Consider the following 57,671-nt stretch of genomic DNA (forward strand, 5'->3'; position numbering starts at 1 on the left):
ACCTCCAACAGTTGCCACATGCCCCACATTTAATAAATATAAAGCAAGATCAGCAGAATCTTTAATTACATTTCCATCTGCATCTTTTTTGCCAAAGAATGAACTAATTTCTGGAAAGAAATAAAAAGCTCCATCTGGTAAATTTGTTTTAACACCTGGAATATCGTTGAGTAAATCATAAACTAACTGTCTGCGTCTAGCAAAAGCTTTTTTCATTTCTAAAACTGTTTCCAAACCTTGTTCGTAAGCAGCAATACCAGCACGTTGAGCAATAGAACAAGTTCCAGAAGTTGTTTGTCCTTGCATCTTATCATTTGCTGCAGCAACCTCTTTGCTTGCAGCTATATATCCTAATCTCCAACCGGTCATTGCAAAAGCTTTAGAAAAACCATTTACAATAATTACACGCTCTTTAATGCTTTCAAATTGTGCAATCGATTCATGTTGATCAACAAAGTTGATATGCTCATAAATTTCATCCGATAGAATAAAAATATTTGGATGTTTTTCGAAAACTTTAACTAATGCCGCTAATTCAGCTTTGCTATAAACAGACCCTGTTGGATTACAAGGTGATGAAAACATGAAAAGTTTAGTTTTTGGTGTAATTGCTGCCTCCAGTTGTTCAGGAGTAATTTTGAAATCACTTTCAATATCGGTATCTATAAAAACAGATTTTCCTTCTGCAAGTATTACCATTTCAGAATAAGAAACCCAATAAGGAGTAGGAATAATTACTTCTTCCCCCGGATTAATTAAAGTTAAAATCACATTTGATAAAGATTGCTTTGCTCCAGTTGAAACAACAATCTGAGAAATATCATAATCTAAATTATTCTCTGTCTTTAATTTATTTGCTATGGCTTGGCGTAATTCTGGATAACCAGGAACTGGAGAGTAACGAGTGTAATTCTCATCCAACGCTTTTTTAGCGGCATCTTTTACATGATCTGGCGTATTAAAATCTGGTTCGCCAATACTTAGACTAATAATGTTAACTCCTTTTGCCGCTAATTCGCGACCAAGTTTAGTCATTTTAAGTGTAGCAGACTCGGATAAGTTGTTGATTCTTTGAGATAAAAAAGTCATAATAATTTTGTGAATGCGCAAATATAAAAATCGATTGCAATTAGGAACTAAAAAAAGATACTTTTTCTTAAAATTCCACGCTTTAACTGTATTTTTGACTTCTAAAATATCTTAATTTGCAACCTAAAAAGAAAGCCATACTCATTTCACTCTGCGTTAGTATCATTTTGATGCTGGCAAAGTTTATCGCTTACTTTTTAACAAATGCCAATGCTATTCTCACAGATGCAGCTGAAAGTATTGTAAATGTAATTGCAAGTTCTTTTGCCTTTTATAGTATTTATCTCAGTACGTTACCTAAAGATGAAAATCATCCATATGGGCATGGTAAAGTTGAATTTTTCTCTGCTTTTGTAGAAGGCGTTTTAATTGGCATAGCAGGAATTATTATTGTTTTTAAATCGAGTTATGATTTAATTTATCCGAATGAAATAGGACAATTGTATGATGGTGCGATCATTATCGGAGCTACTGGTGTTATTAATCTAATAGTTGGTTTTTATTTAATCAATACAGGAAAAAAGAACAACTCTATTACGTTAGAGGCTGATGGCAAGCATTTATTAACGGATTCTATTAGCAGCGGTGGACTGGTAGTTGGAATAATTTTAATTCAATTAACTCAAATTTATTGGCTAGATGGTGTAATTTCAATTGCTTTAGGTTTGTATATCATTTTTAATGGATATAAGCTAACAAGAAAATCTGTTGGAGGATTAATGGATGAAAGCAATATTGAACTGGTGAAAGATATTGTGTCAATTTTGCAGGAGAATAGAGAAGAAAGCTGGATTGATATTCATAATTTGAGAGCTCAGCAATATGGATCGGATTTACATATAGATTGCCATGTTACTTTACCTTATTATTTCGATTTAAATACTGTTCATCAAGAAATTTCAAACATAGATAAAATGATTAATTTTTCTGGAAAGCATGCAACTGAGTTATTTATTCATGCAGATCCTTGTTTGCCAGCTTGTTGTAATTATTGTAAAATGCATAATTGTGGAGTTAGGCAAGAAGCATTTAGAGGAGAAATTAAATGGGATATGGAAAATGTCACCAAAAATCAAAAGCATTTTAATCAATGAGTTACTTTAATGTAAGAGTTTACGGATTACTGATTAATGCTCAAAATGAAGTTTTAATAAGTGATGAACACGAATATGGACAATTTTTTTCTAAGTTTCCTGGTGGTGGATTAGAGCTTGGTGAAGGTTTAATTGACGCACTTAAACGAGAGTTTATGGAAGAATGCAATGCAGAGATTGAAGTAACTGGTCATTTCTATACCACTGATTTTTACGAGAAATCTTCTTTTAATGATAGTCAAGTTATTAGTGTTTATTATTTAGTGAAGGAAGTTCATCCTTTACAATTAAGCTTTAAAACAAAAGTATTTGATTTTGATGAAGGGATTTTTCAATCTTTTAGATGGATCAACATTAACAATCTAAGTGAAAGTGATGTGACTTTTAAAACCGATAAAGCAGTCGTAAATCTTTTAAAAAAATCAATCATATAGATGGAAGAAAAGATTTTATATTACTTAAGTCCAATTCTTAAGGTCATTCTCTTTTTGATTTTTATTTTCATGTGTTTGTTACCGTTTGGAATAATTTCTCAATTTGATTTTATTTCAATAGACAAAGAATCATTTTTAGCTGATGTATTTTTAGAGGGATCCACTGTTCTAGCAGTATTAGGAGCACTTTTAATGATTTTTAAAGTTTTCCCAACAATAAATTTTAAAACAGTATTTATAATTCCAGAGAATTCAATTTCTGGATTTTTAAAAGGAAGTTTAATTGGACTTTTATTAATTGCGTTTTGCGTTGGTTTGCTTTTATTGAATGGTAACGTCGTATTTTCTGCAGCGGAGATCAGTATACTTCTGTTTTTTGGGTATTTATTATTTTTCATCATTGTTGCAGTATTTGAAGAATTAATGTTTAGATCATTTCCTTTATTTGCTTTTGCAGAGCGATATCCAATTAGCATTGCTATTATTTTAAATAGTGCATTATTTGGTTTAATACATTTAGCAAATCCAAGTTTTAATGCACTAGCTATGTTAAATATTACGCTAGCTGGTACATTGTTTTCTATATATACCTTGCAAAAACGAAACGTGAGTTGGGCGATTGGTATTCATTTTGGTTGGAATTTTACCCAAGGAATTCTTTTAGGCTATAAAGTTAGTGGAACAAATACACCAGGAATTTTATTAGCTAAACCTGTTGGTCAAGATTACCTCTCTGGTGGTGCTTTTGGTATTGAGGGTTCTGTATTTTGCACAATTGTCTTATCAATTTTAATCATTTGGTTATTGATTCGTTATAAAATAGAAGTCAATAACAACTATTTTGCAGGAAGATTTGGAAGAAGAAACAACAATATGAGTTTAGTAGAAAGAGATAAAAAAGTAATCTGGCATCCATACACTCAAATGAAAGATGCTCAAAATCCTATTCCAATTGTAAGGGGTGAAGGGGTTTATCTTTATGATGAGAATGGAAATAAGTACATTGATGCTGTTTCTTCATGGTGGGTAACTATCCATGGTCACGCTCATCCGTACATAGCAGAAAAAGTTTCAGCACAATTAAAAGAATTAGAACACGTGATTTTTGCTGGTTTTACTCACGAGCCTGCTGTGAGATTGGCGGAACGGCTATTGCCATTATTGCCAGGTAAGCAAGCTAAAATTTTCTATAGTGATAACGGTTCAACAGCAGTTGAAGTCGCTTTGAAAATGTGTTTGCAATATTGGAACAACAAAGGAAACACACAAAAAAAGAAGGTTTTAGCATTTAAAGATGCTTATCACGGTGATACTTTTGGTGCAATGTCTGTAAGTGGAAGAAGTATTTTTACGAATCCATTTAATGATTTGTTATTCGATGTAGAATTTATCGATTTGCCTAATGAAACGAATATCTTACATCTCACATCTCATATCTCAAAACTCTCTTCTCAACTCTGCTGTTTCATCTTCGAACCTTTAATTTTAGGTGCTGGCGGAATGTTGATGTACGAAGCTAAATACCTTGATGAACTTCTAAAAGCTTGTAATGAAAACGATGTTCTTACCATTGCAGATGAAGTAATGACTGGATTTGGTCGAACAGGTACTTATTTCGCTTGTATGCAGTTAAACCTACATCCAGATATATTCTGCTTAAGTAAAGGTTTAACCGGCGGAACAATGCCAATGGGCGTTACCAGTTGCAATGATAAAATTTTCGAAGCTTTTTTGAGCGATGATAAATTGAAAACTTTGTATCACGGACATTCATTTACGGCTAATCCTGTAGCTTGTTCAGCCTCTTTAGCTAGTTTAGATATTTTATTAGCAGAAGAAACCTTAGCGAATATAAAAAGGGTAGAAGCACAACACAAAGAATTTTTCAAACAAATAGAAAATCATCCTAAAGTTAGAACCATCAGGCAAACTGGAACTATCATCGCTATTGAATGGGAAACAGGAAGCGACACTTCGTACCTTAGTGGATTAAGAGACAGACTTTACAATTACTTTTTAAGCAAGGGAATTATACTTCGTCCATTGGGAAACATCATTTATATCTTACCTCCCTATGTCATTTCTAATGATGATTTGACGTACATTTACAACTCGATTCAACAAGCTTTAGACAAAATATAATATGCAATTAACTTCGATTTTGGAAAATATTGTTAATGATAATTCACTGCATTCCAGGTGGTTAAATACCTTATCGTATATGGAAAATGCAGGTGCAAAAAAGATATCAGCTTCTGAACATAAAGAAGAAGTAACGCTTTTGATTTTAAAACACGCCGCTGAAGAACATCGCCATGCTTATTATTTAAAAAAGCAGTTGGCAAAGCTTGATGAAGATTTATGCAAGACTTATAGTAACTCAGAATTGCTGGCTCCAAATCATACCAAATATTATTTAAACACTTTAGATGTTTTGGTTTGTAGATATTTAAAAAACCATTTCAACTTATCTGGCTACGATTTAAAGTTTGCAGCTTATCTTTTTGTAACCTATGCCATTGAAGTGAGAGCGGATGAGCTATATCCAATTTATCAAGAAATTCTAACTGCAAAAGAGAGCAGAGTAACTGTAAAATCTATCATTTTGGAGGAGGAAGGACACTTAGAAGAAATGTTAAACCAGTTAAGAGAATTTTCTCCTGACTGGGAAAAACATGCAAATGAAATCATTAAGATTGAACAGCGCATGTTTAACGATTGGATAGTAGGATTGGCAAAGGAAGTTGCTGCTTAATGATGGCAAACTAAAAACTTAACCTATACTCAATTGTTTTGTAATAAAATTAAATATTATGTCTAAGTTTTCAGAATTAATAAATGGCGACAAACCTATTTTAGTAGATTTTTTCGCTGAATGGTGTGGTCCGTGTAAGATGATGGCACCAATTTTAGACCAAGTTAAAAGTGAGATAGGAGACAAAGCCACCATCATAAAAGTTGATGTAGATAAAAATAGAAATGCGGCTGCTGCATATAACGTTCAAGGTGTGCCGACATTTATATTATTTAAAAATGGCAAGCAAATCTGGCGACAAAGTGGTGCACTTCCAGCTACCCAGCTTAAAAATGTAATTGAGAGTAACAGTTAAACCTTTACAACCTTTGTTGGTGTAATGGCATAAACCTGTTCATTTGCTTTTGGTTTTACTAAACTTAAGCCAGTAAACGCACTAAAAGCTGGCATTACCGCATAATCATTACCAAAATAAAAGCAAGGAAATTTAAGGCTCTGTTTTGCCTTTCCATAGACAGATACACCAGGATGAATATGACCACTAATTGGATATAGGTTTGATTCCTTGCATTTTACTGCATCATGAATAAAGCAAAAATTTGGTGTGCAATAACTAGGTTCGTGAATTTCAATTCCTAGCTGTTGATACTGCCTTTCATCCAACTTGTCATGGTTTCCTTTCACCAGTACAAATTTTAAACTTTGATATTGTGCTTTCCAGTGTTCAAAATCATCGATATCAGTGTTCACATCGTGATGAAACATATCCCCGTTAATTAACAATATTTTAGGCTGATGGTGATTTAAGAGGTCACTCAGTCTATTTAAATCACTTTGTGCAAGAGTCGAAGGAACTTGTAAGCCAGCCTTCCGGAAATGAGCAGCTTTACCCAAATGCAAATCGCTTATGGCTAATAGTTGTTCGTTTGGTAAAAAAATGGCTCTTTCTTTAGCTAGAATCAGCTCCTCTTCTCTAATAGTTATCGTCATCTATTGTCTGTACTACGGCAAAGTTAAATATAGTTTGTCAAAGTATTGAGATATTTAATAAAGCTTTACATAGCACGCTTTTATTTAAAAACTTCCACTTTCATTCGCTCAATTCTATGTTCTAAATCTTCAGAACTCATATTGGCTCTCAAACTATCAACTTTGATTGGAAATGATAGGGGTGTAAATCTTTTTGGATGGGTAATTACAATTGTACTCTTCTGAATACGATGTAAGGCAGCCGCCAATCGTGGCTCTTCCAACTGCTGATAAAAAACCTCATCATAAGCTTGTCGCAACAATAGATTGTGTTTATCAAAATCGCTAAAAACATTAAAAAACAAACCAGCTGAAGATTGCAAATGTTTATTTGCTACATACTTGCCAGGGTAACCTTGAAAAACCAAACCAGAAATACAGGCAATATCCCTGAATTTTCTCCGAGCCATTTCCGTAGAATTAATACTTAGTGAAATATCTTCTGTTAAATTTTTTGGAGAAAAAACTTCATACGCAATTGCATCATCCATAGGAATTTCGATGTCACTTAAAAGCTCAAAGCCATAATCGTTCATAGCTAATGAAAAAGTTATTGGAATTAATTTACTCAAACGATAGGCAACTAAAGCAGCTAAAATTTCATGAACAAGTCTTCCTTCAAATGGATAAGCAAAAAGGTGAAAACCTTCTTTATTATTAATCATTTCAATTAACAACTCATCATTTCTTGGCACATGAGAACGTTCTTGTTGCACTAAAAATAATGGATAAACCACATCCAATTCTTCTTCTTGATGTGTTTTATTCAATACCTCATTGTATTTTTTTCTTAAAACTGTTCCGAGATTTGATGATAAAGGTAATCTTCCACCTAACCAACTTGGCGACATTGCTTTCTTTTGTTTGCTCTTACGCACAATCACAGTCATGTCTTTAATGTGTACAAATTCTAAAATTTTTCCCGCTAAGGTAAAGCTATCTCCAGCCTTAAGTTTAGAAACAAAATATTCTTCCACCATTCCGATATAGCCACCAGAAAGGAACTTTACTTTCAGCATTGCATCACTTACAATTGTTCCAATGTGTAATCTGTGCCGCATAGCAATTTGTCTGCTTTTCACCTTCCAAAGTCCATCATCCTCATCTTTCGAAACTTTTTTGAATTCTTGATAAGCAGTTAAGCTATCTCCACCAGATGTGATAAATTGCATTATCCAGTTCCATTCTTCAGGTAGGAGCATTTTAAAAGCGTGAGTGTTTTTTACTTCTTCGTAGATAATTTTATCATCAAAACCATCGCCAATGGCAAGCGTAACCAAATATTGAATAAGTGTATCGAAAACCATAATCACAGGCTCTCTACTTTCGATGTTGTTTTCTTTTGCGGCCTCTTTAATTGCTGCAGCTTCTACCAATTCTAAAGCATGGGTAGGTAAGAAGTAAATTTTAGAAGTTTCGCCAGGAGAGTGCCCCGAACGACCAGCTCTTTGCAAAAAACGAGCGACACCTTTTGGAGAGCCTACTTGCACAACAGTGTCTACAGGCTTAAAATCTACCCCTAAATCTAAAGATGAAGTGGCAATAACAGCTTTCAATAGCCCAGTATGCAAAGCATCTTCAATCCAATTACGTAACTCAAAATCTATCGAACCATGATGAATTGCAATTCGTCCAGCTAATTCTGGTTCAATATTTAGCAGATGCTGATACCACATTTCAGACTGTCCACGAGTATTGATAAAAATTAAAGTGGTTTTGCTTTTTTCGATGATTGGAAGCAGCTTGTAAGCTAGTTTTAAGCCCAAATGACCTGCCCAAGGCAAGGTTTCAATATCATCTGGTAATATAGACTTAATGATAATTTTTTTATTCAGCTTTGCTTTAATAATAGTTCGTTTAGCGGTTAAATCAGGCTCAATAACATCTAAAGCTTCTTCAATATTTCCAATGGTTGCAGAAATTCCCCAAACTCTTAAATGTTGTTTTTTATTGGCTTTCTGCAAACCCTTAATTCTAGATATTGCTAATTCTACTAAAACGCCCCGTTTACTTCCTAAAAGTTCATGCCACTCATCTGCAACAATACATTTTAGGCTCTCAAATACTGTTGATGAACCTTTTTGCGCTAATAAAAGATGTAAACTTTCTGGAGTGATGAGCAAAATCTCTGGCATGGATTTTTTCTGTTGCAGTTTCTCTGCTTGTGTAGTATCTCCATTTCTTACAGCTACATGCCAATCTAGTTCAAGCTCTGCTAACACTTCTCGCATCGCCCTTGCAATATCTTTAGCTAAGGATCGTAATGGTGTAATCCAGATGAGTTGTAAACGATCTTTTGCTTTCTTCTTATCCTTCTGTTCTGCTAAATTAATTCCCTCAATCACAACGGCTAAAAATAAAGAAAATGCTTTTCCAAAACCAGTAGGTGCGTTCACTAAACCGCTGTAACCTTTGGCATAATAACTCCAAGCTTCTTCTTGAAACTTAAACGGTTTTTTATCATCTTTTTTAAGCCAATCTAGAACTTGCTGATAACCTTTTGTTTTAGCTAAACTCATAATGTAGAATGCAATAACTGTTTGAGGTCATCTAAAGTATTAATTTCATCTGCTTTTTTATCTTTTCGCCATCGGGCGATACGAGGAAAACGCAATGCTAAACCAGCTTTATGTCTTTTGCTTTCGTTAATACCTTCAAATGCAATTTCGAAAACAAGTTCTGGTTTTACCGTTCTAACCGGACCAAATTTTTCTATCGCATTTTTATTAACGAATGAATTTACCTCTTTAATTTCTTTATCTGTTAAACCTGAATAAGCTTTTGCAATGGTAATTAATTGTTCGCCATCTCTAACGGCAAAAGTATAATCGGTATAAAAATTAGCTCTACGTCCGCTTCCTTTTTGAGCGTAAATCATAACGGTATCAACTGTATAGGGATTTATTTTCCATTTCCACCAATCCCCACGTTTACGGCCAGTATGAAATATGGAATTTAGCTTTTTAAGCATAATCCCTTCACTATTTAAATCTCGAGATGTTTCTCTTAGTTCGGCCAGTTTTTCCCAGCTATCAAATTCAATTACTGGAGATAATAAGGCAATATCTTTTGTTGTTAAATTACCTATAATGTTAACTAAAATTTTTCTCCTTTGAGATAAAGGTTCTTGTCGGATATCATTACCTTCAAACTCCAAAACATCATAAGTAAAAAAACCAATAGGTGCGTCGTTTAGTTGAGATTTATTTATTGTTTTACGATTTAATCTTTGTTGTAATGTGCTAAAAGATTGAACATTGCCATCCTTAACCGAAAGTATTTCTCCGTCTAAAACAATGCCATCTGGTAATTCATCTTTTAAAAAATGTAGTTCAGGAAATTGATCTGTCACTAATTCTTCGCCCCGCGACCAAATAAATAATTCTCCATTTCTTTTTACGATTTGGCCACGTATACCATCCCATTTCCATTCGGCTTGCCAAGCACTTGTTTCTCCTAAGTTTTCGGGTTCAGTTTCTAGCGCATAAGCCAAACAAAAAGGGTAGGGCCAGCTATTGTTGGTATTTACGTGAGCACCAGCAATCAGTTCTTGATAAGTGATTTCGTTTGGCAACCATTTACCCATAATGCTGTGCATTATCTTACTACTATCTTCTTCACTATGTTTAGCAAGGGCATTTACCAGCATTTTGTTAGAAACCCCAATTCTAAAATTTCCAGATATTAACTTATTGAAAATGAAACGTTCTTGCGTGTTTAAACTGTTCCAAGCCTCTAAAATGTATTTTTTTTTAGCTTCGTCAGTTTCTCCTTGCAATTGTGAAAGCTCTGTGATCCATTGGTGTAAAGGCTTTTCAATTGCATTTTCTGCTGTTGGAAGAACCAATGCAATGGTTTCACTCAAATCGCCAACGCTGCTGTAACTTTCAGAAAATAACCATTCTGGAATACCGCTTAGTTCAATTGCCCATTGTTTAATTAGTGCGGTATTTACTGGTCTTTTTGGTCGCTTACCAGTAAACATAGCGATTACATAAGGTTTATCCTTGTCATCAGCTTCTGTGAAATAGGAAACCAAAGCAGCGATTTTATCATTCGTTTTGTTGCTGAGTTCTAATTCTTGGATGAGTTGTGAAAAGCGCTTCATTTACTTTCTTCTTTAAGTGGATTTTCATTCGCTTCACCAATAATTTCATCATCATCTTCAGCGCCATATTTGGTGGTTACCTCTTCAGAACTTATGCCAACTTCGTTTAAATATTTTGAAAAAACTGCAGTAGAACCATGTGTAACGAATACTTTTTCTGCTTCTGTTGCTTTAATAGCCGATAGTAATCCTGGCCAATCTGCGTGGTCACTTAAGGCAAAACCAGCATCTGCACTACGCCATCTTCTGCCTGCTCTTACCGCCATCCAGCCGCTACAAACTCCAATTGCAGGTTGTTGTAAATTTTTCACCCATCTGCCATCGGCTAATGCAGGCGGAATAATCACTATTCCCTTTTGCATTTCATCTTTTTTTATTTCTGGAGTTATTCTTATCGTTTCTGGTAATTCTACACCAGCTTCAGCGAAACCTTCATTTAAATTGGCAATAGAGTTATGAACGTAAATGGGATATTCACCAGCCAAATTTTTAATTAATCTTTGTGCCTTACCTAAACTGTAAGCCACTAGAATGCTGGTTTTTCCCTTTGTACAATTGTCTGCAATCCAGCTTTTAATTTGCTCAAATATTAATTCTTGAGCCTGCCAAGTATAAATTGGTAATCCGAAAGTGCTTTCAGAAACAAAAGTATGGCATTTTACAGGCTCAAACGCAGTGCTAATGCCATCATATTCTACTTTGTAATCTCCAGAAACTACACAAATTTCTCCTTTATATTCCAATCTAATTTGAGATGAGCCAATTACATGTCCTGCTGGAAAAAGACTTAATTTAACGCCATTTATATCTATTTCTTTATTGTATGGCAAGGTTTGTACATTGTCTTCTAAACCATAACGTTGCTTTAAAATAGGTTTGGTTAAATCGTGGCACAAATAGTTTTTATTTCCCCATTTTACATGGTCTGCGTGTCCATGTGTCGTTACTGCATAATCTACAGGATGCCAAGGGTCGATGTAAAAATTGCCTTGTTTGCAGTAGATCCCTCTATTTGTAAATTTAATTAAAGCCATATCTACTATAAACGAACAAGTTGCCGTATAAGTTTTATTTATAATTATCGGGTATTTAGCCGATATATTAAATTATCGGGTATTTAGCCGATATTTGGAATTATCGGGTATTTAGCCGATATTAGATTTATGATAGCTGTAATAACTGGAGACATTATTAATTCTAGGGAACTACCTGATGAGTGGATAGGTACACTTAAAGCTGCATTAGAAGGTCTTTTTGGTAAAAATATTAACTGGGAAATATTTAGAGGTGATAGTTTTCAGATAGAATTAAATGCCAAAGATGCTTTAATAAATGCCATATATATTAAAGCTTGTATTAAAACCTTAAAAGGTGCCGATGTAAGAATTGGAATAGGTCTTGGAAAAAAAACTATTAATGCAGAGAAGGTAACTGAAGCAAATGGTGAAGCATTTGTTAACTCTGGTGGAGCTTTTGATGCTTTGAAAATAACTAAGGTAAATATGGCTATTAAAACGCCTTGGCCAAATTTTGATGAAGAGCTAAATTTATTTATTAAATTGGCGTTAATAACAATGGATAGTTGGAGCCAAATTTCTGCAGAAATGGTTAAATATGCCATTGAAAACCAAAATACCAAACAAGATAAGATTGCGAAAATATCTGGCAGAAGCCAATCTTCTGTAAGTGAAGCTTTAAAAAGAGCACATTTTACTGAAATAATGGAACTAGAAAATAGGTACAGGATTCTAATTGCCAAACTAATTAAAAAATAATGGAAATTGTTTTACTGAAACTTTTACTAGCTCATATACTTGGCGATTTCTTTCTTCAGCCAAATTCTTGGGTTGTAGAAAAAGAGAAAAAGAAACTAAAATCTGACAAGCTTTACCTGCATATAGCCATTCATACTGCTCTAATATTTGTGGTTTTTATGTCTTTTAGTGTTTGGAAAATAGCACTGGCTATCGGCGTATTACATGGGATTATCGATGCTTTAAAACTGACTTTTCAAAATGCAAAAACCAAGAGAATTTGGTTTTTTATAGACCAGTTCTTGCATATTGTAGTTATCTTAACTTGTTGGCAATATTATTACTACGCTACCATAAACCTAGATTTTCTACATACCACCAAATTCTGGTTGTTTTTAATTGGCGCACTATTCCTTACATCGCCAACGGCTATATTTATAAGAGTAATTATTGCTAAATGGATACCAGAAAGTACTACTTCTTCCTTGCAAGATGCTGGTAAATTTATCGGCATTATAGAACGTTTATTAATCTATTTATTTGTTTGTACGCATCATTTCGAGGCAGTAGGTTTTTTACTGGCAGCCAAGTCTATTTTTAGGTTTGGAGATTTAAAAGAAGCTCACGATATTAAACTGACAGAATATGTTTTAATTGGAACTTTATTGAGTTTCGGTATTGCTTTAATTGTAGCTATGACCGTTATGAGTATCACATTGTAATTTTGAATAAGTAGTAAAAACCTGCGTAATTTAAACCTAAACGAAGTGTAAAGCCCACAGTTGAGGGACGAAACGAGGACTTGAAGCAAAGTGCAGGAATAACATTAAATAGAAATATTGAAATTGCTTTTCAACTAAAAAGCCTCAAATATTAATACTTGAGGCTTTCTGCTTTTTATAATTTTAGATTATCTTGCTCCTGGAGGGCAATTCTCTTTTAAGAATTTAGTGTAAGTTAAAGCTAAATGCTCGCTTGTTCCAGCGCCTTCAAAAATGCCGTGTGTACGATTTGGATAACTCATCATTTGGAATACTTTCTTGTTCTTAATCAATTCGTTAATCAGCATTTCTGCGTTTTGATAATGAACATTATCGTCTCCAGTTCCATGAATGTACAATAAATTTCCAACCAAGTTCTTAGCATAGGTAATAGGAGAGCCTTTTACATAAGCATCAGTAGTAGGGAATGGAGTACCCATATAACGCTCTTGATAAATGTTATCGTAAGTTAACTGATTAGCAACTGCAGCTACAGCAATACCAGTTTTATAGATTTCTGGGTATTGGAACAACAAATTTAAGGTAGAGGAACCACCACCGCTCCAACCGTGAACAGCAACACGATCTTTATCCATAAATGAATACGTTGCTAATAACTTTTTAGTAGCCATTGCTTGGTCGCGGATATTGATGATACCAATGTTTTTATAAATAGCTTTACGCCACTCTTTGCCTTTTGGAACTGGTGCACCACGATTGTCCATAGAAATGTAGATATAACCATCTTTAGCCATATCGCCTACATATAAACCGTTTCTACCAGCACCCCAAACGTCTGCAGCAGTTTGTGATGCAGGTTCACCATATACGTAAAACACAACAGGGTATTTTTTAGTAGCATCGAAATTATCTGGTTTTTTCATCCAGCCATCCATTTCAACACCATCTTCTGTAGTTACTTTAAAAAACTCTACTTTGTTTTTTGGCGGTGTTTGTTTAGCCAATTGGTTTGTTATACTTCCTTCCATAGTTAATGGATTATTGGTCGCAAAATTCATCCACTCTGTAACTGGAGAAACAACTGAACTGTTGTAGCTATGACGAGCGTATAAACCATTTGGTGAAATCGAATAACTGTGTGTACCAGGTAGAATAGAAGGAGTTACCATTTCTAGTTTTCCTTTTCCATCTAATTTGGTTTTGTACAGGTATTTTTGGGTGGCATTTGTTGGCGACGCCATAAAATAAACAGTGTTGTTTTTTTCGTCAATTAAGTTAACGCTAATTACATCGTAGTTGCCTTTGGTAATTAGTGTTTCTTTTTTGCCATCTCTGCTAACGCGATATAAATGCGTATAACCGTCTTTTTCAGTTTGATAAACAAATTCTTTGTTGCCATTTAACCACACAAAACTATCTTGTGGATCTATCCAAGCTTTATCGTTTTCTTTATAAATTTCTGTTACAGAACCAGTTGTTGCATTCGCAATAAACAATTTGCTTTCGTTTTGCTCACGATTTAATTGCTGCAAAATAACTTCGTTTGTGTTCGGAATCCAATCCATACGAGGAATGTAATGCTGAATATTATCGCCTGGAACAGCTAACCAATTTGTTTTTGCAGTTGCAACATCAACCACACCAATTTTACAAGATGATGGATCTTGGCCAACTTTTGGATACTCTACTGGAACTGTAAAAGGATAAATAGAATCCGTATTGTTAATCATTAAAAAGTTTTTGATTTTGGTTGCATCAATTTGCCAATAAGCGATAGATTTACTATCAGGAGCCCATCTAAAACCATCTAAACAATTAAATTCTTCTTCATAAACCCAGTCAAACGTACCGTTAATCATTCGAGAGGTTCCATCTGTGGTCAATGCTTTAATCGCTCCTGTAGCAAAATCTTCTACATAGATATTGTGTTCGCTTACATAAGCTACTTTAGTTGCATCTGGAGAAAATTTAGCGAACATTAATGAAGAAGCTGGTTTACCTTTTCCAATTTGTTTTAATGTATTGTTTGCAATATCTGCAACCCAATAATCGCCACGACTATCTTGACGCCATACTCTTTTTGTATTGGTGTAGATAAGTGCTTTTGTACCATCATCCGTTAATTGAAAACTTCTTACATTTAAAGGACTTGAAGCATTTGGTGGAGTAAGTAATGCTTTACTTATAACTGTTTTGCGCTCACTTTTTGGCAGAGTAATGGTGACGATTTCTCCACCAGCATTTTGATAATAACTGTTCCCGTCTTTGGTCCAGTTAATGCCACCTCTTTGTGCTTTTACATTGCCATTACCAATAAAGGCTACAACTGCAATAGCGATAAATAGTTTTGTTAGTTTCATATTATAGTTTTATAAATTGTTGATATACAGCTTGTAAATAGGACTGACCTAATTTAAGATTTTTGTTTGTTTGTGTGCTATCTTTCGGATGGCTATTGTACAAAATATTTTTGCCAATGTTATCAAATGTAACACAATGGTTATCATTAATAAAACCTAATCCGTTATCCCAACTAAAAAAGGCAAAATGTTTACTATAAGGATTAAGTAGGTTTTTGCTCCATAAAAAATCAGTATGTGGAATATTTAACTGAGCCAATAGTGTAGCAGCAATATCTTGTTGACTTCCTAGTTGATCAAATTTCTTTCCTTGATATTCATCTTTAATTACATCTCCATAAAAAAGCAAAGGAATATGATAACGTTGAGGTTGAAAAATCTCGAATTTATTTTTTGGATACAAGTGACCATGATCGGCCACAAAAATAAATAATGTGTTTTTATACCAAGCTTGCTTTTTAGCTTTTGATAAATAGTCATTTATGCATGAATCCGTATAATAAGCTGTGCTTTTGAACTTCTGAATGATGTCTTTATTTCCAAATTTTGGTTTTGTAGGAAGTTCAAAAGGTTCATGGTTAGTTAAAGACAAAATGGTAGAAAAGAAAGGTTGTTTTTCCTGATTTATATCTTGCAATTGCCTATTAAAAACAAGTCCATCATACGCTCCCCATTTAGAATTCATGTCTTTTTTATCGAAACTGTGTTTATCAATTAGTTTCTGATAATTATGACTCAGAAGAAATGCTTTATAATTATCAAATTCGGATTCACCACCATAATAGAATGAAGTTTGATAGTTTTTTTGATAAAGTTTCTGGCTGATTGCAGGTATTTTCTGCATTTTTTCCGGCCATTTAACTATACTTCCTGTTCCTAAAGTAGGAAAGCTGCTAAGTGTTGCAATTAAGCCTTTATCTGTACGGTTGCCAGCGGCGTAAATATTGGTAAATAATACTCCTTTATTCATTAAGCTGTCAAAGTTGGGGGTAATTCCATCTTCATCACCTAATGTTTTTGTTAAATCTGCTGTAAAACTTTCTAAAATAAAGATGACAATGTTAGGTTTCTGAGTTTTTAAAATAGATATAGTGGTATCTTTTTCAACTTTGTATAATTCTGAAACTCGTTTTTCCGCAGTTGCATTATCAAAATATAAATAAGGGTTTTTATTCGTTTTTGTGGAAGATAGTATACTCGATATCAAATTCCATTCTGTATTTAATGAGGCATGATTTAAAATTTCATACTTCGAAAAATAGGCCATGCTTTGGTTATTTGGAGCAACATCAACACCACCTCTAATTAATAAAAAATTAAATCCATGTAGGAGAATCGCAACTATAGATTTTAGCCATAGTGGTGTTTTAACAAAGTTGATTTCTTTTTTGATTAAAATAAAATTGAGATAAAAACCGGACGCAATTAATATCGCCCATATAAACATGGAAAATAGGAAAGGAGAAGATCCACTTGAGGCCATTGCTTCTTTAGGCGCTTCTATAATAGGTGCCAAAGCAGCATGATTTATTTTAATACCCCATTCTCGATAGGTGTTGAAATTAACAATTGAAAAAAAACCAAAAAGAACGATGAAAATTTTATTATAAATTGAAACCCATTTAAAATAGACAACTGTTTTCTTGGAAAAATACCAAAATATAAAAACTAGCAATGGAATTACAGCAATATAAGCTGCCATTGAAAAATCTAGTTTTAATGCATAATAAAAAGTTGTTATCCTCTCTCCAAAAGGTATTTCTCGTAGTTTTTTATGGAAAATACAAAGAAAAACTAATCTGTCTATTGCAAAAAACAATAACCAACACAGAAAAAAACGAGCAAAAAAAATCAGGTTTTTAAACATTGGCGCAATTTAATAAAAGCCATGAATAAAAACCTGATTTGAGATAACGATTATTAGCGATTATTCACCACCACCACGTTGTAATGCCATAATTTCTTCCATGGTTTTAACTTCATAACCTTTAGGTACCTCTAATGTTAATGGACCAACTTTTTCTTCTGTAATGTTTTTAGCAGTCAATGTAGTTTTAACACCTTGTTGGAAACGAGTAAATTTAAGTATTGCACCTTTAACATCTTTAAACTCTTGTCCAGAAAACCCAGCTGGTAATTCTACATCTGTAGTTGCCCAAAGCTCATAGGTACCACCTTTGTCATCTTTGTATGTATATTTCTCAGCATTGTATGCACCCATCATTTTTTTCTCGCCAGTAGCTTTAAAATCGCTGAATTTCGGAGCAGATGCATTTGCTTTGTCTTGATCTTCTTTCGTTTGTTTAACAGCATATTGCCATTGTGCAACAGGAACATCGATTAAAAGAAGTCCAGTATTTGAAGCTGCATCTCTAAATACAGTGATAGTCGCTGGTCCTTGCTCAATTTCAATTTTTGATATTGGACCATTAAATTTTACTTTCGTTTCAGAAGGTAATTGTGCAGCCATAGCTTCTTGCTCCGCAGTCAAAGCATAATCCATTGTATAAGTTACAGAACCTTCAGTTATTTTTTTTTGTGCATGAGCGTAGATAGCTGAGCTAATTAGGATAGCGGCTAAAACGCCAGTTTTCATAGATTTAAACATATTATTTTTAGATTTAATTTACCATTTAGTTTTTTCTTTATTTAGAAAGGATGAAACGCCTTTTTTAAAATCATCACTTTCTCTTACTCTTGCATTAATTTGTACTGCCATTTCTAAACTCTTTTCCAAGCCTAAATTGGTAGTTTGATTAATAAGCTGTTTAGTTACCATCAATGCATTTGCAGATGCGTTGTTACACAAATCTACTGCAAAATTATTTACACTTTGAGCAATATCTTCTTTTTTTGTTACAAAAGTTATAAGGTTATATTTTAGGGCTTCTTCCGCTGGAAATAAATTTCCAGTTAATAAAAGTTTCTTGACAATGGTTTCACTTGTTTTACGAACTAAAAAACAAGAAACTAATGCTGGAACAAAACCTAATTTAACTTCTGTATAACCAAAATTCGCTTCAGGTACTGCAAAAATAATGTCGCAAACAGTTGCTAAACCACATCCGCCAGCAATTGCATGACCTTCAACCTGAGCAATTACAATTTTAGGCAAATAGCAAATAGTGGTAAATAGATTTTTTAAGCGATTTGAATCTGCTAAATTTTCTTCGTACGAATTTTGTTGTAATTGTTGCAAATAAGCAAGATCCGCACCTGCACTAAAGGTATCTCCATTCGCTTTTAAAATAATGACTTTAACCTCATCATCTTCGGCCGCTTTTAGCAAGTGCTCCGTTAAAAGACTCACCAATTCTGGATTTAGAGCATTACGTTTATCAACACGATTTAGTGTAATAGTTGCAATTCTATCAGCTACATTATATAAAACAAGTTCTTCAACCATGTTATTTGACAACCTTAAGGTCTATCAAATATGAATTATTTTTCTTTAAAATGTGCGATTTCAATTGAAATTTATTTGCATCTTGTTCATAACGTTTAATCAAGTAATCCTTATTCGTAGCATCTACTAACAAAGTTGAAAATAGAACTTCATTGCGTAAATCTGCTATGCTTTTTCTTGGATTTCCATGTAACCAAATACTTTCAAACTTAGGTAATTGTTCAATTTTTTTATAGTTAAAATCATTATCAACTAATAAAATATGATAACGATGAAATACAAGCTGATGCTCTTTTTTTGTGAATGAATTAAATAGTGTATCCTGTTCCCATTTCACAAAGTGGATGTTTTTAATTTGTAGTTGATCTAAGGCTGGTTTAACAAAAAACTCATAATTTTTATTGTTTGCACTTAAATCTGTTAGAAGAATTACTTGGTTTCCATCTATAAAAGCAGCTGCATAATTTTTCCTTAGACTAAAAAACATAATCTTTCTCTGTTGTGATGCTGAGATTTTATAATATGCTGCAAATGACTGAAAAACAAAAATGCTGAGTATAGAACCTAGGAGTAGGTTTTTCTTATAATTTACTAATGCAATCACGAAAATAATCAAAGTAAAACTCAATAAAATTAACTGCCATTGATTTAACCAAATTGATGTAATGCCTGAAAATGGAAGATTGGCAATCCATTTTAAACCAGCATTAGTAAAGTTAATTATCCATTCAAAAATTGGCGCTAAGAAATAAAGCCGAAGCATTAAAATTCCAATGCCTAAATACATCATAGCTGTTAATGGAAGTAGAATAAATAAATTACTGAAAATAAAATATAACGGAAACTGATGAAAATAGTAAATGCTCAATGGGAAAGTAGCAATCTGTGCGGCTAAACTTAGTGCAACTGTTGCCCATAATTTATCTATCCATTTATTTTTAATATAAAACCATTTGTAAATCTTCGGTTGCAAATAGATTAATCCAAATACCGATAAAAAGGAGAGTTGAAAACCAACATCCCATATTAAAAAAGGATTATAGATCAACAAACAAAAAGCAGTAAATGCCAATATATTATAACTATTGCTATTTTTATTAAATGCTTTTGCTAAAATATAAACTGTCAACATAATTGCGGAACGAAGGACAGATGGCGAAAATCCAGTTAAAAGTGAATAATACCAGATTAAAGAGGAGATGAGCAGAAGTTTGAAAATCTTTAATGCTCTTTTCTTATCTAAAAAGAATAAAGCCCAATTTAAAAAGATGTAGATAATACCAACATGCATTCCTGAAACAGACAAGGCATGTATTGTTCCGGTTTTACTATAAGCAGCCAAAGTTTCTTTACTTAAATCTGCTCTATAACCTAATACTAAAGTTGATGCAACGGCAAAAGCTTCGTCATTATGGATCAGTTTTCTATAAATAGCAACTTGTCTTTTTCTTACTCCAATGGCATATTTTATAACAGGATTACCGGTTTTGCTTTTTAATTTTATTAAATGATTTTGATTAATAAATGTTTGCTGATAGATATTTTTTGTGGCTAACCATGCTTTAAAATCAAATTCTGATGAATTGTATGATGGTTCTACAGGTAAATTTTTAGAAGAAATTATCAATTCATCTCCATATTTTAATTGCACTGGGTTTAAACTATCAACTTTTAAAGCAATTAATAGTTTTCCACTTAAATTTTGAGGTTTATTAGTTGCATAACCTGTAGTAACAACCGCTTCAAATCGAACTATATCATTGGTTTGCTGTGGCTCATCATTCACCCATACTTTTAAATAGTCAAATGAATAATTTGCGTAATATTCTTTTTTTAACGGTTGAGTATTTAGTAAACACATTAGTGCGCCAATCGTAAAACAAAAGAAATAGAAGATTATACCTGTTATACCTTTAAATTTATACGCTTTTAAAGTTTTATAAAAGCTATTAATAACAATTAGATAAATTAGCAGTGCTATGCTTAGAGCTAATACTAAAGCTAATAACAAATGGTTTTGAAAATTATAAACACAGCAAATTCCCATAATAAATGGGATCAAAACTCTTACAAAAACAATCTCAGATTTAAATATCAAAATTGATAACGTAATTGCAGTTTAACGTCAGTTTTTTTATTGCCATTTATTTCATCTAATCCAGTTCCAACTGTTTCAGCTTTGTTGTATAAAAACAGCGCATACTTTGCCCAAATATCCACTCGTTTTATCAACTTGTATTTAAGATTTAGATAAGTTCTAAGTCCTTTGCCATTATACATTCCAAAGGTGAAATTGTAGAGAACATCATCTTCATAAGCATAAATTCTACTATTAAATGATGGTGTATTAAAGTATGCAAGCCTTATGTTTCCAGAAATTTTAGAAAACAAAGGAGAATAATCGATATCCTGATAAATCAGATAACCAAATTCAGTTTTTGTATTTCCTTTTTTAAATTGAGAAATTTCCAGCCGATTTTGAAAACTAAATGATTTATTCAATTGCCAATTAATATCACCTCTATAGGATTCTTTTTTTACATCATCCAAATAGTTAATTGAAACATCTAAGTCTGTGTTTTGCTGCTTTAATTCAGATTTATATCTTAAAACTGCTTTGAATGTTTTCGTTGGCGTATAGGTAATTTGACCCAAAACTTCATAACCATCTGAAGGTGCATCAACTCTAAACTTTAACCAAGGAAATTTAAAGTAATCAGCATAAATTGCAATTGTCCATGCTTTTAAAGGTATTATGTTTAAACCAGCGTAAAAACCTTTTTCGTTTATTGCTTCGCTAGCCTCAGCAGTTGCTTGATTAAAGAAATTATGATAATTAGCATCATAATTTCGATGTAAAACTACCGCTGATACTTTTGATGAAAGACTTACTAAAGCACCATTTACATATGCTAAACCACCAGTTAAGCTTTTTCCTGCTTCACCAAAGAAATAAATATTTTTATAGGTATAATTATAGTGTAAACCTATGTTAGTCAATTTTTTGCCAACGAAGTTATACTTGCGATAAACTTCGTTTCCGGTAATAAATTCTTTGTTATATATAGAATGATAAGCGATTGCACCAACCGATAAATTATCTTTTTGATATTGAATAACACCACCAAATAGTTGTTGAGACACACTATTTTTGTTTTTAATTTCAGTCGCAGTTCTATGTAAACCAGTTTCATTTAAGTTTGAAAGCACATCTTCTCCAGCATTATTTAAACTTAAACTTGCATCTAGTTTTCGGTAAGATAGAAAAGGAGTGAAAACTATATTTTTTGAAACGGCAATTGTTGTAGCAAATCCTCTAAAAAAAGAGTATTCATTTGCAGAGGTATAAGGTTTTAAACCGACATCTTTTTTAGCTACGCTGGTTACATCTGGTGCTTTACCAAAGGCGAAACCAGACCATAGTGATAATCCTTGACCAAATTGCAAGGTATAATCTCCTAATACTATTTTCTTAAATCGGCCAGTATTCAAGATTGCGATATGAGCAGATTGATAGTCTAAAAGGAATTGCTTGTTCCCTTTTAAAAATTGCTCTCCAGCATCTTTTTCAAAGATTAATGATGCAGAAATGCGATTGGAGAAATTATATTTATATCGAACTAAAAGCCGTTCTTGAGAGCCGATGTAACGACTTCCTGGTAAATCTGTAAAACCTTTAGGCTTTTCTAAAACTCTCCCAAAACGTACTACTAAATCATTATCTCCTAAATTCAATAGATTTTTATAAGTAATTCGATCTTCTAAATCAGATTGGTTTAGCGTTACAAATGGTAAAAGCCGTGTTGTGGTTTCTACATCAAAATCTGGTATACTTTGTAATTCCAAAACATCTGCAAATTTTCCATTAGTTTTTAGATGAGAAAAAAGATTGCTGATTTGAAGCGGAGATAAAAAAATCAAACCTTTTAATTCTTCTGCATTTGTATGATTTAAATTAATAGGATGTTTTTTTAGAAAAACTAATTTGTCTTCCAACTCAGAAAGATCATAATCCTCGGGCAAATTTTCAGCTAAACTTTCAATCAAATCTTTAATAAAAGTATCTTCATGGGTTTGAGCTTTGGTAATGAAACCAATCAATAGTAATAGCAATAAAATCTTAAAACGCATAAGCAAGAGCAATTTGAGGAGTGTAACCTAGATGTATATCGTTTTCCACTGCCATATCCATCACAAATTTTTTATAATTCAGGCCGAAACCAGCATAGTGTTTAAAAGGTTTCGCAGTTACACCTGCCCTTAAACTAATCAGATCTAGCAATTTATAATCTATACCAAAACCTACATTAATGAAGGAATTAATATCTTTACTTATTGTGGTTGCGATTAAAATTTTGTCTGATGCTCTGTAAGATCCCCCAAGTTGTATACTAGTGGGGATTTTTGTTTCTACCTCCTTACTGCTGTATTTTTGAAATGATGGATTATTTAGACTAATACCTAACGTAACTTGCTCATTTAACTCATAAATTCCACCAACATCAAGGGAAAAACCAGTTGTTGAGCCATAATTATTTATTTTTAATTGATGATAATTTCCTTTTAAAGCAATTGATAATTTATCTCCAAATCTTTTAGCTAAGGCTAAACCTGCTTTAATTTCATTGTATTCAGCTATTCCATAGCGACTAAAACTTGCACCTACGTAATTGTTTTTGAAGGGTAAAACGAATGCTGCAGATTGATTACTCAGTTCACTGTCAACTAAATACTTCGTATAATTTATGGCCAGCGTTGGAGATTGTATATTAGTTATGCCAGATGGATTACCATTTAGATTCCATATATCTTTAACAGCAGCATTATTACTACCCATAGCTGTTAATTTTGGTCCGAAATTGTTTTGCGCAAAGCAAAAATTAACGCTTATTGTAAGCATTAAAAAGAGTATAAATTGTTTGTTCATAGGTTTAGGTAAAACCAATGTAAACAAAATATTATTAATATTTAAACATTTAATAAAAAATTAAATTCTATTTTATATTAAAATAAAATATTTAATTTCTTAATTAGAGAATATTTTTAATATAACTTAATAGTGTTTTGTTATAGAATACTTTTTTTAATTCTAATTAAAAATTGTTCTTTTAAGTATAAAAAATGAACTTATTTATTTTTCAATGTTTTGTAATGCTAAACTTCCTAATTACATTTAATAAATGATCCTATAACTTAACTACTTTCTTATGAATTTTAAATCCTTTTTACCCTTAATTTTATGTATAACATTATTTACTGCTTGTAACTCCGAAAAGAAAAAGTCGTCAGTAAATGATACTATAGATAGTTCAAAAAATATAACACTTGTTGCAGATTCCTTTAAAAATATAGTAGATGGGAAACAAACTGATTTATATGTTTTAAAGAATGCAAATAATGCTGAAGCTAAGTTTACCAATTATGGAGGCAGATTAATTAGCTTACTTATTCCCAATGCCAAAGGTCAATTAGTTGATGTGGTTGTAGGTTTTAATAGTATAAGTGCTTATCAAAAATCTACAGAACCTTATTTTGGAGCAACTATTGGTCGGTATGGCAATCGCATTGCTAAAAGTAAATTTAATTTGGAAGGTAGAACCTATTCATTGTTTACTAATAATGGTATAAACACTTTGCATGGTGGTAAAAAAGGTTTTCAATATGTAGTTTGGAATGCCAAACAACCAAATCAACAGACAATAGAGTTTACCTACCTTTCCAAAGATATGGAAGAGGGTTTTCCAGGTAATTTGAAAGTTAAAGTAACTTATACTTTAACAGATAATAACGAGTTAAAAATGGATTATGAGGCTCGTACTGATAAAACAACAGTTGTAAATTTAACAAACCATGCTTTTTTTAATTTAAATGGTGAAGGTAGCGGTACAATTTTAAATCATGACTTGCAGATTTATGCTGAGACCTATTTACCAGTTGATTCTACATTAATTCCGACAGGAAAAATTGAAAAAGTTATAGGAAGCCCATTTGATTTTACTAAACTAACTGCTATTGGTACTCGAATAAATGATAAAAATGAACAGTTAAGTTATGGTAAAGGTTACGATCATAATTATATTTTGACTAAAACAAAGGGATTAAATATGATTCATGCAGCTACTGTAAAGGGAGATAAATCTGGAATTGTAATGGATATTTATACACAAGAACCTGGCTTGCAATTTTATAGTGGGAATTTTATGCAAAGTAAAAATACCTTAAAAACGGGGGTTAAGGATGATTTTAGAACAGCATTTTGCTTAGAAACTCAGCATTTTCCAGATTCACCTAATCAACTAACTTTTCCAACTACACAAGTAAAACAAGGTGAACTTTACAAAACTAGTTCTATTTATAAATTCTCAAATTAGGAATAATGATCCATATTTTGCTTCATTGGCGTGGTATTTGATGTTTGGACTTTTATAACTAACTAAAATTTAATCAAATGAAAACGATTTTTAACAAAACATCGGCAATCATATTTACCATGATCTGTATGATAGGCCTAATATCATCATGTAAAAAAAATAATGATGAGGTAATTGTAGAAGGAACTGCTAATTTAAGAGTTGTAAACGCTGTACAAGGTTCAAGTGCTCAAGATTTTTATCAACGCGACACGAAATTAACTACTTCAGCAGTTGCTTATGGAGAGAGTAGTGGTTATTTAACTGCACAATCTGGTGCAAGCACTGTATCATTTAGAAGTTCAGGCTCAACCACTGCAAATGCTAGTGCTAATGTAGGTATTAAAGCAAATGCATCTTATACTGTATTTTATTATACAAATGCTACAGGTGCTGCTCAACTTAATGGATATGAAGATGATAATAGTGCTCCAGCTTCAGGAAAATCGAAAGTTAGATTTGTTAATGTTGGATCAGCTTTAGCTAATTCAATTAGCGTAGTAGCTACAGGTGGAGCTTCTTTAACTACAGGTTTAACCTTTGGTTATTCATCTGTTTATAGTACAATTGATGCTAATACTGCATTAAACGTTAATATTTTAGGTTCAGCTAATACAACTGTTATTCCTGGAGCCACATTCCAATCTGGAAAAATTTATACTATTTGGTTTGACGCTGCAAATACGACAACTGCAAACTACCACGTTATTGTACAGAATTAATACAAACTCTAAAAATTTTGAAAGCATTGTGAATAGCAATGCTTTTTTTGTGCCTTAACAACTGGTAAATTTTTCTATTTTTGATGAATAAGCTTGCTTAATGACCTCAATAAATAATTCACCTTTACAAATTAGAACAGTAAACGTTACAAGATATGTTACACCTTTACGTGAAGGTGGTTCTATGCCTGCCATTACAGAGGCAGACGATGGATTCTTATATGTATTAAAGTTTCGAGGAGCTGGGCAAGGACATAAAGCATTAATAGCTGAAATTATTGGTGGAGAGATTGCTCGTTCATTAGGCTTAAAAGTACCAGAGTTGGTATTTGCTAAGTTGGATGAGGCTTTTGGTAGAACGGAACCTGATGAAGAAATACAAGATCTGTTAAAAGCAAGTGTAGGATTAAATTTAGCGTTACATTATTTATCAGGTGCCATAACTTATGATCCAACAGTAACCAAAATTGATCCTTTACTTGCATCACAAATAGTATGGTTAGATTGTTTGCTCACAAATATGGATCGTACTGCTCGTAACACGAATATGTTGCTTTGGCATAAAGAATTATGGCTAATCGATCATGGTGCATCCTTGTACTTTCATCATTCTTGGCAAAATTGGGAAGAGCAGGCAAAAAAACCTTTTGTATTAGTAAGAGATCATGTATTATTACCACAAGCTAGCCAATTGGAGGAAGTTAACACTATTTTTCAATCTATTTTAACACCAAAAACCATAGCTAATATATTGAACTTAATACCAGATGAATGGTTAAATGAAGATATATTTCAGAGTAGCCAAGCTCAAAGAGATGCATATGCTCTATTTTTAAACACAAGAATTGCTCATTCAGAAATTTTTGTAAAAGAAGCACAACATGCAAGAGAAATACTTATTTGAGTATGCAGTAATACGTGTTGTGCCAAAGGTAGAACGTGAAGAATTCCTTAATGTAGGAGTTATTTTGTATTGTGCTAGTCAGAGATTTTTGAAATGTACATTCGAAGTAAATGAAATTCGTTTATCAGCCTTTGCTTGCGAAGTTGAAACATCTATTATTAATTCTAACTTAAAGGCTATCGAAAAAATATGTATGGGTGGGGCAGAGGCCGGTCCAATAGGTCAATTAGATATTGCATCTCGTTTTCGTTGGCTTACAGCTACTCGGAGCACCGTAGTACAAGCGTCTAAAGTTCATCCAGGTTTTTGTATTGATCCAGAAGAAACATTACAAAAATTACAGCAACAATTGGTACTTTAATAATTATGTGTATGTTTTTGCAGTTTAAAAATTATAAGCACATTATTTTATATTCAATTTGCTTCGCTATTTTATTGCTTTTAATGAGATGGTTAGAAATACGTTTTATTGTAATACACGACTCTTTTGAAATTTACGCAGGGGCTATAGCATTTGTTTTTACCATTTTAGGAATTTGGCTTGCCTTAAAGTTAAGCAAACCAAAAACGATAGAAAAAAAGGTTTATCAAGATAAAATTAAAGAATTCGTATTTAATGAAACTACTTTTAATGAACTAGGATTAAGTAAAAGAGAGTTAGAAGTACTACAATTAATGGCAATTGGATTAAGTAATCAGGAAATTGCAGATCGTTTATTTGTTTCTTTAAATACGATCAAAACGCATATTAGTAGAATGTTCGAAAAAATGAACGTTAAACGCAGAACTCAAGCTGTAGAACGAGCAAAAAAATTAGCACTGATCTCTTAAACATTCATACTTTAGTAGTAAATGAATGATTATACTTAAAATCACCCGAAAGTATGAATAGCATTTTAGCTGCATACCTTTACTTTGTGGCATAATCAAATTTTACATCATGAAAAAGAATATTTTAAGTTTTGGATTACTCTCAGGATTAATAGTTAGTTTAATGATCCTCGTAACAGTTATTGTTTGCTATAACAGCAAAGAATTTTCTGGCAGTATGGTTTTAGGATTTACTATAATGATACTTGCTTTCTCTTTTATTTTTGTTGGAGTTAAAAACTATAGGGATAAATTTAATAATGGGATTATCACTTTCGGTAAAGCCTTTAAAATTGGAATCCTAATCGCTCTTATAGCTTCAACTATGTATGTAATAGTTTGGTTAATTGCGTATTACGGATTTATTCCAGATTATTTGGACAAATATAGTGCACATGCCATTGCTCAGGCAAAAGCAGATGGAAGTACTCCAGCAGAGCTAAATAAAACAATAGAAGAAATGTCAAGCTATAAGGAAATGTACAAAAGCCCCATTTTAGTAATTCTTCTTACCTACATGGAAATTTTGCCAATTGGAATCATCATTTCTATTCTTAGCGCACTTATTCTTAAGGGGAAGACTATTAAGGATATTTAATGTAATACGTGTGTTGATTTTTAGTTGCGTTTTAAAAGATGTAAATTGCGCTAAAATCAAAATAATGAGCGAGGTTAGAACTATCCCTGAATTTAAAGACTTTAAAACATTTTATAAAAAAGCTGTTGAGCCATTAAAAAAAGCAAACATGGCGTATATCAGGCTTGATGGTAAATTGAAAGGTAATGCTAGAAATGTTTTTGCTTATTTCTGGTATATGGACAAAAAGTGGAAAGTAAACGCTGATACCTACATTGACCGCTTAAAAATTGCTTTCGATGAATGTGCTAAATCTGATGAACCTTTTGTCATCAAACCAACTCGCGATTATAAAGGAGAAAGCTTATCTATTAAAGGGCAGCCGATAAGAGACAATAAATTTTATGTTTATTTAGTAATATAATTTTAAAGAATTATTTCTTCTCCTTTTTCTGATATAACAACAACATAACCTTCTTCCGTAAGAGAATTGGCTAAAGCCGACATACTCCTAACTTCTCCATGTACCAAAAAGACCTTTTTTAAGAGTTGCTTATCTTGTTGTTTTACAGTTTCAATTAAATCGTTATGATCTCCGTGTCCACTTAATAGGTCAGTTTTTTTGATAGCAGCATAAACCATTAAGTCTCTATTTCGTAAACGGATGATCGGATCTCCACGTAATAATCGGTCTCCTAATGTTCCTTTTGCACAATAACCAATAAATAAAATAGTGCAATAATAATTCTGAATATTATAATATAGATGATCTTGTATTCGACCTCCTTCTAACATTCCAGCTGAAGAAATGATAATACAAGGCTCTAAATAATTACTTACAGATAAACTTTCTTTGCGATCATGAACATACGTTAAATTCTCAAATTCAAATTCATCACCTTTGGTTTTATAAAATTCTTTAGCCTCTTCATTTACCAATTCATGATGCTTTCTGTAAACATCGGTGGCATAATTTGCTAGCGGACTATCAACAAAAATTTGAACAGGAGGGAGCAAGCCTTTACTAAAAATCTGATTTAAAGTAAACACTAACGATTGGGTTCTTCCAATACTAAAAGCAGGAATAATTAATCTTCCTGGGCTTTTAATACATGTTTCGTTAATGGTTTCTATCAACTTTTCTTCTAAAGTGGTACCTGTTGTATGTAATCTTCCACCATACGTAGATTCGCATACTAAATAATCTACTTGGGGTAAAGGTTGAGGATCTATTAAAACCGGATAATTTTTTCTGCCTATATCACCTGTAAAAGCAATTTTTTTTGTTATTTCGTTTTCAACAATAGTTAAGATAACTGCAGCTGCACCTAATAAATGTCCTACTGGAATAAACGTTACTTCAATAGCTCCATTAATTTTAAAAGACTTGTTAAAACTTATTGTTACAAAGCGACTTACAGTTTCCATTACATGTTTTTGCAGGTATAATGGTTGAGGACCTGCAAATCCACGTTTACTTCTTAATTTCCTTTTTTGTTTCCCTAAAAATACGTTAACTGAATCCAATAAAAGCAATTCAGCCAAATCAGCAGTAGGTGAAGTACATAGAATTTGACCTTCAAATCCCATACGTAAAAGTGTAGGTAAATTACCAGAATGATCAATATGAGCGTGAGTTAATATCACTAAATCAATCGTTGATGGATCAAATGGAAAGTATTGATTTTCTTCTTGATAAGTGCCTTTTTCGTAATCTAGGCCACAATCTATAAGTATGGAGTAATTTTCTGTTTGCAATAAATGCATACTGCCAGTTACCTGTTGTGCGGCTCCCCAAATGGTTAATTTCATAAATAAATCTTCTCCTGAACAACGAGCAAGTTATTAATTTTAACTTAAATTAAAAGGCCGCAGATATGCAGATTACATTTACGTTAATCTGCGCATCTGCGGCTTAGTCAAAATGTTTTGTTTTGCTTGTTATTTCTTATCTGGTGGAGTAGAAACTATCTCTCCAAATTCATTTACATAAGCCATCATGCTATCTAAATCACCACCAGTTGAGTTTTGTTGACGTTCTAGCTTACGCTCTAACTTATCTTCTTTTTTCTTTTGTCTATTTTTTTCTAATTGCTTTTTCATGAAAGTAGCCTGAGACTTTGCCATATTATACTGTATTAATTAAAAAACGACTGTTCTCTGAATTTACCTTTTGTTGATCTTTTAACGCGTTTTGTTAAAAATGAATTAGATCGATACGTATATTTTATCCTGCATGACAACGGTTGGCCTGCTAAAGATTGGAATGCTGAACAATAATTGCTCAGTAGGTGTTGTATAGAGAAAAGTATATTGATATTCCGTTAGTGCAAATATAAGGATTTTTAACCAAAAACTAAAATGCCATTGAGTTGTTATGGTATCATGTGAAAATTGATTTTTTGAATTATTTTATCAACAACTTAAATCTTGGCATCATTTTTACTTTATACGAAACATAATTAACACTAAATTAAATTAAACATGAAAAAGATATTCGCAATAGTTGCATTGGCTACAGTTTTAGCTTCATGCGGCAACAGAGCTAAAGAAGAAGCATTAGCAAAACAACAAGCAATTACAGCTGTGAAAGATAGTTTGAGATTAGATAGCTTTAAACGTGCTGAAGTTGTGAAACAACAACAATTAGTAGAAGAAAAACATCAAGCAGAATTAGCTGCAGCAAGACGTAGTGCTTCATCTAGATCAAGCTATTCATCAAGTGGTTCATCTACTACAACATCTGCAGGTACAACTACAGCTGCTAAGAAAAAAGGATGGAGTGATGCTGCAAAAGGAACAGCAATTGGTGCAGGTGTAGGTGCTTTAGGTGGTATTTTAATTGACAAGAAAGATGGTAGAGGAGCAATTATAGGTGGTTTAGCCGGTGCTGGTGCTGGTTATGCGATTGGTAGAGCTCAAGATAGAAAAAGTGGTAGGGTACAACCTAAAAATTAATATATAAGATACTTTTAAAAAAGCCCAAACAGTTTTACCTGTTTGGGCTTTTTTATTGCCTCAGCTTCTGTAGATCAAATAACTTAATTGGGGTTAATCTCGCATTACAAATTAAACAATTTAAGAACATTGGTTTTGCTTTAAGGTTCTCTTCGTGTTAAGTTATTATTAACACCATATTTAATCCGCACCAAGTCCGCATTTTTATGCAATAACGCGGACTAGATGCGGACTAGATGCGGACTTGCTATGAAGATGACTCAAACTTAACTTAACGTTATTCATCTCACTAAAAAAAATAAAAGCATATGAACGAAAAATGGATTAGGTAAAACAAGTTGTAAATAGTAAAGCTTAAAAAGTTCTTGTGAAAATAAGATGAGAAGTCTAGCCCCAAAAATAGCCTACAAATTTTTTGCTTGATTTCTTAATTGTAGACCATTAAAATTGTACATATCATTGCATAATTAATTTATAGCAATTTAAAATGTACTTCATACTAGCCATTATATTCATTATTCTTTTTTCAGTTTATATATTAAACCTGCCAGTTTTTGGACGATTACCCAAAGGAGAAAGACAGAAGAAAATAATTAGTCTACCTAATTATAAAAATGGAGCGATTGAAAATCAGTCTCCTACGCCTGCGCTTCCAGAAGATGTATCCTATTGGATGGTTATAAAAGAGATGATAAAAGGAAATGCAGCTAGTATACCCAAAAGTGCAATTCCGAATCAAACACCAGATTTTAATCGTTCAGAAAAACTCAAAATCACATGGTTTGGGCATTCCTCTTATTTAATTCAGATTGATGGAATAAACATCTTGGTAGATCCTGTTTTTAGTAACAGAACTTCACCATTTCAATTTTTAGGAACAAAAAATTTCTTAGGAACAGATTTCCTCAATCTTGAGGATTTACCAAATTTAGATATTATCCTAATTACACATGATCACTATGACCATTTAGATTACAATTCAATTTTAAAATTAAGAGATAGAACCTCACGATTTGTTACTTCTTTAGGTGTTGGTGAACATTTAGAACATTGGGGCATTCCATCAAATCAAATTACAGAATTGGCATGGGGAGAAGAAATATCGCCACTGGTAAATATCAGTTTTACTGCAGCACCTGCTAGACACTTTTCTGGAAGGAGATTTAAAAGAAATCAAACCGCGTGGTCTTCATTTATCCTTAAAACAAAAAATAATAACATTTATTTAGGTGGAGATTCTGGTTATGATGAGCATTTTAAAGTTATTGGAGAAACGTACGGACCATTTGATTTAGCTATTTTAGAATGTGGGCAATACAATAAAATGTGGCCATTAATTCACATGTTTCCTGAAGAAGTGGTACAAGCAAGCATTGATTTAAATGCTAGAACTTTATTGCCTGTGCATTGGGGAAAATTTAAATTAGCCTTACACGATTGGGATGAACCCATAAAGCGTTTGACAAAAAAAGCTGATGAATTACATTTTCCAATTATCACTCCTAAAATCGGAGAAACATTTACGTTAGAAGAAAATCAACCTTCATCCCAATGGTGGATAAATTTATAAATTGTTTAAATGAACAATTGGTATTAAATTAGTGTTGTTCTTAAATAAGATAAAATCAAAACCATGAAAACAGATTTTGTAGAAATTTTTCAGACCATTAGAGCATCCTTACAACCTTATGCCGCCAACGGATTTACAGCTCGTAAAAATAGTGATACAGCTTATGAACTTTGGAGCGAAAAAAATGTAGAAATAGAAGGGAAAATAAGAGCAGAGGTTTATTTTGCTGGTGTTGAAATTTTGAAAGATTATGTAGCTTTTTATTTCATGACGGAAGAAGATGAGCAAGAGATAAAAACTATTTCTCAATCCAGTTTATTGGAATTATTGGAAGAAAAATCTTGTTTCCATATTGAAAAACTGGATGATATTTTACTAGAACAAATAACCGATATCCTAGCTAAAGGATTTACAATTTACAAGCAAAAGGGGTGGGTTTAAATTCTTTTTGGCAAGAGGATTTTTTCTTAACTGTACAAAATTTCAACCATCAGATAAGAACTGCTCAGGTAGAACCTTACTATATTATTGAGTGCAATAAAAATGTGTTAATTCATTTAGTTCCATTAGATAATGGTTTTTATCCTGAAGAGCTCATCGCATTACAAGACAAGTATCAAAAAGAAAATATACAATTAATTCACCTTTGGGAAGATGTTTGGGTAGCCAAAAGAACTCAAGTACTAAACCGTATCCATTCATTTTTAAGCCTGAATAAAAGTTTCCATGGACGTAAAGCTAAAATTGTAGCTCTAGATCAAAAACAAACTAGTAGTTTTTTAACTGAAAATCATTTGCAAGGCTATGTAAAAGCTAAGTATAGTTTTGGTTTAATAGCTAATAATGAAATAATTGGGTTAGCTAGTTTTAGTGAGACAAGACCAATGAAGAGTAAAGGAGAAAACTATCAATCAGCTGAACTAGTGCGTTTTGCATCAAAAGGCGGTTTGACCATTGTAGGTGGACTGAGTAAACTCATCAAGCATTTTACAAAACAGATTAAGCTAAATGATGTAATGACATATGCCGATAGAGACTGGTCATTGGGCAAAGGTTACGATAAATTAGGATTTACATTAAGCCAAATCACAGAACCAGCTTTTTTATACGTAAATCGCGAAACATTGATTCGTTATTTCCCTCATCGTTTACCAAAAAATACATTATTAGCTTTCGAAGCTCAAAATGATTTAAATTTGGACGATTTCTTAGCATTAAATGGCTTTGTTAAACTTTTCAATACTGGTAATTTAAAATATCATTTATTACTTTAAAAATGTCTGAAAATTTGCTGATTATTTTAGGTCCAACTGCATCAGGCAAAACCAAATTAGCTGTGGCACTTGCCGATGAATTAAATGGCGAAATCATTAGCGCAGATAGCCGACAGGTATTTAAAGACATGGATATTGGTACTGGGAAGGATTTAAATGAATATCAATTGAAAGGGAAATTTATTCCATATCATTTAATAAATATCAAAGAAGCAGGAGAAAAATATCATGTAAATGCTTTTAAAGAAGATTTTTATACAGCGTTTAGTGTTATAGCTAACAGCAACAAATTGCCAATTCTGTGTGGTGGAACAGGAATGTATATTCACAGCATTCTGCAAAACCATGAATTAACCACCATTCCAGTAAACGATGGTTTACGGAGCAAAATTCAAGATTTTACAAAACAACAATTACAAGATAAATTAAGATCTTATCCAGAAAAGCTAAGGTTACAAGCAGACTATTCATCTACAAAGCGTTTAATTAGAGCTATAGAAATCGCCGATTATTTAACATACAATGAATTGGCGGAAATTAGTAGACCAGCGATTAAACCCATATTAATTGGTTTACAAAGTGAAGTTGAAACAAGGCGAGAAAGAATTATCCAACGGTTAAATGAAAGATTAAAATCAGGATTAATAGATGAGGTTGAAAACTTATTGGCAAATGGAATTACTAAAGAAATGCTCCTGTTTTATGGTTTAGAATATAAATTTATTGCTTCTTATTTAGCTCATGAAATTGATTTTAGCACACTAAAGGAAAGATTAGGAATAGCAATTTGCCAGTTTGCTAAACGACAAATGACCTTTTTTAGGAAAATGGAAAAGGATGGTGTAAGAATAAAATGGCTAAATGCTGATGAAAATCTAGATCATCTAAAGAAAATTGCAATTGATCATCTACAACATGAAATTGATGTAAAATAATTGCATATTCGTCCACGAATAACAGAGGCTTTGACGAGCTTAAAAGCATTAAATTAGATGAATAATAAGTTACGGCCAATTATTAAATGGACTGGTGGAAAGTATAGTGAGTTTACTTTATTTGCCGATTACATTCCAAAGTTTGATAGATATATAGAGCCGTTTTTTGGTGGTGGAGGTGTTTTTTTTGCATTACAGCCCAAAGTTCAATCATTTATTAATGATAAAAGTACCGATTTAATTAATTTCTATAAGCAAGTAGGTCATAAAGAGTTTAAAAAAGAGCTTTTTAATTATGCAACAGCTTGGGAGGAATTAGGTGATATCACAATTAAAATGTGGAAGGAATGTTCAACAACCTTTATTGATTTTATACAAAAAGATATAGTTCCCACAACATTAAATGAAAGTCTTTTAAAGCATTTATCATCGACTTTGGATGCTGATCTACTACTTAACAATCAAGATTTTATAATTGATAAAAATCTATTTAAAAATATGCTATTGGCAAGTATTGCCGATAAAGCAAAGCGTATCAAAAAAATTTGTGAAAAAGAAGGACGGAATTTTAAAAACGATGAGCTTAAATCGCATTTTGAAACCGGGATTAGGAGTGGAGCTTATCTTTTTTTTAGAACTTTACTCAATAAACAATATACCAAAATTTTAAAGTTAAACCCAACAAAAGAGGCTGCTAATTGGTATTTTGTAAGAGAGTTTTGCTATGGTTCTATGTTTAGATTTAATGCCAAGGGCGAATTCAACATTCCTTATGGAGGCATTGCGTACAATAGAAAGAATTTTCGGCAAAAAGCTGAGAATATATTTAATTCGAAAATTACAACGTTATTTAAGCACACATCAATTTTTAATTTAGATTTTGAATTATTTTTAAATCAGTTAGCATTAAAATCAACAGATTTTATCTTTTTAGATCCACCTTACGATAGCGAATTTTCAGAATATGATCAAAATGCGTTTACCCAAAATGATCAGCAACGACTAGCAACATTTCTAATTAAAAGTCCAGCAAAATGGATGGTTGTAATTAAGGAAACAGAATTTATTCGAAAAATATATACCAATCCCAAGGTGCAAATTTTAACTTTTGACAAAAGCTACACTTATAATGTTCGTGGCAGAAATAATAGAGGTGCTACACATTTAATCATAACCAATTATTAATCAATGAATGGTAATTGGAAATAAGTCTATCCACTTTTTAGTTTAAGGTGCGCCAAATACCTGCATTAAGAACTAATATAGAACATGTGGTTGTAGTAGAAACTGAACATAATAGCATAACTATTATTTGTTTTTTTATCCTAAAATAAAGTTAAAATTTGATAAAATAAACGCTAGTAATTTTCAGCTAACTACATGATTTTTACAGGTTTTGATTTTATAAAATGTTAATATGTTATTAACTATCCGGTTTTTCCTTTTGACTCATGGCATGCAATTTGTTTAAATTAGAGTAATTAGACAATTAAGTCTAACACAAATTAACCTTTACAAATAGTATTTTAAAATGAAAAACTCTACAAAATTCTTAGCTTCTGCAGTAGCTGCAGTAGCTTTATTCTTCTCAGTAAATGCAAATGCCCAATCAGCGCCTAAATTTGGCATTGGTTTAAATGTTGGTGCAGGTACAAGTACTGGTCAAAGCCTAGCAATCGGTGGAGATTTACGTTATCAATTTGATATTGATAAACAGTTATCTGTTCCAGTTACAGCAGGTTATACAAGTATTCAATACAAAGAAGCTTATGGTGATATTAGCTATAGCTATATCCCAGTTAAAGCTGGTCTTAAAATCTTTTTTAGCAATACAGGAGCTGGAGCATATGGTTTAGCTGAAGCTGGTGCAGCATTTGGTGTTGGAGATGTAAGCGGAACAAACTTTGTATATTCTCCTGCAATTGGTTACTCATGGAGTAATGGTTTAGACTTAGCAGCTAAATATGAAGGAATAACTGCAAACGGTGGTAATACTGGTTATGTTGGCTTACGTTTAGCTTATGGTTTTAAATTATAATTAAAATCTAATTTTATTGAAAAGCCCTCGAATTTCGAGGGCTTTTTTTGTTATTTTAAAATTATAAATGCTATTTTGAGCAAAAAACAAAATCTCTGAAATTATGTGGTTAATTATAAAGGATTAGCTGATAAAGAACTGAACGCAAATGAAAACAAAACAATATTTTGGAGTTATGGCATTATCTATATTGATGGCCTGTAATACTTCTTCTAATACATCTAAAGAATCTAAAGATAGCACTATTCATAAAGCTGAAGTAGCTGCAACGACAAATATTAGTTTTAAGGATTCAAAACTACAAAGCATCTACAGTAGTTATATTTCATTGAAAGATGCTTTAGTTGCTTCTAAAATTACCGACGCACAAAATGCTTCTAAAGCTTTAGCTGCAGAACTTGTAACGTACAGTGGTTGTGAAAACACAGCAGTTACGGCTCATAAAATTGAAAATGCTAAAGATATTGTTACGCAGCGTAAAGAATTTACTGCATTAAGTTCTGATGTAATTGCATTATTTAAGCATGCAGAATTAAGTTCAGGAACAATTTTTATTCAACACTGTCCAATGACTAATAAAGGTGATGGTGGTGATTGGTTAGCTTCAGAGAAAAAAATTCAAAATCCATATTATGGAAGTGAGATGATGGAGTGTGGAGCTGTTGTTGAGGAAATTAAAGCTAAATAATTTTTTCTGATAAAATTGATGTGCCTTTTGCCAAAAATTAACATCAATTTAACAGCATTGTTAGGTTTAAAAGTCAGATTTTAGAAACAGATTAACTATTTTTGTTATTATATAAACTATAAAATATATGTCAGATATTGCAGAGATTAAGATAGGCGGTAAAACGTATGAGTTCCCAGTTATTACTGGAACAGAAGGTGAGAAGGCCATTGATATTTCAAAATTAAGAGATCTTACAGGTCATATTACACTAGATTTAGGTTATAAAAACACAGGATCTACCAAAAGTGCAATTACTTTTTTAGATGGAGAATTAGGTGTTTTAAAGTATCGCGGTTATCCAATTGAACAATTGGCAGAAAAATCTACTTTTTTAGAAGTAGCGTATCTATTGATTTACGGTGTATTACCAAAGGAAGAGGAATTAGCTAACTTTCAAAATGAAATTAGTAGACATACACTAATTCATGAGGATATGAAGAAATTTTTAGATGGTTATCCTTCTAAATCTCATCCAATGGCACAATTAGCATCATTGGTTTGTTCGTTGTCTACTTTTTACCCAGAATCGTTAAATGCAAATTCTTCAAAAGAAGAAATGAATTTAACAATGATCAAATTGTTAGCTAAATTCCCTACGATTGTATCATTTATTTACAAAAAATCTTTAGGGCATCCACTTATCTACCCTAAAAACAAGTACGATTATGTAACCAATTTCATGAATATGATTTTTGGTCAACGTACAGAAGAGATTGAAATTGATCCAGTTGTAGTAAGCGCAATGAATACATTGTTAATTCTACATGCAGATCACGAACAAAACTGTTCTGCGTCTACTGTTAGAATGGTTGGTTCATCAGATTGTAATTTATATGCTTCAGTTTCTGCTGGTATTTCTGCACTTTGGGGCCCACTTCATGGCGGTGCTAACCAAGCTGTAATTGAAATGTTGGAGCTAATTAAAGAAGATGGTGGCGATACTGAAAAATGGATTAATAAAGCAAAAGATAAAAACGATCCATTCCGAATGATGGGATTTGGTCACCGTGTGTATAAAAACTTTGATCCAAGAGCTAAAATTATTAAAAAAGCTTGCGATGATATTTTAGAAAAATTAGGAATTAATGATCCAGTATTAGAAATTGCTAAGAAACTAGAAGAGGCTGCACTAAGTGATCCTTATTTCATTGACCGTAAGTTATATCCAAACGTGGATTTCTATTCTGGTATCATTTACAGAGCTTTAGGGTTCCCAACGGATATGTTTACTGTATTATTTGCATTAGGTCGCTTACCAGGATGGATTGCACAATGGAAAGAAATGCATGAAAACAAAGAACCAATTGGCCGTCCTCGTCAAGTTTACGTTGGAAATGTTGATATGGACTTTGTAGAAATTAACAAAAGATAAAAGAAAATATAGTCCAATAAAAAAGCCGATGCTAAAATTGCATCGGCTTTTTTTATAGCTCAAACTTTTAAATCATTACAAAGCTAAATGCAATAATGATTAAGAAACAAATTGTAAATACAAAAGTATATGCAAAACTTAAGAAAAACATTTTAAGCACTGTAATCCATCTTGTACTGCCATAAAATGTTCTAAGCGAGCGATAAATGTACCATATAATGTAAATCGTACAAAAAGAACCTAGCCATCCACTAATATCATAGATAAAACCAAATAACCATTTTAAAAGTAGGGTTACTAGTACGCTTAAAAATATGGCAGAATGCAAATGGAATGAATAAATGAGATGTTCGTAATAATATTTGTTCTTATTGATGTAAACCAATTTAAGAATAAGCGCAAACAAGGGTAACAACAAGAACATCATCTTTGGGATGTTATGTAGTAAATCTTCTTTAAATTTTTCGTCTGGATTCGGGTATTTATTGAGCTCTATACTTCTTTTGCTAATGTAATGCTTAATAAAGCCATCTCTTTTCTCTTTTGGTAAAGCTGATTGATGTTTTTCGTAATCGGCAACGGTAGTATCTTTTACTTTCCAATTTCCACCCCAATTCTTCTTCTTCTTCTTTCCAGTAAATAAATTAATGTCTGTGTCAGTATTACTACTATCTTTTTTAATGTCTTCTTTTGCTGCTTTTATAATACTATCTCTTACTGAACCTTTCAATGGTACATACTTCATAGCTTCTTCTACACCTTTAATTTTCTCGGCTTGCAAGCTATCTACTTCTTTTGGAGAAAGTTTCTTATTGGTAGACGTAGGTTTTTTTTCTTTTTCTTTCTCATTAGGCTTATTACCACTAAGAATAACTAGAAAAAAAACAATACTGATAAAAATATATAAACGAATAGGATGGATTGAAGACATTCTTTTGCCAGCAACATATTCCTTTGTTAGTTTACCAGGTTTTAAGAGCAAAGGGCCTATAGTGCCAAAAAATTTATGTTCAAAGTGAAAGTAATCGGCAACTGCATGAGTTACCATATGAAAGGCGTCCTCTTTTGTAACTATATTTTCTTGTCCACAATGTGTACAAAAATTTTCTTCAACTATATGACCACAATTAAGGCAATCTTTTTCTTTTCTATGTTTAATGGATGACATTTATGTAAGGGAGATTGTAATTTTTAATGACTGATCGCTTCAATTGCCTCTGCTTCGGCTCTATTATGTTTGTGTTTAAAGAAAATGATAAACAAAACGGTAATAATTAGTGCATATATAGTAAATGAAAGCCATATGTTATTCCAATCTTTCATATTTATGGCCTTATCAAAAGTTCCATTATCTAAAATTTTAACGCCTTGTGTTTTTACAAATGCTAATAAATGACTATTTGTAGGTTCTGATCCAACAAACTTTGAAGTAGAATCAATATCTATAAACGTTTTAGTAAAGTACTTATCAATCATCCAACCAGATACCAAACTGCCAAATACAGCGCCAAAACCATTAGTCATCATCATAAATAATCCTTGAGCAGAAGAACGAGTTTTAGCAGTTGTAGCAGTTTCTACAAATAATGAACCTGATATGTTAAAGAAATCGAATGCCATTCCATAAACAACACACGACATAATAATCATCCATAAATTACCAGCTGGATCACCATAGGCGAATAATCCAAAACGAAAAACCCATGCTAACATTGCAATTACCATTACTTTTTTAATGCCAAATCTTTTTAAGAAGAATGGAATAGCCAAGATAAAAAGCGTTTCAGAAATCTGAGAAATAGACATGATAATTGTAGAATATTTCACAACAAATGAATCTACATATTTAGGGAAATGTTTAAACTCATCTAAAAATACATCTCCATAAGCATTAGTTAATTGTAATGCACCACCTAAAAACATAGAGAAAACAAAAAACAAAGCCATTTTATAGTTGGCAAATAATTTAAATGCTTCTAGGCCAAGTTTTTTGGCAAATGTAGTTTTCTCGTCAATAAGTTTTGATGGTTTACATTGAGGCAAGGTTAAAGCATAAATGCCTAAACCCAAAGCTCCAATACCAGCTATGTAAAATTGATAAGCACTTGCTTTACTACCTGTTAAATTAGTAATCCACATGGCAGCAATAAAACCTACAGTTCCCCAAACTCGTATTGGTGGAAAGCTCTTTACTAAATCTACATTGCTTGATTTTAATGTGGTATAAGAAATAGAATTACTCAATGAGATTGTTGGCATATAAAAGCACATTGCCAACATCATTACCCAGAAAAAAGCATTAGGACTTTCAACTTGTGGAATATAAAATAAAACACCAGCATATAATATATGAAGTATAGCATATAACTTTTCAGCGTTTATCCATTTGTCGGCTATAATACCTGTAATTGTTGGCATAAACAAAGAAGCGAAACCCATGGTAGCGAAAATTGCTCCAAATTGTGTACCATCCCATTGTTTAGTACCAAACCAATAATTTGCAATTGTAATTAGCCATGCACCCCACACAAAAAATTGCATGAAACTCATGATGGTTAAGCGAAACTTGATATTCATATAAGTTTAGTTTTGTTTTTTCGGTAATCAATGTAGCTTTTGTTGCCCTTAAGGAAGCCAAAGTTGTTTAATTAAAAGCAGCTGTAAGTTATAATTATTTTGAAACAATAACTATATACATTGTGAAATTGTGGAAAGAAGGTATTGTCTATTTTTTAACTAGTTGTGGTAATTATTAGCTAGAATTTCTTTTATTCAATTCATCTCTAATACGAGCTGCTTTTTCATATGCTTCTTCTGCCAGTGCTTCTTCTAGTTTTTGTTGTAATTCTTCATTAGATAAAGATTGGTAACCAGAAACCGGAATAGAAGTTTGCATATCTTCAGAGCTATGTTCTTTTGCAATAGAATCAATGTTTTCTAAAAACAGAAAATCATTACCTTCAATTACAATTCCGGCAGAAGATAAAATAAATTCGTAGGTGTAAATTGTTGCATTAAATCGTACTGCCAAAGCGATTGCATCTGAAGTACGAGCATCAATTTCTTGAGTGGTTTGACCATCAGTACAAATTAATTTAGCAAAGAAAACGCCATCAACTAAGTTGTAAATAATGATTTCTGAGATTTCGATATGATACGTTTGTGCAAATGTTTTAAAAAGGTCATGCGTTAACGGACGAGTGGGAGTCATCTTTTCAATTTCTATCGCAATAGCTTGTGCCTCAAACGCACCAATAATAATTGGCAAACGTCTACGACCATTTACTTCACCTAAAACAAGTGCATAAGCACCAGATTGGGTTTGACTGTATGATAAACCTACTATATCAAGTTTTACTTTTTTCATAGTTTGATAAGCCTATAAGTTTTTTAACTTATAGGCATAATAATGTTTGTAAAACTATCCTTTGTGTGCTTTTAAAGCAGCAATAATTTTTGGAACAACTTCAAAAGCATCGCCAACGATACCATAATCTGCAACTTTAAAGAAAGGAGCTTCTGGATCTTTATTAATTACCACAATAACTTTTGAAGAGCTTACACCAGCTAAATGCTGAATGGCGCCTGAAATACCAATAGCGATATACAAATTAGGGCTAATAGCAATTCCTGTCTGACCAACATGTTCCGAGTGTGGTCTCCAATCCGCATCAGATACTGGTTTAGAACATGCTGTTGCCGCACCTAAAAGCTCAGCTAATTCTTCGATCATTCCCCAATTCTCTGGTCCTTTTAAACCTCTACCTGCAGAAACTACTAATTCTGCATCTGGTAATGAAATTTTATTGGTTGCTCTTACAATTTCTTTAACAATTGTCGTTAAATCTGTTGGTTTAATTTCTGGACTGAAATTTTCAATTGTTGCATCAGCAGTATTTTCCTTTACACCAAAAGCATTCGGGTTTAAAGCGATTACTTTGTTATCTGATGTTAACGTTGTAATTGCAAAGGCTTTACCAGAGAAAGCGTTTTTCTTAACAGAAAATACACCATCAAAGTTTGGTAATTCTACAGCTCCATCTACTAAACCTGCTTTAAGTTTTACTGCAACACGTGGAGCTAGTCCTTTACCAGAGAAAGAGTTAGATAAAACGATCAGATTTGCATTTTCTTTTTTAGCAGCTTCCGCAATTACTGAAGCATACGCTTGATTAACAAAGTTTTTTAGTTGATCTGCTGCAACATTTAATACTTTAGATGCACCATATTTCCCTAATTCCTTCAATTCGCTGTCGGAAACATTACCGATAGAAATTGCGGTTAGATTTGTATTTTGATTATCGGCGATAGCTTTTGCATAAGAAACTGCTTCAAAAACAGATTTCTTAAATTTACCATCGGCTTGTTCTACATATACTAATACTGACATATACTTTTATTTCTAATCCCTAATGGGAAGATTTGAATTTTAATTATTTGATAGAATGATGTCTGAAACTAGATTACTTTAGCTTCTGTATGCAACAAAGTGATTAACTCTTCTGCATTTTCTGCTGATATTAATTTAACAGCGCCACGAGGAGCAGGAGTTTCAAATTTTGCAACCTTACTAAGTTCTTCAATAGCTAACGCTTCTACAACGGTTAAAGGTTTTGTTCTAGCCGACATAATTCCTCTCATATTTGGAATTTTAGCTTCTGCAGTACCTTCTGCGCAACTCGCAACAAAATTACCAGTTACCGAAACTACTTCTTTACCACCTTCAATCTCTCTTTCTATAGTTGCAGTTGTTCCATCAAAATCTAATTTTTTGATAATAGAAACAGATGGAATATCTAAAAACTCACCAATCATTGCAGCAACTTGAGATCCATTGTAATCTATAAACTCTCTACCACATAAAATCATGTTAAAATCATTAGCTTTTGCATATTCTGCAATTTGAAAGGCAGTGAAATAAGCATCTCTTGGTGCAGCATTCACTCTTACTGCATCATCAGCTCCAATTGCCAATGCTTTTCTGATGGTTGGCTCGGTAGTGCTTTCACCAACATTAATCACTGTAACAGTTCCCTTTCCACCTTCGCATAATTCTATTGCTCTTGATAAGGCAATCTCATCATATGGATTTACAATAAATTGCACACCTGCAGTATTGAATTGTGTATTATCGTTGGTAAAAGTTATTTTTGTAGTCGTGTCGGGCACATTACTGATACAAACTAATATTTTCATACGTTTACATTTGTTTTTAAAGGTAATGAACCTATAATTTAGTTATTTTACTAAGGATAGATTCTTTAAATTGTCTTTGTGCAAATCTAATTAAAAAAGCAGGGATTTAAAATGCAAAACACACGATTAGCCAAGTTATTGGAATTTTTGGAGAACGAACCTAACGATCCCTTTATATTATACGCTTTAGCGACTGAATATAATTCATTAAATGACACTGAGAATGCATTTGCCTATTATTTGAAGCTCGTTAATGAGCATCCTACTTACATAGGAACCTATTATCATTTAGGTAAATTATACGAAAAACACAATCAAAAAGATACAGCAATTGAAATTTATCAAAAAGGAATTGCCGCAGCTAGAACGAAAAGAGATATGCATGCACTTTCTGAATTACAAGGTGCTTACAATTCTGCAGCTGGCTTAGATTATGAAGATGATTAATTAGAAACCCCTTGGCAAAAAGACAGCTCTTATTTATTAGGAATGTAATCTTTTTTACATTTACCGCTTTTGGAGGCGCACAAGCTCATATTTCTCTTTTGTTAAGATACTTTGTTAAAAATATACACTTCATTTCTGAAGAAGAGTTATTAGAGTTAAATGCATTGGCGCAGGTATTACCTGGCCCAGCCTCTACACAAACATTAGTTGGTATTGGTTATAAAGTAGGTGGTTTAAAACTTGCTATTCTTACATTTTTAATATGGATTATACCATCTGCCGCAATCATGACATTAGCAGCCATCAGCTATGCTATGCTTGATCAAAAGCAACAGTTTATTGAAATTTTAAAATTCATACATCCAATAGCATTAGGCATTGTAGCTTATGGAGCCTATAATTTGGGCAGAAAAGTTTTAACAAATGAAGTAGCTATATTTTTAGCTTTTGGTGCAGTAGTAGCTACATTGGTTTTAAGAAATGCTTATGTTTTTCCGCTAGCAATTTTAATAGGAGGGATGGTTTCATCTGCAATTGGAACACCTACCGATGAAGCACAAATTAGGGTGCGGTTGTTTTCGAATATTAACCCTAGAAAATTATCTTATTTTATCGGTGTATTGCTTTTTATGGCAATGTTAGGCGCAATTATTAATAGAACATCTCCCTTTAGTTTGCCAATCAGGTTGTTCGAAAATTTTTACCGTAACGGAATTTTTGTATTCGGGGGTGGACAAGTTTTGGTGCCCTTAATGTTTACAGAGTTTGTAGAAATGAAGCATTATTTATTGCAATCTGATTTTATTTCAGGTTTTGCAGTTCAACAAGTGTTGCCAGGGCCAACATTCTCTTTTACAAGTTATCTTGGTGCATTAAGTATGAAGCAAGGTGGATATGCTATTTCGGGACAAGTTCTTGGTGGCGCCTTAGCTGTTTTAGGGATTAACTTACCAGGATTAATTTTAGTATTATTTATTGTTCCTTTTTGGGACGATTTGAAAAAAATTACCCGAATTAAATATTCCTTAGCTGGAATAAATGCAGTAAGCGTAGGTTTTATTATAGCAGCTTTTTTATTGCTCATCAAACCAATGGAATTTCAAGTATTACCCATATCTATCCTAATATCAACCTTTTTGATTTTAAATTTTACTAAAATTAGTCCACCTTTTATTATTTTGGCAGGAATACTTTTAGGCTTTTTTATTTAAAAAGGTGCATCCTCATCAGAAAAATCATCCATTTTAGATGGTCTGATAATTACGTTTCCAGAAGATTTTTCGAAGTTCTGAGATGGCATGATTTGACTTTCAGAAGAAAAACTATTCTGTGGCATAAAGTTCTCTTCCAAATCAGCAAATTTAACATATTTACCAATAAAGCGGAGCGGAACAATTCCGGTCTCACCATTACGGTGTTTCGCAATAATTACCTCACCAATACCAGCTTGCGAACGACCATTCTCATCTTCAGTAATTCCGTAATATTCAGGACGATATAGGAACAACACCATGTCGGCATCTTGCTCAATGGAACCAGATTCGCGTAAATCTGATAACAATGGACGTTTACCGTTTTGACCAGGTCTATTTTCTACTGCTCTACTTAATTGCGACAGCGCCAAAACAGGAACCTCTAACTCTTTAGCAACAGATTTTAAAGCTCGCGAAATACTACCAATTTCTTGTTCACGATTACCGCCACCACCTTGACCTTCACCTTTACCATGCATTAACTGTAAATAATCGACAATTACCATTTGTATATCGTACTGCGATTTTAAACGACGGCATTTTGCTCTAAATTCAAAGATATTTAGGGCAGGAGTATCATCAATTAGGAGAGGTGCTTCTGTTAAAGTTCCAATTTTGCTGTGTAATTGTTGCCATTCCCATTCTGCTAGATTACCTTTTCTAATTTTCTCTTGTTCAATTTCGGTTTCACCAGATATTAAACGATTAACTAGCTGAACAGATGACATCTCTAATGAGAAAACTACTACAGGTTTTTTAAAATCTACTGCTGCATTACGAGCACATGTAAGTACGAAAGCCGTTTTACCCATCGCAGGTCTTGCTGCAATAATTACCAAATCAGATTTTTGCCAACCACCCGTAATTCTGTCCAAATCAGTAAAACCAGATGGAACACCAGTTAAACCATCTGTTTTTGTACGTAATTCTTCAAGCGTAGCTAAAGATTGCTTGATAATTTCGTCCATTTTCTGCGTATCTCTGCGTAAATTATTTTGGGCTATATCGAATAAATTCTTTTCAGCATGATCTAACAAATCGAAAATATCAGTAGTATCTTCGTATGCATTAGTAATAATCTCTGTCGATATTCTAATCAACTCACGTTGAATATATTTTTGTGAAATTATACGAGCATGGTATTCAATATTTGCGGCAGATGCTACACGATTAGTTAAGTTAGTAATATAATAAGCACCACCAACAATCTCTAATGTACCTTGCTGGCGCATTTCTGAAGTAACAGTTAAAATATCTACAGGTTTAGATTTTTGAAACAATTGTTGAATGGCTTCAAATATTTTTTTATGTGCTTCTGCGTAAAATACTTCAGGTTTTAAAATATCGATAACGGTAGATAAGGCATCTTTTTCTAACATCAAGGCTCCTAAAACTGCTTCTTCTAAATCTATTGCTTGAGGCGGTATTTTGCCCATCGTATTCATAGAAGTAGCTAATCTGCTTTTTCTTGCTGAAGTAGAAAATTTTCCTTGCCCTTGTGGTTCGTTATCGGTAATCATACCAACAAAAATATACAAAAGAAAGATTGAATTTCTAAATCTTTTTAAACAGACTGTTAGTTAGGTTGTTGCATTTTTTAATTGTTTTAACATCTTTTATTTTTTTCTACACAATTAAATGTTAATAAGCGCCTAAACAATTCGCCATAGAAATTTATTTAAATTACTTTTGTAGCAGATTAGAAAGTATGGATAATTTTAGAAGACCACAACGTGTAAAAGAGAATAATGAATTTGTTTTTGGGATAAGAGCTGTAATTGAAGCGATTAAAGCCGGGCGAGATATTGAAACGATTTATTTGCAACGTGGCTTAACTGGAGATTTATTTACAGAATTAAAAACCTTACTTCATGGTACCTTAATTCCATTAAATTCCGTTCCAGTTGAGAAGTTGAATAGAATGTCGCAAAAAAACCATCAAGGTGTAATTGCTGTGATTTCTCCAATAACGTATCAAAACATTGAAGATATTATTCCATCAGTTTTCGAAAAAGGAGAAACACCATTAATTTTAATTTTAGACAGTGTAACGGATGTTCGTAACATGGGTGCAATTGCTCGTACAGCGGCTTGCGTTGGTGTACATGCTATTGTTGTTCCGTTAAAAAATGCTGCTCAGATTAATGCTGATGCGATAAAAACATCTGCAGGTGCTTTGTTTAGTATTCCAATATGTAGACACGATAATTTGCGTAAAATATGCCTGTTTTTACAAGATAGCGGTTTGCAAATTGTAGCGTGTACAGAAAAAACAAACGATTTAATTTATGCACCAGATTACACCATGCCAACTGCAATTGTAATGGGTTCTGAAGATGAAGGAATATCAAATGATTTATTACGAGTTGCTAATCATTTAGCTAAAATACCAATGGCAGGAAAAATAGAATCATTGAATGTTTCAGTTTCTGCAGGTGTAATATTGTATGAAGCTGTAAGACAAAGAAACCTCCAAATTCCCTGAACATGAAAAGCAATTATCTTTCTATAGTTCATAAAATATTTCAAATAAAATAAAAAGGAGCAACTTCAGACTGCTCCTTTTTATTTACATTATATAAACCTTCTTTAGGGGATTTATGGATTAAATAAATTTGTTCCCGAATTTAGCTTTTACGTCTGCTACAATGTTTTTTACATTTTGCTCTTCAGAACGTGGGCAAATTAATAAGGTGTTATTTGATTCAACAACAATATAATTGTGCAAACTTTGTAAGATTACTAATTTTTCGCCTGGTACATTTACCATGCAATTAGAAGAATCGAACATCATTACTTGATCGGATGGAATAACAGCATTACCCACATAATCTTTCTCAGCCATTTCGTAAATAGAAGCCCAAGTTCCAAGATCAGACCAACCAAAATCCGCTGGAAGAACATATACATTATCGGCTTTCTCCATTATGGCAAAGTCAATAGAAATATTGGTACATTGTAAATAAGCATTTGCAATAAATTCTACTTCATTAGACGTGCTGTAAAATGAATTTCCTTGCTGAAAAATCTCATGCATATCGGGCAAATGCTTTTCAAAAGCAAGGTTAATAGCTTTAGCTGACCAAATGAAAATCCCTGCATTCCATAGAAAATCTCCGCTTTTAATAAATGATTGTGCAAGTTCTAAGTTAGGTTTTTCAGTAAAAGTTTTCACTTTGTGTATACTGTCATCTGTTTTTAAAACTTCATCAACATATTGAATATAACCATATCCAGTATCTGGTCTATTTGGTTTAATTCCTAAAGTAATTAAGCAATTATTTTTAGCCGCTGCCTCCATTGATTGCTCAATAGCCTGAATGAAGCCTTTTTGATTAGCAATAGTATGGTCTGATGGGGCAACTACAATAACAGCATTTGGATTAATTTTAGCAATTTTCATCGAACCATAAGCAATACATGGAGCTGTATTACGCATAATTGGTTCTGCTAAAATCTGATTTTCCTTTATTGAAGGTAATTGTTCTTTGATTAAATCAACATAAATCTCATTGGTTACAATAAAGATATTCTCTGGGGGACAGATTTGCAAAAATCTATCATATGTGCTTTGAATAAGTGTTTTACCTACGCCAAAAAAATCTATAAATTGCTTTGGAAATCCTGTTCTGCTTACTGGCCAAAAACGACTGCCTACACCGCCGGCCATAATTAATGCGTAGTTATTTTTATTCATGTACTACAAAGATAATTTAATTTAAATAATGCCCTCTTGTAAAAGGTCATGCAAATGTACCATTCCGTAATAGGTATCACCAGTGGTAACTAATAACTGAGTAATGTTGTTTTTTTTGATTAATTCTAAAGCTAATAATGCTAACTCTTCTTTATCAATTCTTTTCGGATTAGCACTCATCAAATCAGCTGCAGTTATGTTTTCAATAGCAGTGTGTTTCTCTAACATTCTTCTAATATCTCCATCTGTTATTACCCCTAAAATTTTATCATTTGCTATAACAACAACTGCACCTAAACGGTTTTTGCTAATTTCAATAATTACATCTTTTACAGAAGCTGAAGGAGAAATGCTTGGTTTTTCATTTTTAGCTGCTAAGTCACCAACTTTTAAATACAAGCGCTTACCTAAAGATCCTCCAGGATGGTAACGGGCAAAATCCTCTGTATTAAATTCCCGTTCTTCCAATAAACAAATAGCTAAAGCATCACCCATGGCTAATTGCGCAGTTGTACTTGTTGTAGGAGCTAAATTATGTGGACAAGCTTCTTTTTCAACTGTTGTATTTAAAATTAAATCTGCTTGTTTAGCTAAATCAGAATCCAATGAACCTAACATTCCTATTAATAAATTGCCAGACTGTTTTAAAAGAGGCGCTAACAATTTAATTTCAGGTGTATTTCCGCTTTTAGATAAACAAATTACAATATCATCCTTTTGAATCATTCCTAAATCTCCATGTACAGCATCAGCTGCATGCATAAAACTTGCAGGTGTACCAGTTGAATTAAATGTGGCAACAATTTTTTGTGCAATAATTGCGCTCTTGCCTATTCCAGTTACAATTACACGTCCTTTGCTCTGTAAAATAGCATGTACAACTTTTACAAAATCATCGTTAACATGTTGTAAAAGGTTTAAAATAGCTTCTGATTCTAACTTTAAAGTTGAAACAGCTGTTTCGATAATAGATTTTTTACTTTTCAAAGAGAATTTATTAGTATATTGATGCTTTAATTACTGCAAAATTATGTTATTTTGAACAATAATAGCACAGAATATTTGATACAAAAAATGGACGTGAAAAAGTCGTTGTTTGATAATTTGCAAACTTTCTTTGGTTTCGATAATTTTAAAGGAGACCAAAAGTCGATAATTACCAATGTTTTAGAAGGAAAAAATACGTTCGTAATTATGCCAACTGGCGGAGGTAAATCCATATGTTACCAGTTGCCGGCATTAATGAGTGAGGGTACAGCCATTGTAATTTCTCCACTAATTGCATTGATGAAAAATCAGGTAGACCAATTAAGAGCATTTGGCGGAAGTGATAGTATTGCTCATTTTCTTAATTCGTCTCTAAATAAAACAGAAATTACTCAGGTTAAGAGTGATTTGTTAGATGGGCAGACGAAATTATTATATGTTGCCCCAGAATCTTTAGCCAAACAAGAAAACATTGATTTTTTAAGATTGCTCAAGATTTCTTTTGTTGCAGTTGATGAAGCGCATTGTATTTCAGAATGGGGTCATGATTTTAGACCTGAATACCGTAAAATAAGACAAGTAATTACAGGCCTAGGGGAGGAAATTCCTATTATAGCGTTAACCGCTACCGCCACTCCTAAAGTACAACAAGACATCATAAAAAATCTGCAAATGACCGATGCAACATTGTTTAAGTCGTCATTTAATAGACCAAATTTATTTTATGAGATCAGACCTAAGCGTGATGTCATTAAAGAGATCATCCGATATATTAAATATAACACAGGTAAATCTGGTATTATTTATTGTTTGAGTCGCAAAAAGGTAGAGGAAGTTGCCGAAAGTTTAAATTTAAACGGAATTAAGGCTTTACCATACCATGCAGGATTGGAGCCAAAAGTTAGGGCAGAAACTCAAGATAAATTTTTGATGGAAGATGCCGAGGTAATTGTAGCTACAATTGCTTTTGGCATGGGAATAGATAAACCCGATGTACGTTTTGTAATCCACCATGATATTCCGAAAAGTATGGAAGGCTATTATCAGGAAACTGGTAGGGCCGGAAGAGATGGAGGAGAAGGTGTTTGTTTAGCTTTTTATGCGCAAAAAGATGTAGATAAGCTAGCTAAATTCATGAAAGATAAACCTGTTTCAGAACGTGAAATAGGCACACAAATATTAAAAGAAGTAATTGATTATGCCGAATCTGGCGTATGCCGAAGAAAGCAGATATTACATTATTTTGGAGAGAACTTTAATGAAACGGGCTGTAATTGCAAGTGCGATAATTGTAAAAAGCCAAAGCAACTATTCGAAGCTGAACAGCATTTATTAACTTTCCTTAAATTAATAGAATCTACAGGTGAAAAATTTGACGATACTCATTTACTGAACATTTTTATGGGCAGTGAAACGGCGCAAACTATCGCTTATGAGCAAAATAAATTACGTGAATTTGGATCAGGTAAAGAAGATGGTGAAATCCTGTGGAAATCCTTAATAAGACAAGCTGTATTAAATAATTTCGTTTCAAAAGATATTGATAATTACGGCTTATTGCATTTAACTAAAAGTGGTAAAGATTTTATTGAAAACCCTTACAGTTTAAAATTCATTTTAAATGAACTGATAGAAAGCGCAGCCGATGATGATGAAGACGATGTAAAACATGGAACAGGAGCTTTAGATACACAGCTATTAGGTTTACTAAAAGATTTACGTAAGAAAATTGCTAAGCAAAAAAATGTTCCTCCATTTGTGGTTTTTCAAGATCCATCATTAGAAGAAATGTGTACGCATTATCCTATTGCAATGGATGAGTTGAAACAAATTTCTGGTGTAGGACACGGTAAAGCGTTAAAATTTGGTAGTCCGTTTATCGACCTCATTAAAAAATACGTAGAAGATAATGATATTGAAAGACCAATTGATTTGGTAATTAAAACCCAGGCAAATAAATCTGCTTTAAAAGTTTCTATCATCCAAAACATTGATAGACAGATTGGTTTAGAAGATATTGCTCGATCAAAAGGTATTACTTATTTCGATATTTTAAAAGAAGTTGAAGCTATTGTAAACTCAGGTACAAAACTAAATTTAGGCTATTTTGTTGATGAAGTAATTGATGAAGATAGACAGGATGAAGTATTCGATTATTTTAGGTCAGCTGATAACGATTCGATTGACGAAGCCCTAAACGATTTAGGTGAAAGCGATTATACTCGCGAAGAAATACAATTAATGCGGATTAAATTTATGTCCGAATTAGGAAACTAATACAACTAAAATCCTGTGAGGATACGTAAATACTACTATGATCAACTTTTCTATAGATAAATTAAAACATACAGATTCTAATAATTTCTTTTTAATGGCTGGGCCTTGCGCTATTGAAGGCGAAGACATCGCTTTGCGCATTGCTGAAAAGATAGTTACATTAACAGATAAACTTAATATTCCTTATATTTTTAAAGGTTCATATCGTAAAGCAAATAGAAGTAAAGGAAGTTCTTTTACAGGTATTGGCGATGAAAAAGCATTAAAAATTCTAGAAAAAATAGGTAAAACATTTGATGTGCCTACAGTAACAGATATCCACGAAAGTAAAGAGGCAGCTATGGCGGCAGCTTATGTAGATGTATTACAAATTCCAGCTTTTTTGTGCAGACAAACAGATTTATTAATTGCAGCTGCAGAAACTGGAAAAGTTGTCAACGTTAAAAAAGGTCAGTTCTTATCTGCTGGTTCAATGAAGTTTGCAGTTGATAAAATCATAAATTCAGGAAATAATAGAGTAGTATTAACCGATAGAGGAAATACTTTTGGCTATCAAGATTTAATTGTTGATTATCGTGGTTTACCAGAAATGCAAAGTTTTGGTGTACCAGTAGTAATGGATTGTACACACTCTTTACAACAACCTAATCAGAGTAGTGGTGTAACTGGAGGTAAACCAGAATTGATTACAACTATTGCAAAAGCAGCAATTGCAGTAGGAGCTGATGGTTTATTTATAGAAACTCACCCAGATCCGGCGAATGCCAAATCTGATGGCGCTAATATGTTGAATTTAGCTTTTTTAGAAGAATTATTGGTGAAACTGATAAGAGTTAGACAAGCTATTTTATAGTTAAACTCTGTGGTAATCTGCACGCCAATTTTTTATAGCCATTTTAATTTCTTTTACCGATAATTTTTCGGCGACAGCTTTATCTACTAAATTTAAAAACTCATCATTTGGTGCAAAACGTAAGGCGATAATTTGTCCCATTCTTAATTCTGCTGGTAATAGTTTGCCAGTTAATGAAAAGTAACGCAGATTTTCTTCGGCTCTTATAGCTCTGTCTTGTGCTTTTATGGCAAAACTTCTACTATACCAAAATAATAAGGCGACAATCAGAAATAAAATTAAAATCAGTACAGCATTATGTAGGTTTAATTTCGTTGTGTTCATTGCATGAAAAATCCCTATGCTTGCACCTAATAGGCCTACAATTATTAGTATGCCTAATACAAAATGAAATCCAGGTACAAGGCGAGTATGGTTTTTGAAATTTTGTTCCATTTTAATTTAAATTTTAATAATTGTAAATTCTGTTCTTCTATTTTGTTGTCTCCCTTCTTCTGTTGTATTATCAGAGCGAGGTTTAGTTTCACCATAACCTTTAAATGTAAGCCTTTTTTTATCTATTCTGTTATTAATTAAATAGTCATAAACTGCTCTTGCTCTATTTTCTGATAATTTTTCGTTTTCTTTTGCTACCCCAAGATTGTCTGTATGACCTTGTATTTCAATTGAAATGTTTTCATATTTTTTAAGTAATTCAGTGAGGAGGTTTAGTTCCACAATTGATGCTGGTAAAAGCTCGTATTTATTGGTATCGAAGAAGATATTTTTTAAAATAACATCACTACCAACTTTTAATTTATCTAATAATATTTCAATCTGATAAGGTTGATTGTTATTTGCTTTACTTAACTCAAAGTGCTGTGAATTAAATAAATAACCATCAGATTCTACATTAAAAGAATATTCACTTCCAATAGGCATCACTGCTAAGAAATCTCCTGTTTCTTTTGAAGTAAAATCATTAAAAACTGGTGCGTTTGTCTTTAAATCTATAATCAAAACATTTGCTTCTAATAATGTTCCGGTTTCTCTGTCTCTAACAATTCCTTTTACATAGGTTACAGGTAAAGGTTTAGCTTTTTCTGGAAGTTTAAAGTGATATATGTCTAAATCACCAAATCCACCACCTTCAATGTTTGAAGAAAAGTAACCTTCTAAACCATCAGCACTAATGGTTAAACCTATTTCCTCGTTAAACGTATTAATTGGATAACCTAAATTTATTGGTGTAGAAAACTCACCATTATCTGTAATGCGACTATAGAAAATATCTTTATTTCCAAAACCTCGCCAGCCATCTGACGAGAAATAGAGTGTTTTTCCATCTGCATGTATAAATGGCGTATTTTCGTCATAGGGAGTATTTATTTTTGGTCCTAAATTTACTGGATTGGTCCATTTGCCTTCATCAGTTAAATTACTTTTCCAAATGTCATAACCTCCAATTCCGCCAGGGCGATTACTTACAAAATAAAGGGTATTTCCGTCAGCACTAATCGATGGTTGCGAATCCCAATATTCAGAATTAATTGTTCTTCCTAAATTAATTGCCTTTCCCCATTCATTTCCTTCTTTTCTAGAAACATAAATGTCACAACGTCCTAAGCCATCAGGACGATTGCAACCTGTGAAAAATATATATTTCCCATCGGGGGAGATAGATTGGGCTCCTTCATTAAAATTTGGTGTGTTGATTTTATCACTTAATGGTTGTGCTTTCTGCCACTCATTTTCCTTTTTTGTTGAAATAAAAAAATCTTCATTTCCATCTGTTACTCTTGTGAATATAAGTGTTTGACCATCAGCAGTTAGTGCAGGAAAGTAATCACGATTAGTACTATTTATATAAAAACCCATATTTATAGGTTCATATTTTATAGGAGTTTTAATTGCTGTAATGGCAAAATCACAATCTAAAAGGTACTTTTTTGTTTTGGCAATGAGATCTTGATCTGTACCAGTATATTTTTGCTGGAAGAGTAGAAGATTGGCTTTAGCATTTGCATAATCTCCAGAAAGCAGCTCGCTTTCTGCTAAAACATAATAAATTCTTGATTCTATAGCTAGTGCGGAACTTACAGCTTTGCTGTAGTTTTCTTTTGCTTTAGGATAATTTTTTAATCTGCGATACACATCGCCTAATTGAATATAAGCTAGTTGAAATTTTGGATCAGCTTTTATAGCTTCATCCAAATATTTAATGCCTTCATCGTAAATGTTTTGCCTTAAATACTGTTGTGCATCATCAAAATTTTCTTGCGCTTTTTTAATAGTAGAATTTTGTGCATTAGCAGAAAAAGCCATCCAGCATAAAAAGAAAATCAATAGTTTATTCATCTAAGCAAGCAATTTGATGTTAGACTAATGTAAATAAAATATCGAATATTTATGGAATATTAAGGAATTTATGGGTTTGTAAGGAAATTTCCCATTTTGGATTTGCCATTACATACTCTACAATTAATGGTGTCATTTCTTTTGATTTTGACCATTCTGGCTGCAAATACAATTTACAAGTAGGAGATACTGTTTCGGCATATTTTTCAGCCCATTCAAAATCACTTTTATTAAAAACAATCACCTTTAATTCGTTTGCAAAAGGCGTGATATCTGGTCTTGGAGCTTTAAATTTTTTTGGAGATAGACAAATCCAATCCCACGATCCGGAAAGAGGATAAGCGCCGGAAGTTTCTATAAAAGTTAAAATATTTCTCTCTTTCAGCTTTTCTGTTAAATAATCAAGGTTATAAATTAAGGGTTCTCCACCTGTTACAACCACTGCTTTTCCTGGAAAAGTATCAGCTTTTGCTACAATATCATCACTTAAAGTAAGTGGGTGTAATTCTGCATCCCAGCTTTCTTTTACATCACACCAATGACAACCTACATCACAACCACCTAAACGAATAAAATAAGCAGCTTTTCCAGTATTAAATCCTTCGCCTTGTATTGTGTAAAATTCTTCCATTAAAGGAAGTAGTGTGCCATCTTCTGGTATATTGTGTGCCATTTTGTAAATTAGAGCGCAAATATACACATTCAAAAAAGCAGAAAAGATGATTTGGGTAAAGGTTTTGTCAAAACAAGAAACTGAAAGAGAAGATTTTGTAGAAATGGGAAATGCAGATGGGAAGAAAATTTGTGTAATTAAATACGCTGGCAAGTTTTCAGCTATTCAAAATACATGTCCACATGCTGGAGGGATTTTAAGCGGTGGTTGGTGCAAAGAAGGTAATATTGTCTGCCCAATTCATCGCTGGGAATATAATTTAGAAACAGGAAGAGGAGCGGAGGGGCAAGGAGACTATATCAACATTTATCCAACAAAATTGAAAGAAGATGGCTTATATGTAGGCTTCAAGGAAAGTTTATGGAAAAGACTTTTTGGATAATTAACTATATATCTCTCCTTTAGCTGATGCCAAAGTATTCTTTAATAAACCAACAATAGTCATTAAACCTACGCCACCTGGAACAGGCGTAATCCATGAAGCAATAGGAGCTACATTGTCAAAGTCCACATCACCATACAACTTGAAACCAGATTTAGTTTCTGTAGAAGTTTCTCTGTTTATACCCACATCAATAATTATTGCGCCTGGTTTAACCATATCAGCAGTTACAAAGTTCTTTCTACCAATTGCTGCAACTACAATATCGCCTTGTAAAACCATTTCTTTTAAATTATTTGTTTTACTGTGTGTAAGCGTAACCGTACAATTTCCTGGGTTTGCATTACGAGCCATTAAAATACTCATCGGACTGCCCACAATATTACTTCTACCAACTACAACACAATGTTTTCCTGTAGTATCAATGTTGTAAGCTTGTAGCATTAATAAAATTCCAT

The 57,671-nt window shown here is 32.7% G+C and carries 55 protein-coding genes (2 of these 55 running past the window's edge); 29 read left to right on the top strand and 26 right to left on the bottom strand.

Annotated elements, in window-relative coordinates:
- On the bottom strand, positions 1-1,089 hold the 5' portion of the coding sequence (locus ACHMWN_RS12640; RefSeq protein ID WP_397301603.1) for a pyridoxal phosphate-dependent aminotransferase. 108 nt of this gene lie to the left of the window's left edge; 1,089 of the gene's 1,197 nt are visible here — the first part of the coding sequence; the start codon lies at positions 1,087-1,089; its stop codon lies off the left edge, out of view.
- Positions 1,090-1,205: 116 nt separating this feature from the next.
- Here ACHMWN_RS12640 and ACHMWN_RS12645 point away from each other — a divergent pair, with 116 nt between their 5' ends.
- The 5 genes from ACHMWN_RS12645 to trxA all read left to right on the top strand — a co-directional run bounded on the left by ACHMWN_RS12645 (position 1,206) and on the right by trxA (position 5,727).
- A complete protein-coding gene (locus ACHMWN_RS12645; RefSeq protein ID WP_397301606.1) occupies positions 1,206-2,183 on the top strand; it encodes a cation diffusion facilitator family transporter in 978 nt (325 codons plus the stop codon).
- The gene (locus ACHMWN_RS12650) at positions 2,180-2,617 is read left to right on the top strand and encodes an NUDIX domain-containing protein (protein WP_397301609.1); all 438 of its coding nucleotides are present in this window, start codon (positions 2,180-2,182) and stop codon (positions 2,615-2,617) included. The genes ACHMWN_RS12645 and ACHMWN_RS12650 overlap by 4 nt, the downstream gene beginning before the upstream one ends.
- Positions 2,618-4,759: an adenosylmethionine--8-amino-7-oxononanoate transaminase gene (gene bioA, locus ACHMWN_RS12655; RefSeq protein ID WP_397301612.1), complete on the top strand. Its 2,142-nt coding sequence runs from the start codon at positions 2,618-2,620 to the stop codon at positions 4,757-4,759.
- Between the two features lie 79 nt (positions 4,760-4,838).
- Positions 4,839-5,372, top strand: coding sequence for a hypothetical protein (locus ACHMWN_RS12660; protein ID WP_397301615.1), 534 nt, complete (start codon positions 4,839-4,841; stop codon positions 5,370-5,372).
- Between the two features lie 58 nt (positions 5,373-5,430).
- The gene (trxA, locus tag ACHMWN_RS12665; protein WP_397301618.1) at positions 5,431-5,727 is read left to right on the top strand and encodes a thioredoxin; all 297 of its coding nucleotides are present in this window, start codon (positions 5,431-5,433) and stop codon (positions 5,725-5,727) included.
- Here the strand turns inward: trxA and pdeM are convergent.
- The 4 genes from pdeM to ACHMWN_RS12685 all read right to left on the bottom strand — a co-directional run bounded on the left by pdeM (position 5,724) and on the right by ACHMWN_RS12685 (position 11,543).
- Positions 5,724-6,362: a ligase-associated DNA damage response endonuclease PdeM gene (gene pdeM, locus ACHMWN_RS12670; protein WP_397301620.1), complete on the bottom strand. Its 639-nt coding sequence runs from the start codon at positions 6,360-6,362 to the stop codon at positions 5,724-5,726. The two genes, trxA and pdeM, sit on opposite strands and share 4 nt — an antisense overlap.
- Before the next feature lie 80 nt (positions 6,363-6,442).
- A complete protein-coding gene (locus ACHMWN_RS12675) occupies positions 6,443-8,920 on the bottom strand; it encodes a ligase-associated DNA damage response DEXH box helicase (RefSeq protein ID WP_397301622.1) in 2,478 nt (825 codons plus the stop codon).
- Positions 8,917-10,509, bottom strand: coding sequence for an ATP-dependent DNA ligase (locus ACHMWN_RS12680; RefSeq protein WP_397301625.1), 1,593 nt, complete (start codon positions 10,507-10,509; stop codon positions 8,917-8,919). The genes ACHMWN_RS12675 and ACHMWN_RS12680 overlap by 4 nt, the downstream gene beginning before the upstream one ends.
- Complete coding sequence (locus ACHMWN_RS12685) at positions 10,506-11,543, bottom strand: ligase-associated DNA damage response exonuclease (protein ID WP_397301627.1); 1,038 nt, start codon at positions 11,541-11,543, stop codon at positions 10,506-10,508. Before ACHMWN_RS12685 ends, ACHMWN_RS12680 begins: the two co-directional genes overlap by 4 nt.
- A gap of 129 nt (positions 11,544-11,672) precedes the next feature.
- Here ACHMWN_RS12685 and ACHMWN_RS12690 point away from each other — a divergent pair, with 129 nt between their 5' ends.
- Positions 11,673-12,284 (top strand): hypothetical protein, encoded by a 612-nt coding sequence (locus tag ACHMWN_RS12690; protein ID WP_397301630.1) that lies wholly within the window; start codon positions 11,673-11,675, stop codon positions 12,282-12,284.
- Complete coding sequence (locus ACHMWN_RS12695; RefSeq protein WP_397301633.1) at positions 12,284-12,985, top strand: DUF3307 domain-containing protein; 702 nt, start codon at positions 12,284-12,286, stop codon at positions 12,983-12,985. The genes ACHMWN_RS12690 and ACHMWN_RS12695 overlap by 1 nt, the downstream gene beginning before the upstream one ends.
- Positions 12,986-13,173: 188 nt before the next feature.
- On the opposite strand, the gene ACHMWN_RS12700 is transcribed toward ACHMWN_RS12695, so the two are convergent.
- From ACHMWN_RS12700 to ACHMWN_RS12730, 7 genes are all read right to left on the bottom strand, one after another.
- A complete protein-coding gene (locus tag ACHMWN_RS12700; RefSeq protein ID WP_397301635.1) occupies positions 13,174-15,345 on the bottom strand; it encodes a S9 family peptidase in 2,172 nt (723 codons plus the stop codon).
- A gap of 1 nt (position 15,346) precedes the next feature.
- Positions 15,347-17,047 (bottom strand): LTA synthase family protein, encoded by a 1,701-nt coding sequence (locus ACHMWN_RS12705; protein WP_397301638.1) that lies wholly within the window; start codon positions 17,045-17,047, stop codon positions 15,347-15,349.
- Positions 17,048-17,272: 225 nt separating this feature from the next.
- A complete protein-coding gene (locus tag ACHMWN_RS12710; protein ID WP_397301640.1) occupies positions 17,273-17,941 on the bottom strand; it encodes a hypothetical protein in 669 nt (222 codons plus the stop codon).
- Positions 17,942-17,971: 30 nt separating this feature from the next.
- Positions 17,972-18,751, bottom strand: coding sequence for an enoyl-CoA hydratase/isomerase family protein (locus ACHMWN_RS12715; RefSeq protein ID WP_397301643.1), 780 nt, complete (start codon positions 18,749-18,751; stop codon positions 17,972-17,974).
- A 1-nt stretch (position 18,752) separates the two neighbouring features.
- Positions 18,753-20,798: a ComEC/Rec2 family competence protein gene (locus ACHMWN_RS12720; RefSeq protein ID WP_397303588.1), complete on the bottom strand. Its 2,046-nt coding sequence runs from the start codon at positions 20,796-20,798 to the stop codon at positions 18,753-18,755.
- 47 nt (positions 20,799-20,845) lie between these two features.
- Positions 20,846-22,882, bottom strand: a complete 2,037-nt coding sequence (locus ACHMWN_RS12725) for a helix-hairpin-helix domain-containing protein (RefSeq protein WP_397301646.1) — start codon at positions 22,880-22,882, stop codon at positions 20,846-20,848.
- Complete coding sequence (locus ACHMWN_RS12730) at positions 22,872-23,651, bottom strand: hypothetical protein (RefSeq protein WP_397301649.1); 780 nt, start codon at positions 23,649-23,651, stop codon at positions 22,872-22,874. Before ACHMWN_RS12730 ends, ACHMWN_RS12725 begins: the two co-directional genes overlap by 11 nt.
- Positions 23,652-23,958: 307 nt before the next feature.
- On the opposite strand from ACHMWN_RS12730, the gene ACHMWN_RS12735 reads away from it, so the two are divergent.
- The 7 genes from ACHMWN_RS12735 to ACHMWN_RS12765 all read left to right on the top strand — a co-directional run bounded on the left by ACHMWN_RS12735 (position 23,959) and on the right by ACHMWN_RS12765 (position 28,658).
- Positions 23,959-25,122, top strand: a complete 1,164-nt coding sequence (locus ACHMWN_RS12735; RefSeq protein ID WP_397301652.1) for an aldose epimerase family protein — start codon at positions 23,959-23,961, stop codon at positions 25,120-25,122.
- A 77-nt stretch (positions 25,123-25,199) separates the two neighbouring features.
- Positions 25,200-25,883: a DUF4397 domain-containing protein gene (locus ACHMWN_RS12740; RefSeq protein ID WP_397301654.1), complete on the top strand. Its 684-nt coding sequence runs from the start codon at positions 25,200-25,202 to the stop codon at positions 25,881-25,883.
- A 100-nt stretch (positions 25,884-25,983) separates the two neighbouring features.
- Positions 25,984-26,787 (top strand): HipA family kinase, encoded by an 804-nt coding sequence (locus tag ACHMWN_RS12745; RefSeq protein WP_397301656.1) that lies wholly within the window; start codon positions 25,984-25,986, stop codon positions 26,785-26,787.
- Positions 26,765-27,148, top strand: coding sequence for a DUF3037 domain-containing protein (locus tag ACHMWN_RS12750; RefSeq protein ID WP_397301657.1), 384 nt, complete (start codon positions 26,765-26,767; stop codon positions 27,146-27,148). Before ACHMWN_RS12745 ends, ACHMWN_RS12750 begins: the two co-directional genes overlap by 23 nt.
- 83 nt (positions 27,149-27,231) lie before the next feature.
- Complete coding sequence (locus ACHMWN_RS12755) at positions 27,232-27,618, top strand: response regulator transcription factor (protein ID WP_397301659.1); 387 nt, start codon at positions 27,232-27,234, stop codon at positions 27,616-27,618.
- Positions 27,619-27,727: 109 nt separating this feature from the next.
- Complete coding sequence (locus tag ACHMWN_RS12760) at positions 27,728-28,255, top strand: DUF4199 domain-containing protein (protein ID WP_397301661.1); 528 nt, start codon at positions 27,728-27,730, stop codon at positions 28,253-28,255.
- Between the two features lie 64 nt (positions 28,256-28,319).
- Entirely contained in the window at positions 28,320-28,658 is a 339-nt protein-coding gene (locus ACHMWN_RS12765) for a hypothetical protein (RefSeq protein ID WP_397301664.1), read from the top strand.
- A gap of 2 nt (positions 28,659-28,660) precedes the next feature.
- Here ACHMWN_RS12765 and ACHMWN_RS12770 read toward each other — a convergent pair whose 3' ends face one another.
- A complete protein-coding gene (locus tag ACHMWN_RS12770) occupies positions 28,661-30,046 on the bottom strand; it encodes an MBL fold metallo-hydrolase (protein ID WP_397301666.1) in 1,386 nt (461 codons plus the stop codon).
- A gap of 129 nt (positions 30,047-30,175) precedes the next feature.
- Positions 30,176-30,361 carry a hypothetical protein gene (locus tag ACHMWN_RS12775; RefSeq protein WP_182921646.1) on the bottom strand — a complete coding sequence of 62 codons (186 nt, stop codon included), beginning with the start codon at positions 30,359-30,361 and terminating at the stop codon, positions 30,176-30,178.
- Between the two features lie 357 nt (positions 30,362-30,718).
- Here ACHMWN_RS12775 and ACHMWN_RS12780 point away from each other — a divergent pair, with 357 nt between their 5' ends.
- The 9 genes from ACHMWN_RS12780 (at position 30,719) to ACHMWN_RS12820 (ending at position 39,111) form a co-directional block, all read left to right on the top strand.
- Positions 30,719-31,192, top strand: coding sequence for a YMGG-like glycine zipper-containing protein (locus ACHMWN_RS12780; RefSeq protein WP_397301668.1), 474 nt, complete (start codon positions 30,719-30,721; stop codon positions 31,190-31,192).
- Between the two features lie 487 nt (positions 31,193-31,679).
- Positions 31,680-32,762 (top strand): MBL fold metallo-hydrolase, encoded by a 1,083-nt coding sequence (locus ACHMWN_RS12785; protein ID WP_397301670.1) that lies wholly within the window; start codon positions 31,680-31,682, stop codon positions 32,760-32,762.
- Positions 32,763-32,825: 63 nt separating this feature from the next.
- Positions 32,826-33,203, top strand: coding sequence for a hypothetical protein (locus ACHMWN_RS12790; RefSeq protein WP_397301673.1), 378 nt, complete (start codon positions 32,826-32,828; stop codon positions 33,201-33,203).
- A complete protein-coding gene (locus ACHMWN_RS12795; protein ID WP_397301675.1) occupies positions 33,194-34,036 on the top strand; it encodes a hypothetical protein in 843 nt (280 codons plus the stop codon). Before ACHMWN_RS12790 ends, ACHMWN_RS12795 begins: the two co-directional genes overlap by 10 nt.
- A 2-nt stretch (positions 34,037-34,038) precedes the next feature.
- The gene (gene miaA / locus ACHMWN_RS12800; protein WP_397301677.1) at positions 34,039-34,971 is read left to right on the top strand and encodes a tRNA (adenosine(37)-N6)-dimethylallyltransferase MiaA; all 933 of its coding nucleotides are present in this window, start codon (positions 34,039-34,041) and stop codon (positions 34,969-34,971) included.
- 57 nt (positions 34,972-35,028) lie between these two features.
- Positions 35,029-36,156, top strand: a complete 1,128-nt coding sequence (locus ACHMWN_RS12805) for a DNA adenine methylase (protein ID WP_397301680.1) — start codon at positions 35,029-35,031, stop codon at positions 36,154-36,156.
- 346 nt (positions 36,157-36,502) lie between these two features.
- Positions 36,503-37,009, top strand: coding sequence for an outer membrane beta-barrel protein (locus ACHMWN_RS12810; RefSeq protein ID WP_397301682.1), 507 nt, complete (start codon positions 36,503-36,505; stop codon positions 37,007-37,009).
- A 148-nt stretch (positions 37,010-37,157) separates the two neighbouring features.
- Positions 37,158-37,697, top strand: coding sequence for a DUF3347 domain-containing protein (locus tag ACHMWN_RS12815; protein WP_397301685.1), 540 nt, complete (start codon positions 37,158-37,160; stop codon positions 37,695-37,697).
- Positions 37,698-37,824: 127 nt separating this feature from the next.
- On the top strand, positions 37,825-39,111 hold the full coding sequence (locus tag ACHMWN_RS12820; RefSeq protein WP_397301687.1) for a citrate synthase: 1,287 nt from the start codon (positions 37,825-37,827) through the stop codon (positions 39,109-39,111).
- 67 nt (positions 39,112-39,178) lie between these two features.
- On the opposite strand, the gene ACHMWN_RS12825 is transcribed toward ACHMWN_RS12820, so the two are convergent.
- From ACHMWN_RS12825 to ACHMWN_RS12845, 5 genes are all read right to left on the bottom strand, one after another.
- A complete protein-coding gene (locus tag ACHMWN_RS12825) occupies positions 39,179-40,279 on the bottom strand; it encodes a DUF3667 domain-containing protein (RefSeq protein WP_397301690.1) in 1,101 nt (366 codons plus the stop codon).
- 23 nt (positions 40,280-40,302) lie between these two features.
- Entirely contained in the window at positions 40,303-41,688 is a 1,386-nt protein-coding gene (locus ACHMWN_RS12830) for a nucleoside permease (RefSeq protein WP_397301693.1), read from the bottom strand.
- A gap of 175 nt (positions 41,689-41,863) precedes the next feature.
- The gene (locus ACHMWN_RS12835; RefSeq protein ID WP_397301695.1) at positions 41,864-42,478 is read right to left on the bottom strand and encodes a bifunctional nuclease family protein; all 615 of its coding nucleotides are present in this window, start codon (positions 42,476-42,478) and stop codon (positions 41,864-41,866) included.
- Positions 42,479-42,532: 54 nt separating this feature from the next.
- Complete coding sequence (locus ACHMWN_RS12840; RefSeq protein ID WP_397301698.1) at positions 42,533-43,501, bottom strand: electron transfer flavoprotein subunit alpha/FixB family protein; 969 nt, start codon at positions 43,499-43,501, stop codon at positions 42,533-42,535.
- A 68-nt stretch (positions 43,502-43,569) separates the two neighbouring features.
- Positions 43,570-44,307 (bottom strand): electron transfer flavoprotein subunit beta/FixA family protein, encoded by a 738-nt coding sequence (locus ACHMWN_RS12845; protein WP_397301700.1) that lies wholly within the window; start codon positions 44,305-44,307, stop codon positions 43,570-43,572.
- A gap of 111 nt (positions 44,308-44,418) precedes the next feature.
- Here ACHMWN_RS12845 and ACHMWN_RS12850 point away from each other — a divergent pair, with 111 nt between their 5' ends.
- On the top strand, positions 44,419-44,754 hold the full coding sequence (locus ACHMWN_RS12850) for a tetratricopeptide repeat protein (protein ID WP_397301702.1): 336 nt from the start codon (positions 44,419-44,421) through the stop codon (positions 44,752-44,754).
- 11 nt (positions 44,755-44,765) lie between these two features.
- Positions 44,766-45,965, top strand: coding sequence for a chromate efflux transporter (chrA, locus tag ACHMWN_RS12855; protein ID WP_397301705.1), 1,200 nt, complete (start codon positions 44,766-44,768; stop codon positions 45,963-45,965).
- Here the strand turns inward: chrA and dnaB are convergent.
- Complete coding sequence (dnaB, locus tag ACHMWN_RS12860; RefSeq protein ID WP_397301707.1) at positions 45,962-47,527, bottom strand: replicative DNA helicase; 1,566 nt, start codon at positions 47,525-47,527, stop codon at positions 45,962-45,964. The genes chrA and dnaB overlap by 4 nt on opposite strands.
- A 188-nt stretch (positions 47,528-47,715) precedes the next feature.
- Here dnaB and rlmB point away from each other — a divergent pair, with 188 nt between their 5' ends.
- Positions 47,716-48,492 carry a 23S rRNA (guanosine(2251)-2'-O)-methyltransferase RlmB gene (gene rlmB, locus ACHMWN_RS12865; protein WP_397301710.1) on the top strand — a complete coding sequence of 259 codons (777 nt, stop codon included), beginning with the start codon at positions 47,716-47,718 and terminating at the stop codon, positions 48,490-48,492.
- A gap of 120 nt (positions 48,493-48,612) precedes the next feature.
- On the opposite strand, the gene ACHMWN_RS12870 is transcribed toward rlmB, so the two are convergent.
- Entirely contained in the window at positions 48,613-49,704 is a 1,092-nt protein-coding gene (locus ACHMWN_RS12870) for a mannose-1-phosphate guanylyltransferase (protein WP_397301712.1), read from the bottom strand.
- A gap of 21 nt (positions 49,705-49,725) precedes the next feature.
- On the bottom strand, positions 49,726-50,691 hold the full coding sequence (locus tag ACHMWN_RS12875; protein ID WP_397301714.1) for an SIS domain-containing protein: 966 nt from the start codon (positions 50,689-50,691) through the stop codon (positions 49,726-49,728).
- 87 nt (positions 50,692-50,778) lie between these two features.
- Here ACHMWN_RS12875 and recQ point away from each other — a divergent pair, with 87 nt between their 5' ends.
- Positions 50,779-52,968 (top strand): DNA helicase RecQ, encoded by a 2,190-nt coding sequence (recQ, locus tag ACHMWN_RS12880; protein ID WP_397303590.1) that lies wholly within the window; start codon positions 50,779-50,781, stop codon positions 52,966-52,968.
- 37 nt (positions 52,969-53,005) lie between these two features.
- Positions 53,006-53,821 (top strand): 3-deoxy-8-phosphooctulonate synthase, encoded by an 816-nt coding sequence (kdsA, locus tag ACHMWN_RS12885; protein ID WP_397301715.1) that lies wholly within the window; start codon positions 53,006-53,008, stop codon positions 53,819-53,821.
- Here kdsA and ACHMWN_RS12890 read toward each other — a convergent pair whose 3' ends face one another.
- From ACHMWN_RS12890 to ACHMWN_RS12900, 3 genes are read right to left on the bottom strand one after another with little or no spacing between them, the layout of a single operon-like run.
- Positions 53,822-54,256 carry a DUF6526 family protein gene (locus tag ACHMWN_RS12890; RefSeq protein ID WP_397301717.1) on the bottom strand — a complete coding sequence of 145 codons (435 nt, stop codon included), beginning with the start codon at positions 54,254-54,256 and terminating at the stop codon, positions 53,822-53,824. It lies immediately after the preceding gene.
- A 6-nt stretch (positions 54,257-54,262) separates the two neighbouring features.
- Positions 54,263-56,158 carry an OmpA family protein gene (locus ACHMWN_RS12895; protein ID WP_397301720.1) on the bottom strand — a complete coding sequence of 632 codons (1,896 nt, stop codon included), beginning with the start codon at positions 56,156-56,158 and terminating at the stop codon, positions 54,263-54,265.
- Positions 56,159-56,207: 49 nt separating this feature from the next.
- The gene (locus tag ACHMWN_RS12900; RefSeq protein ID WP_397301721.1) at positions 56,208-56,831 is read right to left on the bottom strand and encodes a 7-carboxy-7-deazaguanine synthase QueE; all 624 of its coding nucleotides are present in this window, start codon (positions 56,829-56,831) and stop codon (positions 56,208-56,210) included.
- A gap of 46 nt (positions 56,832-56,877) precedes the next feature.
- Here ACHMWN_RS12900 and ACHMWN_RS12905 point away from each other — a divergent pair, with 46 nt between their 5' ends.
- Complete coding sequence (locus tag ACHMWN_RS12905) at positions 56,878-57,213, top strand: Rieske (2Fe-2S) protein (protein ID WP_397301724.1); 336 nt, start codon at positions 56,878-56,880, stop codon at positions 57,211-57,213.
- Here ACHMWN_RS12905 and ACHMWN_RS12910 read toward each other — a convergent pair whose 3' ends face one another.
- A protein-coding gene (locus tag ACHMWN_RS12910; RefSeq protein ID WP_397301725.1) for a bifunctional 5,10-methylenetetrahydrofolate dehydrogenase/5,10-methenyltetrahydrofolate cyclohydrolase crosses the window boundary here: on the bottom strand, positions 57,214-57,671 show its 3' portion. It continues 424 nt past the right edge of the window; the window shows 458 of its 882 coding nt (coding positions 425-882); the start codon falls outside the window, past its right edge; the stop codon is at positions 57,214-57,216.

This window comes from Pedobacter sp. UC225_61 (assembly GCF_044452285.1).
Taxonomy (GTDB): domain Bacteria; phylum Bacteroidota; class Bacteroidia; order Sphingobacteriales; family Sphingobacteriaceae; genus Pedobacter.

Coding starts and splice junctions, on each gene's coding strand:
- ACHMWN_RS12650 (WP_397301609.1), top strand. CDS start 2,180: ATGAGTTACTTTAATGTAAGAGTTTACGGATTACTGATTAATGCTCAA.
- bioA (WP_397301612.1), top strand. CDS start 2,618: ATGGAAGAAAAGATTTTATATTACTTAAGTCCAATTCTTAAGGTCATT.
- ACHMWN_RS12660 (WP_397301615.1), top strand. CDS start 4,839: ATGGAAAATGCAGGTGCAAAAAAGATATCAGCTTCTGAACATAAAGAA.
- trxA (WP_397301618.1), top strand. CDS start 5,431: ATGTCTAAGTTTTCAGAATTAATAAATGGCGACAAACCTATTTTAGTA.
- pdeM (WP_397301620.1), bottom strand. CDS start 6,362: ATGACGATAACTATTAGAGAAGAGGAGCTGATTCTAGCTAAAGAAAGA.
- ACHMWN_RS12675 (WP_397301622.1), bottom strand. CDS start 8,920: ATGAGTTTAGCTAAAACAAAAGGTTATCAGCAAGTTCTAGATTGGCTT.
- ACHMWN_RS12680 (WP_397301625.1), bottom strand. CDS start 10,509: ATGAAGCGCTTTTCACAACTCATCCAAGAATTAGAACTCAGCAACAAA.
- ACHMWN_RS12685 (WP_397301627.1), bottom strand. CDS start 11,543: ATGGCTTTAATTAAATTTACAAATAGAGGGATCTACTGCAAACAAGGC.
- ACHMWN_RS12690 (WP_397301630.1), top strand. CDS start 11,673: ATGATAGCTGTAATAACTGGAGACATTATTAATTCTAGGGAACTACCT.
- ACHMWN_RS12695 (WP_397301633.1), top strand. CDS start 12,284: ATGGAAATTGTTTTACTGAAACTTTTACTAGCTCATATACTTGGCGAT.
- ACHMWN_RS12700 (WP_397301635.1), bottom strand. CDS start 15,345: ATGAAACTAACAAAACTATTTATCGCTATTGCAGTTGTAGCCTTTATT.
- ACHMWN_RS12705 (WP_397301638.1), bottom strand. CDS start 17,047: ATGGCAGCTTATATTGCTGTAATTCCATTGCTAGTTTTTATATTTTGG.
- ACHMWN_RS12710 (WP_397301640.1), bottom strand. CDS start 17,941: ATGAAAACTGGCGTTTTAGCCGCTATCCTAATTAGCTCAGCTATCTAC.
- ACHMWN_RS12715 (WP_397301643.1), bottom strand. CDS start 18,751: ATGGTTGAAGAACTTGTTTTATATAATGTAGCTGATAGAATTGCAACT.
- ACHMWN_RS12720 (WP_397303588.1), bottom strand. CDS start 20,798: ATGGGAATTTGCTGTGTTTATAATTTTCAAAACCATTTGTTATTAGCT.
- ACHMWN_RS12725 (WP_397301646.1), bottom strand. CDS start 22,882: ATGCGTTTTAAGATTTTATTGCTATTACTATTGATTGGTTTCATTACC.
- ACHMWN_RS12730 (WP_397301649.1), bottom strand. CDS start 23,651: ATGCTTACAATAAGCGTTAATTTTTGCTTTGCGCAAAACAATTTCGGA.
- ACHMWN_RS12735 (WP_397301652.1), top strand. CDS start 23,959: ATGAATTTTAAATCCTTTTTACCCTTAATTTTATGTATAACATTATTT.
- ACHMWN_RS12740 (WP_397301654.1), top strand. CDS start 25,200: ATGAAAACGATTTTTAACAAAACATCGGCAATCATATTTACCATGATC.
- ACHMWN_RS12745 (WP_397301656.1), top strand. CDS start 25,984: ATGACCTCAATAAATAATTCACCTTTACAAATTAGAACAGTAAACGTT.
- ACHMWN_RS12750 (WP_397301657.1), top strand. CDS start 26,765: ATGCAAGAGAAATACTTATTTGAGTATGCAGTAATACGTGTTGTGCCA.
- ACHMWN_RS12755 (WP_397301659.1), top strand. CDS start 27,232: ATGAGATGGTTAGAAATACGTTTTATTGTAATACACGACTCTTTTGAA.
- ACHMWN_RS12760 (WP_397301661.1), top strand. CDS start 27,728: ATGAAAAAGAATATTTTAAGTTTTGGATTACTCTCAGGATTAATAGTT.
- ACHMWN_RS12765 (WP_397301664.1), top strand. CDS start 28,320: ATGAGCGAGGTTAGAACTATCCCTGAATTTAAAGACTTTAAAACATTT.
- ACHMWN_RS12770 (WP_397301666.1), bottom strand. CDS start 30,046: ATGAAATTAACCATTTGGGGAGCCGCACAACAGGTAACTGGCAGTATG.
- ACHMWN_RS12775 (WP_182921646.1), bottom strand. CDS start 30,361: ATGGCAAAGTCTCAGGCTACTTTCATGAAAAAGCAATTAGAAAAAAAT.
- ACHMWN_RS12780 (WP_397301668.1), top strand. CDS start 30,719: ATGAAAAAGATATTCGCAATAGTTGCATTGGCTACAGTTTTAGCTTCA.
- ACHMWN_RS12785 (WP_397301670.1), top strand. CDS start 31,680: ATGTACTTCATACTAGCCATTATATTCATTATTCTTTTTTCAGTTTAT.
- ACHMWN_RS12790 (WP_397301673.1), top strand. CDS start 32,826: ATGAAAACAGATTTTGTAGAAATTTTTCAGACCATTAGAGCATCCTTA.
- miaA (WP_397301677.1), top strand. CDS start 34,039: ATGTCTGAAAATTTGCTGATTATTTTAGGTCCAACTGCATCAGGCAAA.
- ACHMWN_RS12805 (WP_397301680.1), top strand. CDS start 35,029: ATGAATAATAAGTTACGGCCAATTATTAAATGGACTGGTGGAAAGTAT.
- ACHMWN_RS12810 (WP_397301682.1), top strand. CDS start 36,503: ATGAAAAACTCTACAAAATTCTTAGCTTCTGCAGTAGCTGCAGTAGCT.
- ACHMWN_RS12815 (WP_397301685.1), top strand. CDS start 37,158: ATGAAAACAAAACAATATTTTGGAGTTATGGCATTATCTATATTGATG.
- ACHMWN_RS12820 (WP_397301687.1), top strand. CDS start 37,825: ATGTCAGATATTGCAGAGATTAAGATAGGCGGTAAAACGTATGAGTTC.
- ACHMWN_RS12825 (WP_397301690.1), bottom strand. CDS start 40,279: ATGTCATCCATTAAACATAGAAAAGAAAAAGATTGCCTTAATTGTGGT.
- ACHMWN_RS12830 (WP_397301693.1), bottom strand. CDS start 41,688: ATGAATATCAAGTTTCGCTTAACCATCATGAGTTTCATGCAATTTTTT.
- ACHMWN_RS12835 (WP_397301695.1), bottom strand. CDS start 42,478: ATGAAAAAAGTAAAACTTGATATAGTAGGTTTATCATACAGTCAAACC.
- ACHMWN_RS12840 (WP_397301698.1), bottom strand. CDS start 43,501: ATGTCAGTATTAGTATATGTAGAACAAGCCGATGGTAAATTTAAGAAA.
- ACHMWN_RS12845 (WP_397301700.1), bottom strand. CDS start 44,307: ATGAAAATATTAGTTTGTATCAGTAATGTGCCCGACACGACTACAAAA.
- ACHMWN_RS12850 (WP_397301702.1), top strand. CDS start 44,419: ATGCAAAACACACGATTAGCCAAGTTATTGGAATTTTTGGAGAACGAA.
- dnaB (WP_397301707.1), bottom strand. CDS start 47,527: ATGATTACCGATAACGAACCACAAGGGCAAGGAAAATTTTCTACTTCA.
- rlmB (WP_397301710.1), top strand. CDS start 47,716: ATGGATAATTTTAGAAGACCACAACGTGTAAAAGAGAATAATGAATTT.
- ACHMWN_RS12870 (WP_397301712.1), bottom strand. CDS start 49,704: ATGAATAAAAATAACTACGCATTAATTATGGCCGGCGGTGTAGGCAGT.
- recQ (WP_397303590.1), top strand. CDS start 50,779: ATGGACGTGAAAAAGTCGTTGTTTGATAATTTGCAAACTTTCTTTGGT.
- kdsA (WP_397301715.1), top strand. CDS start 53,006: ATGATCAACTTTTCTATAGATAAATTAAAACATACAGATTCTAATAAT.
- ACHMWN_RS12890 (WP_397301717.1), bottom strand. CDS start 54,256: ATGGAACAAAATTTCAAAAACCATACTCGCCTTGTACCTGGATTTCAT.
- ACHMWN_RS12895 (WP_397301720.1), bottom strand. CDS start 56,158: ATGAATAAACTATTGATTTTCTTTTTATGCTGGATGGCTTTTTCTGCT.
- ACHMWN_RS12900 (WP_397301721.1), bottom strand. CDS start 56,831: ATGGCACACAATATACCAGAAGATGGCACACTACTTCCTTTAATGGAA.
- ACHMWN_RS12905 (WP_397301724.1), top strand. CDS start 56,878: ATGATTTGGGTAAAGGTTTTGTCAAAACAAGAAACTGAAAGAGAAGAT.